Here is a 56,959-nt window from a genome sequence, read left to right on the forward strand (position 1 = left end):
GACCCCGTGCGATAATCCCTACGTAATTGCTTGGTGACTTCAATCCGAGCACTCATCGAGACAATGTCCTTATCCATGCGTTCACACTATGGCTTCGCGCTCACGATACGTGAGGCACGACCTGAGCTACGCGCTCAATATGAATAAGGTACGTCGTGTGGTTGTCCATCCTGCTCGGGACAATTATCGTTCTAGCATTGCTGATCACTGTGTCCTTGCGAGATCTACCAGAGTTCACTGGGCGCACCGCCACGGTCGTGACAGGAACTCTTGGAGGATTATTTAATTCAACCTCAGGGGTCGCTGCCCCGGTCATGGTGATTTATGCTCGAATCTCACGTTGGGACCAGCGCTCATTTGCCGCCACCCTGCAACCGATCTTTATGACCATGGGAGCGCTGTCGGTGGTGATGAAACTGTGGACGGGGGCGGTGGAGGATTCCCCAGAGGCCGGAGTCTCGTTAGCCGTGTTAGTGGTCTTTCTTGTGGTGGCAATAGTGGGCGGGCTGGCGATCGCACTTTTATTGTCCCGCTATGTTTCCGCTCTCTTAGCACGACGAATGGCCATGACGCTGGCGGGACTCGGCGGGATCAGCGCGATCGTGCGCGGGGTGTTTCAGCTTTCGTTTTAGACTTGAGCCCCGACCTGCATGTCGAAAATAAACACAATATGCAGGAAAATGAAGACAAAAAATTCTCCTTGACCTTACAAGCTTCGTGTGTGATACTTTTCATGTCTCTTCGTCTGGGGAGACTTGGTGCAAAGGAGCGCGCAATGAGCGCAGTGAAAGTATCGCAGAAGAACTCGTCATACATCCCCTCTAAGCGACCTTTTGTCGTGGTGACGTTTACATTTTTAATGATCTTTGGATTGATGTTTTCTGGAATACATCCGGCTGAGGCAGCAAGCCGGAACCTTGGCGGAAAATCTTGTACAGGTGGCACGGCGGCGACCACGGCTACCGGTAACCGCACCATCGTTCACACGGCACTTCGTGGCGATGTGAGATACGAAAAATCCTTCAAAGGAGGGGCCAAGTATCGTAAGACGACTTTTTACACCAAACAAAAGATCATCACCTCTAGCAATGTCAGTAATGGTGCTGGAGGACGGTTTACAGCTGCCCGGATCTTTTGCGATCACTAAGACAGAGCTCTCATGAGATTGCAAAAAATAACGGATAGGTTATGATGTTCTGTCTATTTAATACTAGAAAAATATTGACTCGCTGTGTCCAAGGTACTGCTACTGTCCTGCTGGTTGCAGGATTGTCCGGCTGTGGGACTACTAACGAGGATGGCTCCGATGGGGCCGAAAAAAACCCTTCGCCTGATGCAAATCAAAATAACCATGCAGAGATCACGGACATTGAGCGAGTTGGGAACTGCATGAAGGACCGTGGATGGGATGTCACGGTTGACGTCCGCGACGGATCCATTGAGTTCCCGAATGGGTACCACGAGGACCAGGCAGAAGCAGTAGAGCGCGATCGTGAAGCCTGCTTTGACCAATTTGGTGACGATAATGTGCCTTTATCTGAAATGAGCGACGAGCAGTGGCGTGATGAATATGACACTGCAGTTGCAGTCTCAGAGTGCATGGTGGAACACGGTCACAACGTGGCTGAACCGCCGAGCTTCGAAGTCTTTAAAGAAGGCGTGCTCAGTGGTACCAGTGACTGGGACCCGCGTGCTGATCCCGATAATCCCGATATGTCGAGTGAAGAGCACTATTCTCGCTACGAGGACTGCCCGTTCTCGAAATTTGAAGGCTAAGTCACACGTGAGCAGGAGGGTTCTCTGACGTGGGATCCCATAATATTCAGTCCCTGACGTCCCGAAGGTCACCCATGACCTGGTTGAAGCTGGCGTTGGGCGCGGTGCTGGTGCTAGCCGTAGGTGTTGGCGTTGGATGGGGGCTGAAAACGGTTCTTCAACCCCCATCAGAAGTTCTTCAGGAACGCGCCTACACTCTGACGGAGACAAGCTCTGGTGAAGTTGGCGATGAGCTCAGGCTGAACACCGCCGCCGTATGGCGCGCTCAACCTGTAGCTCGTAATCAAGCCGTTGGCACGCTCACGAGTATTGATATCAGTCCGGATCAGAGTGCCGGCAACGGCGCTCGCGCCTACACGGTGGATGGGCGTGCGGTGAGCATTGCTCAAGGTGACGTGCCGATGTACCGGGAGATCAAAGAAAAAGACAAAGGTGAAGATGTTCGGCAACTCCAGGTGATGCTCGGAGCGTTGGGCTACTACCACGGCAGAGCAGATGGTGAAGTCGGTTCCGGAACAGTCGACGGGATTAAGGCGTGGCAGAAGGCCCTGGGAGTTGACGATAACGGAGTGGTTGGTCAAGGTGACATCGTCTTCGTCCCGACCTTGCCCGCCCGCATGAGCATCGCGGGTGATGGTCTCACCGTTGGTTCGTCTCTGAACGGTGGTGAAGAAATCATCAATGCGTTGCCGACTGCGCCTCGGTTTGCGTTACGCGTCACATCTGAACAGGCCGAGATGATCGCCACAGGAACTGCCGTGAAAATTAGTCACGAGGACCAGGTGTGGGAGGGAGTTGTCGGTCAGCGAAATGACCAAGCTGATGCTGAAACCATTGAATTAGCCGTTGTCGGAGCAGATGACAAACCGGTGTGCGGCGATCAATGTGCGACGCTGTCGACGCAGAGCGAAACGTTATTGGATACGGTCGTCGAACTCGTTGAACCAGTACAAGGTGTCACCGTTCCTGACGCTGCCATTTCAACAGATGCCTCTGGTGAGCAGTATGTGACGGACGAGAGTGGTGTCAAGCACTCTGTGACGGTCAAAGCCTCGGCGCGAGGCATGTCGGTCATCGACGGGGTTGACGAAGGGATCAGGGTGCGTTTGCCGGGTGAACAAGGATGACTGACGTTTGCCTGGCAACCGAATCACTGAGTTTTGGGTACAAAAATTTTGCGCTCTTATTTGAGGACTGGTCGTACGAGTTCGAACCCGCTGCTACCACCGCCATCACCGGTCCATCAGGTTGTGGAAAATCCACGCTCCTCTATTTATTAGGGCTGATGCTGACACCATCTGCTGGCAGCATTCAGTTAGCTCATCAACGGGTAGATAACCTCTCCGATGCGTCCCGGGCGAGACTTCGAGCGCACTGCTATGGCTTCGTGTTTCAGGATGCAGCGTTGGACCACTCGCGAACAATTATGGCCAATGTCACTGAGGCGGCGGTTTATCGCGGCCAACGGCCAAGTCGATATCGTGAAGCGGCAATGACATTACTAGATCGGTTTGGTGTTGAATTGCGTGCAGATCATAAGCCTGGGCAAGTTTCAGGTGGACAAGCTCAACGCATTGCCCTGTGCCGAGCCCTGCTGGGAGATCCCCAAATTGTTTTAGCTGATGAACCGACGGGAAATCTTGATCCCAGCTCTGCGGAGGTCGTGTTCTCGGCGTTGCAACAGCAGGCAGATTCGGGAGCGACCGTGGTGATAGTGACCCATGACCATGCGCTGGCAGCTGCGTGCAACCAACATCTCAGCTTCTCAGAAGGAGACTGACCGGTGACATCTTTCACAAGTAAGCGGACGGGTCCGGGCATCCTGACCCTCATCCGCGAAGCTGATGCGATGAACCGTAGCCAACCGGTGATCACCATCGTCACAATCTTGATGGTTTGTGGAATGATGATTGCGGTCCTGCTGACCACCGGCCGGACCGTCGGGGCAGAAAAGTCTGTGGTGTCTACCCTCGATGATGTCGGAACCAAATCTTTGACAATTTACGCAGAACCGGATGCGGGATTGACGACGAAGTCGTTGGAAAATATTCAACGCGTTGAAGGCGTTGAGTGGTTCGCAGCTTTCGGCCCGGTCCAAGACGGATATAGCACATTGTCACCGAGCGGGGGTCCTGTCGCGGTTCGACAGTTCTGGGGCATGAGCATCCCCGGCATTCCCGAATATCACCAACGCTCTGATGGCCAGCTCGAGGGCTATGCCGCCCGGGACGCGGTGCAACAAATGCGACTCGAGGCAGCCATCGGGGGAGCACAGTTGACCGATGGACGGGTTTATTCCCTCATGGGAAGTTTTATACCACCAGAGAACCTTGGCCACTTGGGTTCGAGCGTGCTCGTACCGGCACCGGCAGAGGACCACGAAGGCCGTCACCAAACCGTATCCATGATGACGGTCGTTGCTGAAGATCCGGGGTATATTGGGGCACTCAATGACGCTATCCCTGCGGTCTTGGAAGTAACCGACCCACAATTCATCAGGGTCGAAACCAGCCAGCAAATGGCACAACTTCGTTCTGCTGTGCAAGGACAATTGGGACAATTTGGACGATTCTTAGTTCTGGCCATTCTCGGATTAACCGGCTTATTGACGGCCGTAATTCTATCGGGGCTGATGATGTTGCGTCGCAAGGACTTCGGCCGTCGTCGCGCATTGGGAGCATCCCGGTGGATGATTCTGACTCTCGTCTTATGTCAATTCACCGAACTGTCGGTGATCGGTTCCTTGCTCGGCACGCTGATAGGCGGTGGAGCGCTATGGCTACTAGGCGATCCACTGCCGGACTGGAGCTTTTTCCTGGCCTTGAGCATCTTAGCGATCATCACATCCTTATTAGCTGCACTGATTCCTGCGATGATCGCCTCTCGGCGTGATCCGCTCCGAGAACTCAGAGTGCCCTAAGGGGCCACGGCCTGGTGACCATCAGTGGCTTCGTACGGCACAACGCTGATTAGGAGAAAATCTCGTTCAGTTGCTGGTAACGAGATGCATCGAGACGTTGTTTAGCCTCGAGTGCTTTCATGTTTTCCTGTACCTGCGCGACCGAACTGGCGCCGGTAATCACGGTGGAAACACGCGGGTTATGGAGGATCCATGCCAGCGATAGTTGCGCCGGGGTGACCTGGAGTTCCTCCGCAAGAGATCCCAATTGTGCCACTTTCTCTGCAACCTCTGGTGCTGTGGCGGTGGCAACCAAGTGGCTGTGTTCCGCACTGGATCCCCGGCTACCTGAAGGGGCACCATTGCGATATTTCCCGGTGAGTATTCCTCCAGCCAAGGGGCTCCACGTAGTAAGACCGAGAGCGAAGTCTTCGTAGAGCCGCGCGTACTCTGTTTCGACGCGCTCGCGGTTCAGCAGGTTGTACTGGGGCTGTTCCATATACGGCTTGTGCAGGTGGTGTCGCTCGGCGATCTCAAAGGCGCCACGAATCTCTTCGGCTGACCATTCAGATGTGCCCCAATAAAGAGCTTTGCCGGAAGACACCATGTCGCTCATGGCCCAGACCGTCTCTTCAAGCGTGGTAGCGGGATCCGGACGATGACAGAACACCAAGTCGACGAAGTCCAAACCCAAGCGTTCTAAGGAGCCCTCAATTGCGTGGAAGAGGTACTTGCGGTTCAGTGTGTTCCGCAAGTTGATGTTGTCCTCGATGCCCCAAAAAAGCTTGGTCGAAATGAGGTAATCGTGCCGAGCCCAGCCCAGTTCCGAGATGGCCTGGCCCATGATCGTTTCCGAGGCACCACCGGCGTACACCTCGGCGTTGTCAAAGAAATTGACCCCGGATTCGGCGGCGACCTGGAGGCATTCCTTCGCCAAGCCGGTATCCAGAGTGGAGCCGAAAGTCACCCAGGAACCGAAAGACAGCTCACTGACCTTAATACCGGCTCGTCCTAAACGGTTGTATGTCATTAACTGCTCACTCATGAGGACCTGCTTTCTCTGGGGTGGGTTAGGGGCTCGACAGCCCAAGAACAATCTCAATTGCTCACCATTCTGGTACGTCGATGTCCACGTTGGCTAGGTGTTTTGGACCAGCCTTGTCATTCCGGTGAACCTGTCGCGGTATCCTGAGCAGCGCCTTAGCTAACTCGCCACCACAGCAACCGATGAATTCAGTAGGGAGACCATGACAGAATGAGACTATGTCTGAGACCGTTGAACTGCACCTGAGCCAGAATGAATCCGCGGATCGTTTACTGAGTTCCAACCCACTCGCGCTGATGATTGGCATGTTGCTCGACCAGCAAGTATCCATGGAACTGGCTTTTGCTGGCCCAGAGAAAATTGCCGATCGAACAGGCGTCATGGAGGCCGAAGCCCTGGCTAGTTACGACCCGGACGAACTGGTGGAAGTCTTCCAACAGTCACCTGCGGTCCATCGTTTCCCTGGTTCCATGGCAACACGGGTGCAAAAGTTCTGTCGCGTGATCGCCGACGAATATGAAGGTGACGCCTCCGCCATCTGGACCCAAGGAGACCCCGACGGGGCAACGGTGCTCAAGCGGTTGAAGAAACTCCCTGGTTACGGCGACCAGAAAGCCAAAATATTCTTGGCACTCTTAGGCAAACAGTTGGGATTCTCTGGATCCGGATGGCGCGAAGCCTCCGGAGAATATGGCGACCCGGAGGCAATGCGCTCGGTGGCAGACATTTATGACGAACAATCTCTGGCTGCGGTCCGCGAAACCAAGAAAGCTATCAAAGCTACCGCCAAGAAAAAGAAGCAAGATACTCCAGACTAGGCGGCCAATGCCAGTCGCGATTGCAACGTGGCGATGTGTAGCGACGCCTCGGAGCTCTTCATATTACCGTCCAGCTCTCGCTGAGTGAGATCAAGGCAAGTAATTGCGTCCAGGCTCGTAACGGTGTGACCTTGCAGTTCTGTGGCCAAACTCAAGAGTTGATTTAACTGTGCGGTCGTTGCGTTCATCATAATCCTTTCAAAAGTTCAATAACGTTCAGTGGGTCGTAGCGTTTTGCGCGAGGCAAATTCGTCTCAAGGACGCCAACAGCAGGGGCTGGAATGTCGTTTCCACGCGTGTAGGTGAGATCCGTGCACGTTAGCGGGACGGATATCTGGTGGCACAGCCTAAGGAAGAAACCGGTAGGGAGTTTTGTCTAAAACCGGTGGGTGCCAGCTGTTGGGATATATCGAGCGCGAGAATGCTACATCGTCAGGTTCACGATGTCTGCGCGTCGCGTGCTGGAACATGATCTGGGTGCGATTTCCAGCGAGACGAGTGATTCATTAAAACAGCTTTTGCGCAGAATTGCAAGTTAACGACGAGACTCATAGAAAGTCCCCGCGTAGGCAGGGGCCGTGCCTCAGGTAGTTTTCCCCGCGAAATGTCTTTACCGGTGGGCTGGGGTGGGGCGACGATGGGGTATGACGCATAAGGATGTTTCGATGCAGACTCGGATTGAAGTCACCAAGCACTATGCGGCCAGGTATGCTGCGGCTTCCAAGAAGGTCAAGGGTCAGATTCTGGATACGGTGGTGGAGCTGACTGGCTGGCACCGGGATCATGCCCGTCAGCAGCTCAAGCGCCGATTAGCTCAGCCTAAGGGTCGGGCCACCGCGACGGTGGCGGTCATCGATCGGCGCAAGACCAAGGCCCGCAAATACTCCTATGACGCCGTGAAAGTCTTGCAGTCGGTGTGGTCGGTCTCGGGTGGGTTATCGGGCAGATATTTGGCTGCCTCGATGGCTGATTGGCTCGAAGGCCTGGAGGCCTACGGTGGGCTGGTGGCCGGTCACAACCGCTACAGCGCCACAGTACGAGCAGAGTTATTGGCGATGAGTGCTGCCACGATTGACCGGTATTTGCAACCGGTGCGGGCCAAGGATCCGATCCGAGGCAAAGCCGCTACCAAACCCGATAGCCTGTTGCGCAATTCGATCACGATTCGTAAAGCCGGTGACGAGCTCGACGACGAACCCGGAGTGTTTGAAGTCGACACGGTGGCCCACTGCGGGCCCACGCTCAAAGGCGAATTTGTGCGCAGTGTCAATTTCACCGATGTGCGCATCGGCTGGGTCTACACCACCGCGATCCGCAATAACGCTGCGAAACACGTTGTGGCCGCCTGCACCAACTTTGTAGACGCGATCCCGTACCTGGTCACCGCCATGGACTTCGACAACGGCAGTGAATTCATGAACTACGACCTGTTGGACTGGTCCGCCGACCACAAAGTGTTTTTCACCCGTGGCCGGCCCTATCAGAAAAACGACCAAGCCACCATCGAATCCAAGAACCATCACGCGGTGCGCAAATACGGGTTCTACTACCGCTACGACACCGCCGAGGAACTGGCGCTGTTACAGCGGTTATGGCCACTGGTCAATGATCGACTGAATTTCTTCACGCCAACCAAAAAACCCACCGGCTGGACCACCGACGCGGTGGGCCGCCGCCAACGAGTCTATGATCAGCCCACCTCGCCCTATCAGCGCCTTGTGGCGTCGGGGATCCTCAGCCCGGCACAACACCAACAACTTGCTGCTTACAAGGCCAGTCTGGACCCTGCGGCAATGGCCACCGAAATTGATGCCATCCAGCAGCAACTCATCCGCTTAGCTGCTGCTAAAACCCGCCAACTCCAACGCGAACTTGACGCCGCTGATCGGCCACCACACCCTGCTGGCATCAAGATCCACCGCCGCGCCAGCTAATCGAACATCCGGGGATTATTTGTCTGAGGCACGGCCTACCTTTCGCGGGGATCTTGACATGAGGCACCCCGGTTAATGAATGCGGCCATAGCTGGCCTCGTTTCTTGAGCGAGGCATAGTGCGGTGTGACCGCTGTTCCCGAATAGCGTGCCAGTGAACTGTTCGCTACAACAGGGAAACGAGATAGCGCTGACGGTGAGGGCGTCAGACTGTGCGGCGATGATTTGAGCAGTGCATCCAGTAATGGGTAGTTATCCTGTCACTCTTTCGGACGGTGTATGACATCGGGTGCCAGGGCACGTGATGGTTTTTCCGTCCTCGAAGGACGCCAACGCTACACTACTGAGACGGTGGGGCGGGAAAGTTTCGAAATGTCGTTGCGCTCGTGATGGAGATGTGCTGAATACTTCGAGACGACTGGCGCCTCATGGCCGACCGCAACACGGATACGGAATAAGGCACCACACATCTGGAGTCCTAGATGTCTATGGCTCCTGGATCTTTTAGGTCGTGTGACTGTACTGGCGCGCTGACTGGCATCAAGATGCCCTTGATATGGATAGGATTACGCCTGGTCTTGGCAAGCTCACGTTTAACACAAAAGGTTGGTGCCCACCGAGCCGGCGGGCACCAACCTTAGCTCAGGGGATGAACAATTACTGCGCCGTCTGGCCACCGTCTACTGGAAGAACTGTGCCAGTGACAAAGCTCGCTAGAGGCGATGCTAGATAGAGCGCTACTTGACCATTTTCTTCAGGTTCCGCGGCACGGCCGATGGGGGTATCTCCAATAACCTTGTCTCGGGTCTCCGGGTCGTCAAGCCACTCTTGAGTCATGGGAGTGGCAACAAGTCCGGGAGCTACCGCATTGACGCGAACGTTTTGATCGGCGAATTCGAGGGCCGTGGCCTTGGTGAGTCCAATGACACCGTGCTTACTGGCAACATAGGGAGACATGTTGTAATTTCCGATCAATCCGGCAATGGATGCGGTATTGACGATGGCTCCGCCACCGTTGTCTTTCATGTACCCGACCTCGTGCTTCAAAGCTAAGAAGACACCTTTGAGGTTGACCGCGCTCACCTTGTCAAAGGCTTCTTCATCCATGTCCGGGACGGAAGCGTCCGGAGCGGAAACACCAGCATTGTTGAAAGCTACGTCCAGTCCACCGTAGGTGTTGACCGCGGTTGCCACTGCGTTTTTCACCGAATCGGAATCTGTCACGTCGGTTTCGACAAATGTTGCGGTGCCACCATCTTGAACAATCAGGTCAACTGTTTCTTCGGCTTCGGAAGCTACATCGGCCACTACGACATTGGCACCCTGCTGGCCGAAAACTCGCGCAGTTGCACGACCGATCCCGGTTGCGCCACCTGTGATCAGGGCGGTCTTACCAGTGAAGTCGAGTAGGTTCTCTGCCATGGTTTATATCCCTTCAGTTGTTCTTGTGATCGCAAGGACACTTTTAAGGATATTCGTTTAATCACGTGACACCAGGTCTCATCCGCGATCTGGCGGACAGTTTTTCCGGTGGATAAAAATACGACGTAGTAGGTCACAACAGTTGTCGGACCAGCCGTTGACATGCACGGATGCCACGCTCGATTGCGACCTTGCGAGACGTTCGGTCGCTTCCATCTGCATCGAATCCGCTAGGTTGGAAATATGCACATTGCCACGCATCGAATCGAAGGCGGACCGCGTCGAATCGCCTTTATGCATGGACTGATGGGACGCGGTCGAAATTTCACCTCGCCGGCGAAAGCACTGGCCGATGATGCAACTAGCTTATTGATTGACCTGCCCAATCACGGGCGCAGTGATTGGACCCGCGACTTCGACTACGTAGAAATCGCTGACGAGGTCGCCGAGATGCTACGGGCGGATTTCGGTAGCGAGGAACCGATCGTGCTACTGGGTCACTCTCTGGGTGGCAAAGTGGCCATGACTCTTGCGCTCCGGCACCCTGATCTCCTCAAAGCACTGATTGTTGAAGATATATCTCCTACCGATACCGGCAACTACTCGACCTTTGATCATTTGTTAGGGTCCTTGCGATCGGTTGACTTGCAATCGGTGTCTGAGCGCTCCGAAATCGAAGAGCAACTAGCAGAGCCTATCCCGGAAGACTCGATTCGGCAATTTCTTATGCAAAACCTGCGACGTACCGATCGCGGATACCAATGGCAACCCAACTTGGAGATGCTGTATCAGAATCTGGACGCCATCGCAGGGTTCCCAGAGCTCACCGCGAGCTATGAAGGGCCGGTGCTGTGGATCAAAGGGGAGCAGTCGAACTACATCGACGACGACAGTGCGGTGGTGATGCGGGAGCTATTTCCCAAGGTGCGAAAGTCCACTGTCCGCGGCGCCAACCACTGGGTGCATTCCGAAAAACCGCAAGAATTCGTGGCCCTGCTTAAGTCCTTTCTCGATAGCTTGTACCCCACTGACGCCTAACAACGGCCCGAGGGCATACCGTGAAGAGACGACCGCCTACACTATTTGATAACCTCGCACATCGTGACCACACCAACCGATAGAAAAGATACGACCGCCTCGCAACGATCAGACATTCCACGGGTCCCCGTCGGCCCCGGAGGCAAACCGGCGTGGGTCAACCGGCGTGTCTTCGCCTCGCCGCTGTTGCGCCGAATCTGCTATGCGGTGGTTTTCGAGGGATTGGCCGTCGGATTCACGACCCTGATTTTGTTCTTGCTGGGTCACGCGTCCTCATCCAGTTTTCTGGTCGGGGTGGTGTCCTCTACGGTCGCGTTGACGTGGAACCTGGTGTTCAACTGGATCTTTGAAAACCTCGAGCGTCTCAGCGGAATCACGCATCGACCCTGGTGGGTCCGCGCGTTGCACACGGTCCTATTCGAGACAGGGTTGCTGAGTATCCTGATTCCCGCCGTTGCCGTGATCTTAAACGTCTCCATCTGGGAGGCCTTGGCTCTCGAAGCGGTGCTGTTGGTATTTTTCCTGATTTACAATCCGGTCTATGCCTACTTCTTTGACCGAGTCTTTGGACTTCCCGAACCAGCGGAAAATTACCGTTAGCCTGGGAACCAAGTCTCTAGCGTAGGTCGAGGAATTCCTGAATAGCGGGAAGCTCCCGCTGAGCCTGTCGGTAGCCACGCTCGTATGTTTCACGAAGTAGGCGCAAATCTCGGGTACCACTGCTAACCGGCATGACCTCGGGGATGAACAGATAGGCTTTGCCTTGATCCCGCAATTCGAAGAGCTTTTCTTTGGTTTCGTTATAGCGTTCGTGCCGGGTCAGCATGGCGTCAATGACAGCCGGATAACGTGGGAACCAAGATCGAATCACCGGCTCGAAGCGTTGCTTGTCTTTCCAGTAGCTTTCTTCCCGGGTCATAACCACGAGTAGCTTCTCATAGCCGTGCTCCAGTGCCGTCGACAGTGGCACCCCACCGTCAATCCCGAAAGCACCGTCGAGGAACAGCTCGCCATTGACGTTCACCTTCGGCATTAAGATCGGGATGGTCGAGGATGCTCTCACCCGTCGCATGAGCGCAGCCTCCGTGCTGGTGGCTTCTTTGTCCCACCATACGGTTTCGCCGGTAGCCATTTTGAAACCACCCAGCTGAATTTGAGCGGGGTTGTCCCGGTAGACCTGAAAATCAAAGGGTAGAACGCCTTCAGAACGGCAGGAATCTTCGTAGATGTATTTGGAATTCAGCACACCGTGGCCCTGCAACCAGGTCCACCAGCTACCCAACCGAGGATCACCTGCGAATTCCACAAAGTTCCGACGGGTCCGCAAGGGGTCCTGTGCGACGTAGTTGACGGCCAGGGTGGAGCCCGCCGAAATGCCAGCAACAAAGTCGAAAAGAATGTTCTGCTCCAACAGGCTGACCACCAGCCCAGCGGTATAGGAGGCACGCATTCCTCCGCCTTCGAGAACTAGAGCAGTGTCGGTGATATTGCTGTGTTGGGCAGTGCTAGCTAGTTCCACGCTTCAGACCATATGCTAATTGTATGGCAACAATCAATATGAAGGGCCAGCCCATTCAGACCAGCGGTGAGCTCCCCGCCATCGGAGACCTCGCCCCCGATTTCACGCTGGCCGGAACCGATCTGTCGGATATCAAACGCGATGATTTTATTGGCAAGAAATTGCTCATCTCGACCTTCCCCTCGCTGGATACGGGAGTGTGTGCAGCCTCGGTCCGTCGCTTCAATCAAGAGGCAACTTCTTTAGATGGCACCGTGGTACTCAACGTCTCGATGGACCTGCCCTTTGCGCACAGTCGCTTCTGCGCCGCTGAAGGAATCGACCAGGTTACCAATGCCTCAGCATTCCGTTCTCGTTTCGGAACGGACTATGGGATCACCATTGCGGATGCCCCTATGGCTGGTCTGCTAGCCCGTTCAGTCATAGTGCTCGATGAAGAAGGTAAAGTCAGCTACGTACAATTGGTATCGGAAATGTCTCATGAGCCCGATTACGAACAGGCGCTCGCCGCATTGCAGTAATCGGTGAGTGTAACGGAGCTAACTCTGCACTTTTCAGATCAGAACCGCCGGAACGAAGCGGGGTCACCTCACGGTGATCCCGCTCATTTGTACGATCCGACACCGACCGCCCAACTACCGCAGGCTCCGCCTCGGTCGAGCGCTCCAGCACGGTCACCGCAGCCCTCTTCACACGGTGCAGGCTATTGGACCGTCATTGTCTTGGGCTTTATCGCGGCTGCGGTGTTGGCTTATGGGGTCTTGTTGGTGGGGTTCCAAACGTTCCAAGGAATGACCGCCGACACCGCCGTCAATACTCAGCACCGGAATCAGCCACTGACAGAGGATGATGCAGGGCCTCAGCAGGATCATACTGCGACGGAACTGGCTGACGAACTGGAGTTGGCCCATGAGGGAATTCCGGTGGATTTTTCGGTCCCGGGTAGTGCTACGGGATGGGGTAGTACTGAGATTGATTCAGGGCAACGTCTCGATGAAGCGCCGGGGGTGCTTTTAGTGGAGACCACTCACCTGGCGGCCTTTGGGGCCGGTACCGGTTTGGTACTCAGCGAAGAGGGGCTGGCGGTGACTAACTACCACGTGGTGGAAGGCTCGTCGCAGGTTTCGGTAACTGTAGCCGATACGGGCGAAACGTATACGGCCACGGTGCTGGGCCGAGATGCTGAGCATGACGTTGCGGTGTTGCAGATCGTGGATGCTCCCGCCTTACAGGTGGCCTCCATTAACACTGAGACCCCAGATATTGGTGATCGAACCGCTTCGGTCGGCAACGGGGGTGGGCAGGGGTTCTTGACCTCTGTTGTGGGGGAGGTCTCAGATCTGAATGTCACGATCCTGGCGTCGTCAGAGTTCAGTGAGGGCGGTGATCCCTCCCGCATCTCCGGGGTCATGCAGATGACTCAGGACGTTGTGCCCGGATATTCCGGCGGACCGTCTGTGGACGGAGATGGGCAGGTGATTGGGCTGACCACGGCCGTCTCAGAAGGGACTACCAGTGAAGAGGTCGAGGGTTTCGCCGTGCCCATTACCCAGGTGTTGTCTGTGGTGGAGCAGGTCTTGGCTGGTGAGGAGTCTGAGACTGTTTCGATCGGAGCTGACGGTGCGTTGGGCATTATCATCAGTGGTGCCGATCATCAGGTGATGGTTGAGGACGTGCTGTCCGGATCGGTTGCTGAAGAAGCCGGTCTCCGTGCCGGCGATCGACTTATTTCGGTTGATGGCATAGTAGCCAATAGCTCAGATCACATCTCGACAGTCATTCGGTCTCGCAATGTCGGCGACGAGGTCGAGGTGGTCTGGGAGGACTCCTCAGGGCAACGCCAGACGGGTATCGTGGAGCTCCAAGAAGCGGCGACCAACTAATCGAGCGTAGTTGGTTTTGTGGCGGTCTGGTTACTCGGTGTCTGCAAGACCTTCCACGTCCGATAGTTCGGCGTGAGGAGTCTCTGGCGGGACAGGTCCGTTGATACGTAAACCGGTCTGTGCATCGAAAATCTTCAGGTGTTCCGGGTCTGGGGAGACCCGAATACGATCTCCGGGCTGTGGTGGACGACGTCCCGGCACGCGGACTACGACGGGCTGGTGGGTTCGAATCCCCTCCAACGTACCGTAGACGTGGGCGTCAGCGCCCAGCTGCTCGGTCAGCTCGACAATCATCTCCAGCCCGTTGGTGGGGTCTACATGCAGGTCCTCCGGGCGGAAACCAACAGTCACGGAATCACTGGTGGCATTGTTCAACGTCTCCGCAGCCACGGGCACGGTGGTGCCACCAAGCTGGATGGACTGAGCATCGTGGCGGGCTGCCACGAGGTTCATCGCAGGGGAACCGATGAAGCCCGCGACAAAGACGTTGGCAGGATTCTCGTAGAGGTTACGTGGGGTATCAACTTGCTGCAGGACCCCTTCCTTGAGTACGCAGACACGGTCACCCATGGTCATGGCTTCGACCTGGTCGTGGGTGACATATACGGTGGTCGTTGCCAGCTGACGGGTCAGTGCAGCAATCTGAGTACGGGTTTGTACGCGTAGCTTGGCATCCAAGTTCGACAGTGGCTCGTCCATCAAGAACACTTTGGGCTCACGCACGATCGCCCGGCCCATAGCCACGCGCTGACGCTGACCACCAGAGAGCTCTTTGGGCTTGCGATCGAGATAGGGGAGTAGGTCCAAAATTCTGGCGGCTTTTTCGACCTTCGCGCGTCTCTGCGACTTTGACACACCGCTGATTTTCAGGGAGAAGGCCATATTATCGGCCACGGTCATGTGAGGATACAAAGCATAGTTCTGAAACACCATGGCAATGTCGCGTGCCTTAGCGTCTTGGTGCGAGACGTCCTCGCCACCGATGAGAATGCGCCCCTCGTCAACGTCTTCCAAACCGGCCAGCATCCGGAGTGCAGTTGACTTGCCACACCCTGAGGGGCCCACCAAGACGAGAAATTCACCATCGTCGATGGCCAGGTCGAGCTGATTGATGGCCGGACGGGATCCGGCAGAGTAGATCCGGCTGGCGTGGTCATAAGTCACTGATGCCATAAGTAGGTGGCTCCTTGAGGGCTATACCGGGGCCATCCTGAATGGGCCAGGATGACCCCGGTGAGTGGGATAGTGAAGCAGAACGCGGACTCTCGGTCCGGATCAGTTCTCGATATCGTCGGCGATCTCGGTTTCGTACAGGCCCTCGAGCTCCTCCTGCAGGCTCTCGAGCCTGTCGCGGACATCGACGTCGTCGTTGGTCAAAATCTCCTGCAAGGCGCCACTGATAGCCAGGTCGCCACCGGGCAAGAACACGCGAGAATAGTCCTGAACGCGAGCGCGCTCAAGCTGGTCAACAGCCGTCTCAAATTCGGGAGTTTCATCATAGACGTCGCTCATCTCAGCATCGGTGCGCACCGGAACGTAACCGGTTCCGGCCGAAAATTCGGCGGTATTCTCCGAGTTGGTGACAAAGCCCAAGAACTTAGCTGCTGCCAGTTGCTCTTCCGGGGTGGACGAAGCCGAAATCATCAGGCCGGCACCACCGGTGGGGGTTTCACCTTCTGCTTCCGGACCCGAAGGGAGGAAGGCAACGCCAACTTCGAAGTCAGCGCTCTCCAGGACACCACCCAGGGAACCAGTGGATTGGATCATCTGGCTAGACACACCGGCGCTGAAATCATCGGCCTGGTCTCCCGATGCCACCGAGGCCCAATCACTGGTTGATTCTTGAGCAAATTCGAGAGCCTCAACGTTAGCGTCAGAGGACATGATCTCGAAGTCCCATTCCTCTGACCAAGCGCCACCATAACCCCACACGAGGTTAGCCATGGTCCACGCCGGGTACTCTGGCTGAGGCGGGTAGACGAAAGCGGAATCGGCGACATCAGCTTCCATCAGCTTCTCGGAAACCTCGGCGACTTCCTCCCAGGTCTCAGGAACTTCCTCGATGCCGGCCTCTTCGTAATGGTCAGCGTTGTAGTAGAACAGCGGGGTGGAGCGAGCGTAGGGCACACCATAGTGGGAACCCTCGTAGTTGTAGTCCTCGTAAAGGGCTTCCACATAGGTATCGGTATCGACTTCGGCTGCTTCCAGTACATCATCCAGCGGCAACAGCGAATCGTTGAGGTAGTTCGGGAACCAGGTGGCGTCTGAGAGCACCACGACGTCGGCGGTATCGCTACCACCAGTCTGATACCACTGCGAGGTTTCTTCGTAGTTACCGCCGGAATTGATCAAGTTGACCTCAATGCCAGTTTCCTCCGTGAAAGCCTCAATCATGCTTTCTTCGATGTCGACGGAAGCACCGGGGTGGTTGGACGCAAAGGTGATCTCATCGGCTGGTTCGATGCTGGACCAATCGATGTCGCTGGGTTCTTCCGGTCCGTCTCCGGAGGTGTCGGGACCGCATGCGGTCAGCGCCAGGGCGCAGATGCTCAGGGCGGCAACACCGCTGAGGACTCGGGGGGATCGAGGGGTCTTCATGGGTATTCTCTCCTTTAGTGGGTAGGGGTGAGGATGACTATTTGACCGCGCCCTGGGTCAGCCCGGCAACGATATAGCGTTGGAGCGCGGCGAAGATCAGTAGCATCGGAACGATAACCAGCACAGCTCCGGCCATCAGGATGCCGTAGGATCCGGGGGAGTTTTCGATTGACTGCAACAGGTTGAGCCCCACCGGCAGGGTCATTTTCTCGGGGGTGTCAACGATGATCAGCGGCCACAGGAAGTTGTTCCATTCGTTGACCACGGTGACCAGTGTGACTGTCGCAATGGCAGGTAGGGAGACAGGCACGGCGATTTGCACCAGCTTGCGTAGGTGCCCGGCACCGTCGAGTTCTGCGGCTTCAAAGAGTTCCTTCGGTAGCGCCTTGAAGTTTTGGCGTAACAGGAACGTCCCAAAGGCCGTGCCCAAGCCGGGCAAGATAATTCCCCACAGGGTATCCCGGCCACCGAGGCTCGTGATGGTCAAATAGTTTGGTAACATCGAGACTTCTGGTGGCACCATCAGGGCGACCAGCATACCGAGGAAGATCAGATTTGCACCCGGGACCCGGATGAAGACCAGAGCGTATGCGGTCGTAATCGCCAAAATGACTTTGATCGCAGCGCCGATCGCGGTGACAATCACACTGTTGCGTAGCACTGTCAATAGCGGGACGCGATCGGCCACCGTGCTGTAGTTGTCCAGGGTCGGGTCTTGGGGAAGAACGGTGGGATCGGCGGTAATGATCTCCGCGGGTGGTTTGAAACTAGAAGAGACCATCCAGGCCAGCGGGAGCACAATGATCAAGAAGGCAATAAGCAACGGCAGGTAACCGGTCAGCAGGGTGTCGGCGAGATGACGAGGGGCAAAGGCTTTGCGCCAACTCATCGTGTCGGTTTCTTGGTTCACTGGTAGTGCACCTTTCGCTCGACGAACCGCATCTGAATCACGGTGATCAAGAACAGCGTGAAGAACAGGACCACCGCGATGGCGGCAGAGTAGCCGGCGCGCTGATAGGCGCCGAAGGACTGCAAATAAACCTCAAAAATAATCGTGTTCGTTCCGTGCCCGGTGGGTGTCATGGTCCGCAGGATGTCGAAGGCATTCGTCATCGAGAAGATGATGTTGGTGACCAATAAGAAGAACACGGTGGGGGTGAGCAACGGCAGCGTGACAGAGAAGAACCGGCGAATCGGACCGGCGCGGTCGATAGTAGCGGCTTCGATAAGGTCTTGGGGGATTGATTGCAGACCGGCGAGAAACACCACGGCGCAGAAACCCAGGTTCTTCCAGACATAGACGATGATGACCATCAACAGTGCCCAGTCTTCATCCAAATACCATTGCGGCGAGTCCAGGCCGAACCAGTCGAGAATGTGGCTCAGTGCGCCGCGCTCTGGGTTGAAGATGAAATTCCAGACCAGGGCGACACCCACGCCAGAAAGAACATAGGGCGAAAACACCGCGGTGCGGGCGACAGTGCGTCCGGGAATCTTTTTGTTGAGCACCAGGGCGATGAGCAAGCCCAGAATCATGGACCCGGCCACTGTTCCGAGTGTGAAGATCGCGGTGACCCGCCAGACCTCGAGGCCGTCATCAGAGGTGAAGAAACGAACGTAGTTATCGAGCCCGATCTGCGTCGCGGTGCTGGAGCCCAAACGCCAGTCCAAGGTGGAGTAATACATATTGCTGATCAACGGATAATAAATAAAAGCCAAGATCAGCAGGATATTTGGGCCAGCGAAGAGGAGAAAGAAGGTCCAGTTCTTGGACAGTCGTTTACGCCTGGCTTTGCGTCGTTCTGTTGCCAGTTCGTCTTGGTCGGAATCCTGCGATAACGCTGTTTGTTCCGGATCCCGGACGCGTACTGTGGACATTCCTGCCTTCCCCGTACGGTGTGAGTAATTGGCGCATTCGCACGCCAGCTACACAGTGTGAGGAACGGAGTTAACTATGGGATCACCAGGAGGTAAACGGTAGATGTAATACGTGTTGGTAGGTCGTGAATCGATCAAGGTGAAGAATGTGCCGACGCTGTTTATGATTTTGTGGTGACGATATCAAGCCTCGATAATTGAGATTCGATAGTTGTTTTTCGGGCGACGAAGAACCCGCAGATCAGGAGCACCATGATAGTGGCCATCATCACGATTAAGGGCGTTGTCCAGGAGCCCGTCGCGGAAAAAAGAGCCCCGATGCTCACCGGTCCGGTGGCGGCAATCATATAGCCGATGGGTTGGACGAAGTCGGAAAGTCGCGCGATGGCGGTGGGGAAGGCCCAGCCACCGAAACCGAAGAATATCGCCCAGATCCAGGCGCCGCCGGCTGGATCGATTAAGAGCCCAAGATATCCTGTTGCGGTACTGAGCCCGAGAGCGATGATCCAGCCACTGATGTTCTTGCTCCGGGAAATGATCCACGGCATGACGAACCCGCCAATGATAGGCACGGCGGACATGATCGAGACCAAGGCTCCGGAAACAGCGGGAGAGACCCCGGCGTCCTGATAGATCTGTGGGAGCCACCCGAATTGCACATAAGCGTTCATGGATTGGAACGCGAAGAACCCGGTCATGGCCCACGCCAGGGGGCTGCGGTAGATCTTCACGGAGGTAGCGGATGGGGTGACCGCCCGAGGCCGATCCCGACCCGTGTGCACCCACAGGAGGATGCCCATGATCCCCGGCACGATGGCTGCTACAGCCCAGAATCCCAGGGTTGCACGCCATCCGGTGATCTCCAGCGCTGCTCCCAGGCTCTGTGCTAAGGGGACTGCCGTCAGTGAGCCGAGTGCTCCCGAGGCAGTGACCACGGCAGAGTAGGTGCCCATTAAGCCCACCGTGGCGGTGCCGGCGTGGGTTTTGATCCAGGCTGGCGCCAGCACATTGCCGATTGCAATCCCGGACAAGGCCACGACGGTACAGAAGAGGAACAACCAGGCGTTCCCGGTAAGCGCTCGGGCCAGGCCGCCGATCCAGATCAGTCCACACCCCATGGTCAAACCTCCGGTGAGCCCGAATTGTTGGGCTAACCGGACGGCAACGAAACCCAGTGCACCGAAGCACAGTCCCGGTAGCGAGGTTAACACGCCGGCGCCCACCGCGCTGAGCTCCACCGACTCGGCAATATCGTTGAGAACCGGTCCCACGGCGGTAGCGGAGGTTCGAAGATTCAGCGCGAGGAGAATCATGAACCCCATCATTGCCCCCAGGCTCAAGGGCACGATCTTGCCCGCACCGTGGTCAAAAGTACCGGGGGAACTCGAGGTCGTGGAAGGTGTCGTCATAGCGGATTCCCTCTGTAGCGAGGCGTTGTGGCACCAGCACTGGTAGTCTCGGTGCTCTCCCGTATCATGGACAGGGCGAACCGGCCTTCGGGGCAGACCTGATAAAATTTGCACGGCTGTTGTGGCCAAATTTTACTGACTTTCCACTGTGAAGGAATAACCCGCTGATGACCCTAGCTCACCGCGAAGACCTCCGAAATGTTGCCATCGTTGCCCACGTTGACCACGGTAAAACCACTCTGGTTGATGCCATGTTGCGCCAGACCGGGGCGTTTGATGAACACGGAGAGACCGAAGATCGCGTGATGGATTCCGGGGAGCTGGAGCGCGAAAAAGGCATTACGATTCTGGCCAAGAACACCACTGTGTTCTACTCAGGCCCCTCAGCGACCGCTGAGACCGTGACCATTAACGTCATTGATACTCCCGGCCACGCCGATTTCGGTGGCGAAGTAGAACGTGGGCTGTCGATGGTCGATGGTGTGGTATTGCTCGTGGACGCCTCGGAAGGCCCGCTACCGCAGACCCGTTTCGTCCTGCGCAAAGCGCTGGAAGCCAACCTGCCGGTGATCCTGGTGGTCAATAAGACTGACCGTGGCGATGCGCGTATCGACGGTGTGGTTTCCGAATCGATGGACCTGCTGTTGGGGCTGGCCTCCGATATTGCCGAAGAGCGTGAAATCGACTTGGATGCGGTCTTGGACGTGCCGGTGGTCTACGCCTCGGGTAAAGCCGGTCGCGCCTCGCTGAATCAGCCAGCCGACGGCGACTTGCCGAATAGCGAAGACCTTGAGCCGCTGTTCGACACCATCATGAAGCGCATCCCGGCCCCGACCTACCACGAGGACGAAGTCCTGCAGGCGCACGTGACCAACCTCGACTCCTCGCCCTTCTTGGGCCGGTTGGCGCTGTTGCGCGTCTTCAATGGCACCCTGCGCAAAAACCAACAGGTCACCTGGGCGTACCAGGGTGGTTCACAAACCGTGAAGATCACCGAACTATTGGCTACCAAGGGATTGCAACGTGTCACTGCCGAGGAAGCCGGACCCGGTGAGATCGTGGCCGTGGCTGGTATTGAGGACATTATGATTGGTGATACGCTCACTGATCTGGATCACCCCAAGCCGCTACCACAGATCACCATCGATGAGCCGGCGATTTCGATGACCATCGGTATCAACACCTCCCCGTTGGCCGGACGGGTCAAAGGCGCGAAGGTCACGGCCCGACAGATTAAGGACCGTCTAGACCGCGAGCTGATCGGTAACGTCTCCCTACGCGTGCTCCCCACCGACCGTCCCGATACCTGGGAGGTGCAGGGCCGTGGGGAACTGGCACTGGCCGTCCTCGTAGAGCAGATGCGTCGTGAAGGCTTTGAGCTCACGGTGGGGAAGCCCCAGGTGGTGACCAAGACCATTGACGGCACGATGCACGAGCCGATTGAACGGATGACGATCGATATCCCCGAAGAGTTCATGGGCGCGGTAACCCAGCTGATGGCCTCGCGCAAGGGCATTATGCAGGAGATGACGAATAACGGCACCGGCTGGATGCGCATGGAATTTACCGTCCCCGCCCGCGGTCTGATCGGATTCCGCACTCGGTTCCTGACTGACACCCATGGTGCCGGTATCGCCTCCTCGTATTCCGACGGTTATGCGCCCTGGGCCGGAGACATTAGCTACCGCTCCTCGGGGTCGATGGTTGCCGACCGTAGTGGGGTGGCCACCCCGTTCGCCATGATCAATCTACAAGAACGAGGCACCTTCTTCGTCCAGCCCGGTGCGGACGTCTACGAAGGCATGATCGTCGGAGAAAACTCCCGCAATGAAGACATGGATGTCAATATCACTAAGGAAAAGAAACAGACCAATATGCGTGCTGCCTCGGCGGAATCCTTTGAAGGGCTGACACCGCCGGCCACCTTAACCTTGGAAGAGTCCCTGGAATTCGCGCGTGAAGATGAATGCGTGGAGGTCACGCCCGAAGACATTCGTATTCGGAAGGTCGTGCTGGATGCCCATGAGCGCATCAAGCTCTTCCGCGCTCGCCAGCGGGCCAAAGACTAAACCACACCACACCCAGGACGCATTCAGTTCATGACCGTTTTTCCACCCGAAGAAAACCCACCGGCACCGCCGGTCGCAGGCGAAACCGATCGAGATCGTCCCAGTCTCCGCCAGCCCATCGTGACCGCTGTGGGTGCGGTCTGTCTCGGAGCGCTTGTAGGGTTCTTCGGCAATGTCGTGCACTTCAACGTGGTCTGGATCGGGTCCGTTGCCCTGCCGTGGGGCGTGGTGCTGGCCTTGGGATTGGTGGTGCTGGCTGCTTTCTGGCTGACGAGTCTTACTGATCGGCTTTGGGTATCGGCAGTGACTATCCTGGCCAGCTACGGGATGGCCTGCCTGATGGCCTTTTGGCCCGGGGCAGATGTGTTCTCGGTGCCGGTTTCGGCCTTAGCCTGGCAGATGATGCCGGTGGAAGTGATTGCTGAAGCCGCGTGGTTGCTTGGTATTCCGGTTGTTGGCGTGGTGACCATGGTGATCCTGCGGGTGCAATTGTTCTCCCCACGTGGCGCAAAAACACAGCAGTCAACAGCCCAGCATGAGTCCGAGCCATGCTCCAGTACCAGCCCTGACACCTCGGCTTCACACGGGGCTCATCGGCCACAACAGCATTAGACTGGGTTGTCGACACACCCCTTCGAGCGAGGACACGTTGTCGCTGATCTTCGCTCCGCTCAGGTTCCCGAAGGATGATTCATGACTTACGTCATCGCGTTGCCATGCGTCGATGTGAAGGACCGTGCCTGCATCGATGAGTGCCCCGTCGACTGCATTTACGAAGGTGAACGGAGCCTCTACATTCACCCAGACGAGTGTGTGGACTGTGGGGCGTGTGAGCCAGTATGCCCGGTCGAGGCCATCTACTACGAAGATGATGTTCCCGAAGAATGGGAAGACTATTACGATGCCAACGTAGAATTCTTTGACGATCTCGGCTCCCCCGGAGGTGCTGCCAAAATGGGAGTCATCCCGAAAGATCACCCCCTTATCGCGGCACTTCCGCCCCAAGCCTAAAGAAGCCACAGATGGTCAAACTTCCGGTTTATCCTTGGGAAGAACTCACGCCCTATCGGCAGCGGGCAGAACAACATCCTGACGGTGTCTGCGATCTGTCGATCGGCTCCCCAGTCGATCCAGTCCCGGACTTTATCCAGCAGGCGCTGGTGCAGGCCAGTAACTGGCCTGGATACCCCGTTGCTGGCGGAGACGACCACCTGCGTCGAGCTATTGCTGAGTGGTACGCCCGACGCCGCAACGTTCCAGAGCTTGGTCCCGAACACACCGCGGCGACCGTTGGGTCCAAGGAACTAGTGGCCTGGCTACCCTTGATGTTAGGACTAGGGCCCGGTGATGTCGTGGTCCGCCCTCGGATCTCCTATCCGACTTATGACATCGGTGCACGACTGGCTGGAGCAGTCTCCATCCCCACCGACGACCTCGCAACGGTGGACGCTGAGACCGCAGCGCGGGTGAAACTGGTCTGGCTAAATTCTCCAGCCAACCCCACCGGGGACGTTCTGGACCGCGACCAGCTGTCCCGCACCGTAGACCACGCCCGCCAGCTCGGCGCAGTGATCGCCAACGATGAGTGCTACGCCGAACTGGGCTGGGACCACTGGGAAGATCATCGCGTTCCCTCCATTCTCGACCCCGTTGTGACACAAGGTGATCTCCGTGGGGTTTTGAGCGTGTATTCCTTATCAAAGCAGTCCAACATGGCCGGCTACCGAGCAGCCTTCATTGCCGGGGACCCCACGCTGATCGCTGAGCTGATCAGTATTCGCAAGCATGCCGGAATGGTCGTGCCCGGCCCACTGCAAGCCGCCATGGTGGCGGCCTTGAACGACGACGAACACGTGGCGGTGCAAAAGGCCCGCTATCGAACCCGTCGCGGTCAGCTGATGTCGGCTCTGCGCCAGGCTGGGTTGGAGGTTCACGGCTCCGAAGCCGGGCTGTACCTCTGGGTGTGCCAACCGGGACGAACCGCGGATTCGGCGACCTCGCAAGATTCTTGGGACTTAGTGCGACGCTTCGCTGATGCCGGTATCGTCACCGGGCCAGGAGTCTTTTATTCTGAGGCTGGCAATGGGTACGTGCGGTTGTCGATCACCGCCCCGGACGACGTGGTGGCGGTCGCAGCTCACCGTATCAGCGTGGGCCTTTAGGACTCCGGCTGTCGAACTCGGTCAAGATGACCTAGATGACGGAGTAAGAATCGTTATTTTCTACCCATTGTTGGTAAGTTATACATGTTGAATGTGTCGTGCCCAACAATGTCTGTGGCACATCGTGATCCTCAAACACACCTGATGAGGGAGAAGCACCAATGAGTGGGAATGATCAAGCCACGCTGAATCTCGGCGCTGACAACCTCGAGCTCAACCTCGAGAAGGCGACCGTCGGAAACAACGGCATCAACATCGCACCGTTGCTCAAAGAAACCGGGACCGTCACCTACGATCCTGGATTCATGAACACCGCAAATACCCGCTCAGAGATCACCTATATCGATGGTGACAACGGAATTTTGCGCTACCGGGGCTATCCGATCGAGGAACTAGCCAAGCACTCCTCGTTTTTGGAAGTCTCGTACCTGTTGATCTACGGCGAACTGCCCTCAGCCAGCCAATTGCAGGCCTGGGACGACAATATTCGCCGTCATACGATGTTGCACGAAGACATCAAGGATTTCTTCTCCGGCTTCCCGCGGGACGCTCATCCGATGGCCGTGCTGTCCTCGGCTGTTTCAGCACTGTCCACCTTCTATGCTGATTCACTGGATCCCTTCGACGAGGAACAGGTCCACATCTCCACCATCCGCTTGATGTCGAAAGTTCCGGTGATTGCCTCTTACGCCTATAAAAAGGCGATTGGCCAGCCGATGCTCTACCCGGATAACTCGCTAAACTACGTGGAGAACTTCCTCCGACTATGCTTTGGCGTTCCGGCTGAGCCCTACGAGCTGGACCAGGATATGACCGACGCTCTGGACATGCTCTTGATCCTGCACGCTGATCACGAGCAAAACTGTTCGACCTCCACCGTACGTTTGGTCGGCTCGGCCAATGCCAATATCTTCGCTTCGGTCTCGGCAGGTATTAACGCCCTGTTCGGCCCGTTGCACGGGGGTGCTAACGAAGCAGTGCTGAACATGCTGCGTGAGATCCAAGCATCTGGGGCTACCCCTGAGCAGTTCATGGAAAAGGTCAAGAACAAAGAAGACGGCGTCCGTTTGATGGGCTTCGGTCACCGTGTCTACAAGAACTACGACCCGCGTGCCCGTATCGTAAAGTCCACCGCCGAGAAGATCTTGTCTAAGCTGGGCGGTAATGACGAGTTGCTCGACATTGCCATGCGCCTGGAAGAAAAGGCCCTGGCTGATGACTACTTCATCGAGCGCAAGCTGTATCCCAACGTGGACTTCTACACCGGTCTGATCTACAAAGCTATGGGCTTCCCAGAGCGGATGTTTACTGTTCTGTTTGCGCTAGGTCGCTTGCCCGGCTGGATCGCCCAGTGGCGTGAAATGATGCAGGATCCGGTCAAGCGCATCGGTCGCCCACGTCAGATCTACGTGGGCGAAGACGAGCGCCATTACCCGGGCGCCTAGGGACATCTTCCGCGATACTTTGTCAGGCCCCGACTGTCCCGTGCCTCGACCGCACCGGACAGTCGGGGCTTACTCGTTAATCCGGGCTGTATGTTATCGGTCACATCTCACCGTGGGCTAGGACATCCCGAAACTGAGTAGACCATCAAAATATGCTGAGCATCCGGGTATATTTTTCTGTGATTTGACCCCCTTTTTCTCAGGGAATGTGTAACAAACTGGTCACATTCGGCTCGATTTTGGCTATCTGAGTCGCTGAGTATCCGCTGAAGACAGCCGATCACAAGGCATTATGTGAATTACCTGAACTTGGCAGGTGGGGGTGGATTGTCACATTTTGATAACGACTAGATCGCATGTAGTGTGGCCATTCGAGTTCAGCACAACAGGGCAAGCCGGTGGAACCGCCGTGTTCACGTCTTGTCCGCCGCGAGGACACCGCGTCTCGAGGCACGTGCTCGAACAGACCTAGACCCAACGCCAAATGGCGCAGGAAGGAAACAAAGACCGTGAACACCACTACTGAGAATCGTGTCGCTACCCAGCCGAAGAAGCGTCGCGGTAAGTTCGCTGCGACCTCCGTTCTGGCCGCAGCAGCTCTAGCCGCTCCGTTGCTGGGTACGATCGATACGGCCTCCGCAGCCCCGGATTCAACCTGGGATGCCCTGGCCGAGTGCGAGTCCGGTGGTAACTGGTCCACCAACACCGGCAACGGCTACTACGGTGGTCTGCAGTTCAACCCGAACACCTGGCAAGCCTACGGCGGTTCTGGTAACCCGGCTGATGCTAGCCGTTCCGAGCAGATCCGCGTCGCAGAAAACGTCCTGGAGGGCCAGGGCTGGGGTGCATGGCCAGCTTGCTCCGCCAAGATTGGCGCCTCCGGCCAGGCCGAGCCGCGTCAGGCTACCAGCGAGACCGAGTCCAACCAGAGCTCTTCGCAACAGCAGACTCAGCAGCAGTCCCAGCAGGCCGAGCAGCAGGCTCAGCAGTCGCAGCAGGCTCAGCAACAGCCTCAGCAGGCTCAGCAGCAGCCCCAGCAGGCTTCGACTGGCAAGCACGCTAACCAGTCCACCGGCTACGATGCTCCGTCCAGCTCCGCAAAGGCTGGTTCCGGTCCTCAGCACGCAGCCGGTTCGGCAAACTACACCGTGCAGGCCGGTGACACTCTGGGCAAGATCGCACAGCGACACCAGGTGTCTGGCGGTTGGGAAGCCATCTACCAGGCTAACTCCGGAACTATCGCTGATCCGGAGCTGATCTACCCGGGCCAGACCCTGGTTATTCCGTAAGGAGCGACCGTCCCGCAGGGGTAGACGCGTTGTTTCAGGCCGTGTTCCTTGGTAGCCCACTTCGATGGCGGGTCAAGGGCACGGCCTGAAGTGTATCTAGAACAATAGCCGCGTTGGACCGTGGCTACTTCTGCTCATCCTCATCGGGTGTTTCTGAGCAGTATTCGGTGGTGATATCAGTGGCCTGAGGTAGTTGGAGAGTGTAACCACCAGGGAACCTGGAGTGGTCGAGGAGTGATTCGAGCTCTCCGTCGGTCAGATCCTGACTGATTGCCTGGGTGGTTGCGATACAGCCGGTGGTCTCCGGTGCGAATCCGACCCAATAGAACGACGACTCAGTCAACTCGTCGGGAAGTGCATCCACAGGATCCTCGTTTCCAGCGCTCTGCGAGGCCTCGAGCAGTTCGTCCCAGGAATAAAAATAGGCTTCGGCAGGAAGTGCATCCTCAGAAAACAGGCCAGCCAAGGCCAGGTCGTCCCCGGCCACGGCGTCGTATCGACCCGATTCCAACCCGGCGGCGCACTCACCGTAGGTATTCTGGACCGTGATTTCGCGACCGGGGTGATCATCAATGTCAGCGCTTGATCCTGCCACAATACACACACTGGCGTCATTGAGATCGGACAGATCTGAAATCGTGACCGGACCAATCAGTTGCTCCGATTCCTTGGAAGAGCTCGTGGCAGTTGGTGTCGCGTTATCGTTGGGCACTGGCTGAGACGCGGTGATTAATGCTGGTGAGATCGTGGCGTAAGGGCCAGCCCACTGGACGCCATCGCTGGTGTCAGGAACTCGTTGGCGCGCGATGACCAGATCCGCCTCGCCGGTGGTGAGCATGGAGGTAGCCTGCTGGCTGGTGGCGTGGGCTAAGCGAGCCCACGACAGTTCTGATTCGTCGTCCACGACCTGTTTCTCAGTGACCAACCGGGAGGCTAAATCCGCTTCGGAACCGGTGACATTAGATGGCTCTGTCCCCGAGCTCAAGCCGGGCGCGTCGACTCCCACAGCCACTACCACGCTGTCCTCTGGGGCTGGGCCTGGAGTCAGCGGTTCTTCGGGATCGCCACAACCAGTTAGCACGAGCGCCAGAAGCGACCCAAGCGCAGCCAGCGCCTGTGCTGAGGACATAGCAGGGTGGGGTGAGCGTAACATCGGCTGAGAGGTTGGCAGGCTCAATGAGGACGGATCAAAAGGCACGGTTAAAGTATGTCAGATCTCGCTAAAGTGGCAGTCATGACTACTTGCTCTTCCCGAGGATCTGCCGACGATGAACTGTCCCAGCAACGGGTTCGCCGTGGCCCCCAGGTGTTAGGGCACCAACGACGAGACGAACCGACGTTTGACGAGTTGTTATTCGAATCCGAGGGAGCCAAATCGTCCCACAGGCATAGCATCGATCCGCCGTCCTCAGACGCCTGGCGCGTCTTGCGTATGCAGGGAGAGCTGGTTGAAGGTTTCGGGGCGTTGGCGGGAACCGGCCCTGCTATTTCGGTCTTTGGCTCCGCTCGCCTCTCCGAAGGTAGCCTCGGGTATGAGTTGGGAATGGAGATCGGCCAGATGCTGGTGCAAGAAGGCTACGCCGTGATCACCGGTGGGGGACCTGGCGTGATGGAAGCAGCCAACCGGGGCGCTTGGCAGGCCGAGGGGGATTCCATCGGGCTCGGCATTGAATTGCCCCGGGAACAGGGGCTCAACCAGTACTTGAGCCTTGGGATCAACTTCCGATATTTCTTCGTCCGCAAGTTGATGTTTTTGAAGTATTCCCGGGGATTCGTGGTGCTACCGGGTGGAATGGGGACCCTTGACGAGCTCTTTGAAGCGCTCACGTTGGTTCAAACCGGAAAGGTCAGGGCGTTTCCCGTCGTGTTAGTGGGACGCGAATTCTGGGGATCATTGGTGGAGTGGATGGAGCATCAACTTGTGGGATCGGGAACGATCGACCCCACTGATCTGGACCTCTTCTGCGTAGTGGACACCGTCGATGAAGTTCGAGAACAGCTCCGTGCCCACAATCAGGTAGCGATATCCAAGGGGAGTTCATGAGATACTAGGACCATGGGCGTAAATCTGTTCTTGATTGAAATCCTTGCACTGGGGGTCGTGGCCGTTGCTGCGATTGCGTTGGCGCTGGCCAAGCCGCAGGTTCGCCATCTGGTTCGCCCGTTGGCCGAACCCGAGCGGGCCCTTCCACCGGTGTTAGTCCCGCCGGCTGATCGGCTCCGTCCCGACGACATTGACCAGATACGTTTTTCGACGGCGTTGCGAGGATATCGGGCAGATCAAGTGGACCAGGTGCTGGATCGACTAACTGAGGCTCTGGCCGAACGCGACCGTAAGATCATTGAGCTGGGTGGAACTGTACCGGTTACCGACGAACGCTCGGCAACTCCCCAGTCGGATCAGTAGTCGCCAGCGCTGTGAGTAGTAAACTAGAAGGGAACTGAGACTGTATGGCAGCGATGAAACCACGAACCGGAGACGGTGTATTGGAAGTAACCCGGGAGCCCCGCAAACTCGTGATGCGGATCCCTGCTGACGGGGGAGGCCGTCTCGTCGTGGAGCTCAACGACGAAGAAGCTCAAGCGCTCAAAGACGCCCTGGAGCAGGTCCTGGCGAAGTAGCAGCATCTCATCCCTGCGTAGCTACAGCGCGGATTGCGATCAACACACCAGAACCTGTGGGAATCACCGTGGAATGCGACCAGACATCGGTCTGTTCAGCCAGTGTTTTACCCGCCTGACGTAAGGCCACGGTGGTCTGGTCACGGACCGCAGGACGTGGCACGCGATCACCATCAAAGGCGTCGTTGATCACCAATAGTCCGCCCGGACGCAAAAGTCGGGCGGACTGTTCTACATGGAAACCCAAGACCAGCGGGTCGGTATCAATAAAGACCAGGTCATAAGCACCCGTTGATAGCCGGGGTAAAACGGTGCGACCGCGACCGGTAATCAACCGGGTTTGCGAAGGAACGTACCCACCGGCGACGAAGCTCTCCCGAGCACTGCGTTGAGCCTCAGCGTCGGGATCCAATGTGGTCAGAACTGCACCTCGTGGTGCTCCACGCATCAACGACAACCCGGACACCCCAGCGCCGGTACCTAGCTCTACTATCGTCCGGGGGGCCTTGGTGGCCGCGAGGACAGTCAACAACGAGGCGGTGCCTTCGGTCACGGCCCGGATTCCGAGTTCTTCGGAACGTTCACGCGCTGTGAGCATCACCTCGTCCTCGACAGGGCGGGCTTCTGCAAAAGCCCAGCTGGCGTGTTTATCGGTCTGATGCGGGCTCAGCGCCTTCATGAGGGGAGACTCCTTTGGCTTCGCTCGTGAGTGTTGTCAATGAATCGGACGAGAGGTACGTGACGATTCCCAAGACACTGCCCCCTTATTGTACGGGCTTTGTCCTCCGAGCCACCGAGATCCGAAATGAGGCCGGCTCAGTTCAGAGTTTTCTCAGATTTCAGCACGAGAATAGCCCCATGGCCAACTCCGCGATTTCTCATCAGAGAAAGAAGAGGCGTGCCTAAATGTCGAAAACGCTCACCCACTTCACGGTTCACCCGACGATGCGCATCGATGCGTATCTGGAGGGGGCGCTGTCACGACACGCCGAGGCGAAAGTGCAACATCATCTGGCGCATTGTCCCCAATGTCGCGAGCTGTGCCGGGAGCGGGCTTTAGCCCTCGACGTGGTTGAACGTGCAGCGAAGACCCAAGAACGCGTCAATCCCTCACGAACTGTCTTCGAGGTTGAGTCGGCTGAACCCGAGGATTCCAGCCCGGAGACATCCACGCAGGACTATGTCGCTCGCCTGAAGACACAGGACGGCGTTCCCGGGTGGAAAGTCGTGATCGGGCTGGGAGTGATCTGTTTAGTGGCTTCCGGAATATTACTGACGGCGTGGTTTATGGGCGGACAGAATACTCAGGCTTCGACGGAAGTAGCAGATGATGAGCTGTTGCCCCACAATCTGCGGGTGTCTCCGCTATCGTACGGCACGGCCACAACCGGTGGTCGTTCTGCGCTGGACACCTGGTCCTTAACCGAAAGCGAACATGATGCTGCCTCGGCCATGACTGGCTCGAGTGCGCCTTTAGACATGATCGGCCGGCGAGTGGCAACCAGCTCTGTTCCAGAGCTACGAACGACAGGATGGTCAGTACCCCGCCTTGGCCAGTTGAATATGACCCAGGGACCAACCGTGGTCAACCGTGGCGAACGTTGGGCAACCATTTCGACAACCTATACTTCCCCCGGAGCCCTCAGCGATCAGCCCGGCGACAACAGTATCGATGCGCAGAACCAAACGGTGGTTCGACAGTGCAAGATGCTCGATGAACGCGACGGGGTGTCTGGCTGTGCCGTCGATGAGAGCTTATTAGATTCGGATCAACTCAGCCCGCTGGAACCCAGCGCCGAAGATGCAGTGATCCACGTGTACCCCGACGAGTCCTGGACAGCGCTGTTTGCTACAGATCAGACTCTGTACCGGGTCGATTCCAACACCCCCAAATCTGAGGCATCTGGCATGATTCGAACTATTGCGGTGTTCCAGCGTTCTCTGGTTTCTGAGGCCCAAGGAGCCGATGACTCTGTTCTGGACCGTGTCGATGACGGGCTGACGCAGATGTTTTCGTCGTCAGAATGACACCGCAAACTCTGCTGATGCTTGGCTACTGAGCTAGGCTAGGAGAATGAATTTTTTCGGTATCAACGGTAGCGAGCTCCTCGTTCTGGTGGTGCTCGTGCTTCTGCTGTTGGGGCCGGAAAAAATCCCAGAATATACACGGTCGTTACGAGATTGGATTCGGAAGCTGCGCCAGATGGCAGAGGGGGCTAAAAACTCCTTTAAAGAAGAGACCGGAACCGATTTCAATGATATCGACTGGGCGAAATATGATCCTCGGCAGTACGATCCCCGGCGCATCATCCGTGAAGCGCTAGCAGAACCCCTCGATGATTTCGGAGCCTCCACCACCCATCTGGAGACGCCGGCCAGCAAGAAATCGTCGTCTCAGAATCAACCAGCCTCGATCCAGCATGCACAGGTGTCTGGAACCGCGACCGGTCTGACGGCTGGCTCTGACGAAGACGTCGCCTCTACACAGAACCCCGAAGATACCGACGAAAATCCGTCCACCCCTTTTGATAACGAAGCCACCTAAAGGTTTCGACGTCACGTCCTGCCACCCCGAATGACGGCTTCTGTGTCGTCCCATGAAGGAGACAAGACATCATGGTCAAACGTCAGCTACCTAAGATCAACGAGCTTGCTGAACTGATGCAATTCAAGAAGCCGCAGCTTAACCGCAGGAAAGCCCGTTTGGACAAGGCCCTGACCATCTGGGATCTGCGCGAGTTGGCCAAGAAAAATACGCCGGTAGGACCATTTGACTATACCGACGGTGCCGCAGAATCAGAAGTGTCCATTCAACGAGCTCGTCAGGCTTTCCAAGACATTGAATTTCACCCCGGAATTCTGCGTGATGTCTCCCAGGTCGATACCTCCACAACCATCACCGGTGGGAAATCTGCGTATCCGTTCGGGATTGCCCCGACAGGGTTCTCACGCATGATGCAGACTGAGGGAGAAGTTGCCGGTGCCCGTGCGGCAGCCCGCTGTGGAGTGCCCTTCTCGCTGTCCACGATGGGCACCACCTCGATAGAAGATGTGGCAGCAGCGGCTCCCAACGGGCGGAACTGGTTCCAGCTGTATGTGATGAAAGATCGTGATGCCACCTACGACCTGGTCCATCGTGCTTACTCGAGTGGTTTTGACACGCTGTTCTTCACCGTTGATACTCCGGTGGCCGGTCAGCGGCTACGCGACACCTATAACGGTTTTTCGATTCCACCTCAGCTGACTCCGATGACGGTCATTGGCGCGATTCCGAAATACCACTGGTGGTTCGATTTCCTGACCACTCCGACTTTGGAATTTGCCTCCCTCACCAAGACCGGTGGTACCGTTTCCGAACTGATTGATACGATCTTCGATCCCTCGATCAACGACGAGGATTTGCGCATAATTCGCGACCTATGGCCAGGAAAATTGGTGGTCAAGGGCGTACAGACCCTCGAAGCAGCCACAAAGCTTGCCGACTTCGGGGTGGACGGGATCGTGTTGTCGAACCACGGCGGACGGCAACTAGACCGTGCCCCCGTGCCCTTTGAGCTACTTCCCACAGTCGCTCGTGAGGTCGGAGCCCAGACCGAGATCATGATCGACACCGGCATTATGCACGGTGCCGATATCGTGGCCTCCATCGCGTTAGGCGCCGACTTCACACTGGTAGGTCGCGCTTGGTTGTACGGATTGATGGCCGGTGGTGAGGCCGGGGTGGACCGGATGCTTGAAATCCTCACTAAACAGCTGACCCGGACTATGCAATTGTTACAGGTTACCAGCGTGGACGAGCTGGGACCCCAGCACGTGACCCAGCTAGAGCGACTCAACGTGCGGCAACGGATTTCTCGCGAGGAAGAAGTCAGTCGCCCCTGATGAGTGCGAGATCTCGTGCAACCGTGTGACGGCCCTTAGACGTATGCTATGACTCAGCGTGTAGATTCCGAGGCATCAAAGACCCACCGGGGGTACCGTGCTATTGGGATCATTTTGGTGGGGGCTGGCCTTGGGCGCCACTTGTACGGTACCCTACACCCAGAAATCCAGCTGATCAGCTCATCATGGGTGAGCCTATTTGGGCGGTTTCGACCAAGCGCTCGCTGATAATCTGTAACGACCTTCCGCTGGGAGAGTCTGGATGAGAAATGATCGTGGGCTGACCTTGGTCAGCATCGGTGCGGAGAATTGGGTCCAGGGGGATTGTCCCTAAGAGTTCGACCGGGTCGTGCAGATGCTCCGCCAGATGCTGGGCAACCTGTTTGCCACCGCCGGCTCCAAAAACGTCCATCACGGTGCCATCCGGGAGGGTCATTGGCCCCATATTCTCAATGACTCCGGCTACCGCCTGATGGGTTTTGGTGGCTAGTTCTCCGGCTCGAGCAGCAATATGGGCAGCAGCATACTGCGGTGTGGTCACCACCAGAAGCTGGGCCTGTGGGAGTAGCTGTGCAACTGAAATAGCAATGTCTCCCGTCCCCGGTGGTAAGTCCACCAGCAGGACATCGAGCTGGCCCCAATGGACATCGCCAATGAACTGTTCCAGGGCACGGTGGAGCATCGGTCCCCGCCAAGCCACCGGTTGGTCGGTGTCGAGAAACATCCCAATCGAAATCGTTTTGACTCCATAAGCCACCGGTGGCAAGATCATCTCTTCCAAGCGAGTGGGGCGGGTCGTGATCGAGAGCAAACGCGGGATGGAAAAACCGTGAATATCGGCATCAATTAAGCCCACCCGGTAGCCACACTTGCTCAACGCGGTGGCCAGATTTGCGGTTACCGTTGACTTACCGACTCCACCTTTGCCCGAAGCTACGGTGAGCACCAGTGGCTGGTGGGGATCCCCAGCGCTCGCGGCGGTTAAACTCGAGGAATGGCGTGAACGCAGGGAATCAACGAGTTTTCGACGTTGGGTGCTGTCCATGGGACGTAGAGCTACCTCGACGCTACTCACCCCGGGCAAGGAGACCAGGGCGTTGAAGACCTGGTCTCGTAGCGTGTCTTGCATCGGACACCCGGGCGTGGTCAGCAGGATCTCGGCGCGAAGGTGATGCGCAGGAACTTCTTCAGATGCGGGTGCCTGACCGGAAGTGTCGTCCACAGCTGCCGTCACCGCAGACACCATCCCCAAATCAGTAATGGGGACGCGAATCTCCGGATCCTCGATGTGACGTAAACGAGCCAGGGCAATCTGTTCAAGTTCGCTGATGTTCCTGGACATAGTTCTACTGTAGGTCAAGGCTAGACTCGACGCTATCAGCCAAACAATGTGCGTTGACTTGGATTCACTTCTGAAAAATGGGGAGAATAGAACTATGTCTATGAATGCCGGTTTTACCGACCCCCTCGGCCAAGGTCTGCCCCAGGGACAATTATTGGGAAATTATCGTCACTTTGACGATGCGCAGAAGGTTGTCGACCGGTTGGTCGAAGCCGGTATTAATGTGGATCATTTTCATATTGTTGGACGCGACGTGCGCCTGGTGACGTCCTTGCGCAATCGTTCAGGATATCCTGCCGTGGTCGGCAGGGCCGCGTTGCAGGGGGCATTTTTTGGCCTGCTTATCGGGCTGTTGATCTCGACCTTGATGCCAGCCCAAGCCCCATTCCAAATTCTAGCCTCGGTTGCTTTGGGCGTAGGTGTGTGGGTGATCTTTGGTGTCATCGGGCATGCACTGCGTCGACGTGCTGGTAAGTACGACTACATACCCCGATTCGCTGCCGTGAGTTTCGACTTGCTGTGCGACTTTGCCGTTGCTCACCAAGCCAAACAAATCATCGGGCCCCAACCGATGCCAACCAGTCCGACACCGGCCCATCAGCCTGGCTCGACCGGTACCACCGCCCCCGAAACACCACCGCCAAGTGGCCAGACCGGTTCTTCTCCCACCACCGCGCAGACCCCGGTCCAGGAGCCCTCGGAGGCCTCCACCACCCGGTCCGGGTTCCCAGACCTTCCCGACGGCCGGCCACAGTTCGGTGCCCGGATTGATGACGCCTCTCAACCCCGACGCGAAACAGAACCCCATGGTGATGCCAGCGCTGATCCATCCGCACCATCGGAGCCATCCGAGTCATCCGAGGCATCAGAGAAAAAGGCCAGCGACGGAACCCAGAGCTCCCTATCTGAGCAACCTGAGCCCCGTCGCAAGACTTCGCAGGAGGATCACTAGCTTATCCCCTGCACCGAACTATTGCCGGTTGTTTTCTCCCAGCAGTGATGCCATCCAAGCTTCCACCTCGTCGACGGTGCGCGGAATGGTGGCACTGAGGTTCTCGGCGCCCTGGTCGGTTACGAGAATATCGTCCTCGATCCGAATGCCAAGACCCCGGTATTCTGCGGGAACGGCCAGATCTTCGTTTTTGAAATACAGGCCCGGTTCGATGGTGAACACCATGCCCGGTTCCAGTACGCCGTCCATATAAAGCTCGCGACGCGCCTGCGCACAATCGTGAACATCCAAGCCCAGGTGGTGGCTGGTCCCGTGTGGCATCCAACGGCGATGCTGTTGTCCGGACAAGGAGACAGCCTCGTCAACACTGACCGGAAGAATTCCCCAGGCATCCAGGTGCTGTGCCAGAACTTCGGTGGCACGATCGTGAACATCACGGAATCGGATCCCCGGCCGCACGATCTCGAAAGCCGCATCGGCAGCTGCCAGCACAGCGTTGTAGACCTGGGCCTGAAGCTCGGAGAACCGTCCATTAATCGGTAGTGTGCGGGTGATGTCAGCGGTGTACAGGGACTCGGCTTCCACACCGGCATCTACCAGCAACAACTGCCCGTCGACAATCGGACCGGTGTTCCGAATCCAGTGCAGGATGGTGGCGTTGTTGCCGGCAGCGGCAATGGTGTCATAACCCAGGTCATTCCCCTCGAGCCGAGCTCGAGAAAAGAATGCGGTCTCGATAACCCGCTCGCCCCGTTGAACCTGCTTTGCGGCCGGTAGCGCCCGAATAATGTCGTCAAAACCTCGGGCCGTGGCGTCCACGGAGCCACGAAGTTCCCCGATTTCCCATTCGTCTTTGACCAGGCGGAGTTCGGACAGATATTCGGAGAGCTCGGCGTCGAGTCGGTCGGAGGCTTCTAGATCAACGCCGGTGTTGATCCGGGAGGTGTCAACCAGAGCCTCCATATTCAGGTCAGCGCCACGCACCACGCGCAACCGGGTGCCACCAATCTCCACGGCTCCGGCATCGACGGTGACCGCATATTCCAGTTCGTCGAGACTCTTGGTCTTCAGTCCGGTGCGAGCTTCTAATTCACGCAAGGTTGGTCGAGGTCCCACCCAAAACTCGCCGATTTTGGCGTTGGCATAGAATTCTTCGGAGTCCCGGGTAGCCAGGGGACGGAAATACAGGGTCGAAACGTGCCCGGACCCTTGGTCCCCGGTACCCGGCTCAACCGGTTGCATCACCAACGCCGCATCGGGCTCGTGGTCAATACCGAGTCCGGTCAGGTGCGTAAATGCCGAATGAGGCCGGAACCGGTAGTCGGTGTCATTGGATCGGACTTTCGGGGCGCCGGCCGGAATGATCAGGCGTTCACCCGGGAACCGCTCCGAGACCGCTTTTCGGCGTGTAGCAGCGTAAGAGGCCACCGCATCGGCTGAGAATTCTGGGTGCTCGACCGGAGCCCATTGGGAACCCATGAAGTCTTTAAATGCCTGGGACTCCGGGCGACGGGAACGGTTCTCACCCCGCTGAGAGAGAGCCTGCTCTGGTTGCTCGTCGAGCTGGTCCCGGGAGGTCGAAGAACGATGTTGTGCAGAAGAAGCGGATGATTCAGTCATGGTTCCATGCTCTCATGAATCCCCAGCACCCCGCCGGGGAGGTTACCTGTCTGTTGTATGACGTTTACACTTATGAGCATGGCCTTTGATCTGCACACGCATTCAACCTGTTCGGATGGTACCCAGCCACCGGCAGAGGTCGTGCGTTTAGCAGCAGAGGCAGGATTGGAAGGACTTGCGCTGACCGATCACGACACCACGGCAGGATGGGATGAGGCGATCTCAGCCGCGCAGCGTCACAGCATCAGCTTGGTGGTTGGCATGGAATTATCGTGCGTGACCGATGAAGGGATCAGCGTTCATGTGCTCAGCTATTTGCATGACCCACAGCACGCGGGTTTGTCAGCTGAAATTGCTCGAGCCCGAGAGGCTCGCATCATTCGAGCCCAAGAAATGACCGCTCGGATCGCCCGAGACTATCCGGACTTGAGCTGGGAGTTAGTGCTCAAACATACCCACGACGATGCCACCGTGGGGCGGCCGCATCTCGCCGATGCACTCGTGGACATCGGCGTGGTCCCGGACCGCTCGGCAGCGTTTACCAGCCTGCTATCGAGTGACTCGTCCTACTATGTGCCTCACTATGCTCCTGATCCAGCACTCGGAGTAGAGCTGATTAAAGAAGCAGGTGGGGTAGCAGTCTTCGCACACCCGATGGCTGCGAAGCGAGGACGTACCGTATCAGACCGTACCTTCACCGAGATGATCGAGGCTGGCCTAGACGGCGTTGAAGTTGACCACCGCGATAATTCGGCTAAGGGGCGGGATAAGCTTCGTCAGCTGGCCAGGAAATATGGTTTGTTGACGACCGGTTCTTCGGACTTTCACGGCAACGGTAAACCCAACCGGTTGGGTGAATATACCACGGCGGTAGAAACGGTTAAAGCGCTGGAGCCTCGAGCGAGCTCAGGACTCCAGGTGCTGTGGCACACCGACTAATTGCGGTTGTTCTGCTGGTTTGTGCTCTGTTTCCTTCTCGAGGAAACCACTTTACCGTTCTTCCGGCGAGTGCGCTGACGCCTCCGCGAAGAACCCGAGGCCTTCTCCTTCTTGGCCTGGGCCTTGTGCTTCGACGAGGAAGACCGTTCTTGGCTCTGGTCTTGCTGGTGTCCAGCCGAACGACGCCGGGAGCGTCCGCGACGATGCTGTCGACCATTGCGGGACCGCGATCGAGAATCCTTACCACCAAGATCTTCACGATCTTCGGCGTCGAGACCAGCGTGAGTGCGTTGTGACTTTGGGAGTTTTCCTTTGGTTCCCTCTGGGATATCCAAGTCTTCGAACAGGTGGGGGGAGGCGGAGTAGGTCTCAATGGGCTCGGTTTGGTCTAGGCCTAGCGAAGCGGCAATCAGCTTCCACTGCGGGATGTCTTCCCAGTCCACCAGTGTCACCGCGGTGCCCTTATGCCCGGCCCGACCGGTCCGACCGATCCGGTGTAGATAGGTCTTTTCATCTTCGGGACACTGGAAGTTGATCACGTGGGTGACATCATCGACGTCAATACCGCGGGCAGCGACATCGGTGGCGACCAGCACATCGATTTTCTCATTGCGGAAGGCCCGTAAAGCTTGCTCGCGCGCGCCCTGTCCCAAGTCGCCGTGGATCGCACCAGCTGCAAAGCCGCGCCGGGTGAGCTCATCGGTCAACCGTGCTGCTGCGCGCTTGGTACGAGTAAAGATAATCGTGCGACCTCGCTCCCTGGCCTGTAGTACCCGCGCGATCAGCTCATCTTTGTCCAGATGGTGAGCACGGTAGATCAGCTGACGGATGTCCTTTTTGGTGGCCTGAGTGTCGTCAGGATCTTCGGCACGAATATGAGTGGGGTGCGTCATGAACCGGCGGGCCATCGCCACCACCGGACCGGGCATGGTAGCAGAGAATAGCATGGTCTGACGCTTATCTGGAACGGCCTGCAACAAGGTTTCAACATCCGGCAAGAAACCCAAGTCAAGCATTTCGTCGGCTTCATCCAGAACGACGGTCTGCACATGGTCGAAGCTCAGATGACGCTGACGCATCAAGTCGATGAGTCGTCCCGGGGTTCCAACAACGACTTCGGTACCACGATTGAGTTCGTCAACTTGTGGTTCATAAGCCCGACCACCGTAAATGGTCGTCACCCGCACGCTACGACGTGAGGCCGCCAATCCGAGGTCCTCACCGACCTGGGTCGCCAGTTCGCGAGTCGGCACGATCACCAGAGCCTGGGGAGCACCGGGGGAGGGCAGAGAGTCGCTACCAGGCTCATCGGGGCCAATGACACGCTCCAGGACCGGAAGACCAAATCCCAACGTTTTACCGGTACCGGTCTTAGCTTGACCGATGATATCCTGGCCTGCCAAAGCAATCGGCAGAGTCATGGCCTGAATAGGGAATGGGGAAACGATCCCCTTGGCAACGAGGGCCTGGACCATATCGTCGCGCAGGCCGAAATCTGCGAACGTCTTGTCTGAGGTAGACCCATGCGGCGAGGTGTCGGACACGAGTTGGTCGTCCGGATCGGCCTGGTTTACAGCGGGCTGTTGGTGAAGAGAATCTGACATCTGAGATGAACTTTCTCGTGGCACCCCACAACCCAAGGTATGTGTCAGTCGGATTGTAGGGTGCCACTGAATCGAGGACTATACGAGCGGGTCAACACAATGGACAAAAAAGTGGAGCCGATCGCGGTTTAGTCTTCTGAGCTGTAGTAAGCGGTAGCGTTCTATCGCAGACGACCGGTCATCCAGGGGCGTCAATGACACCGGGGACGTGGTGTCGTAGTGAGGAATGGTCGAGTCTAGCTGGCGACAAAACCGACCGGGCCAGACGTGGTGTCTCCTACCTCGACATAGCCTACAACATTGCCGGGGACCAGGATCGTACGACCCTTAATATCGTCGATCTGAACCATACCTCCATCCTTGATGGCGGTTTGGACTTGCTCGACCACTTTCTCAGCCGGCAAATCTGTCTTGAACACAATTTCACGGGTGACGTGTTGAACACCGATACGAATTTCCATGTCTCTCCTTCACAAGCCGTGAACGCGGTTAGTGTTGTTTCGGGAACCCAGCTTAGCGGAGACGCCCTCGGCTCCGTGCGCTCTCAGCCCTGTCTGCCGCGGGCTTCGGCCAGTGGCGTAATTGTCAGTTCCGAAACACAGAAATGCCCTCACGCAACATGTCGGTCACGATCTCGGCGGTCTGGTTCGGGCCCAGTTCCTCGGTCTGTTGCTGATCCTTGGACATATAGGTCCAACCGTGGGCTGCGCTAATCACGGTAATCGTGACCATGGAAGAGACAAGTCTGGTCTGCTGGTCGGTGAGATGGGAGTCGTCAACCAGTAAGGTGTGGATTTTGTCGGTGATCTTTCCGAGAAACTCCCGACGGACTCGGTCGAGCTCACCCTCCAGAGGAGTCGAACGGTCCAGAATGACTCGGAATGGACGATCAGGGCGCGAGGCGAATTCAAAGGCCGCGGCAACGCACTTGTAAACGCACTGTCGCTCTGAGTCGCTTTCTTCGTCGAAAGCTTGGGTGAGTTTCTCGCCGAGCATTTTGAGATGGTCATTGAAGATGGCGCGGTAGATGTCTTCTTTGCCCTCGAAGTGCTGATAGAGAACTGGCTTGGAAATTGCGGCTTCCTTGGCAATGGCGTCCATAGAGGATCTGACGTAGCCGTTGATTCCAAAATGTTGAGCAGCGATGGTGAGAAGTTGTTCTCGACGCTGGCTTCTAGGTAGACGTGTCACGAGTTGCTAACCGTCCTTGACGTATCGGTGTGGTCTGCACCATGGAGAGTTCGCCATCCTTCCACGGTGATGAATGTCTGTCGTATTTCTACTGAAATTACGAGTGATTGTCATCCCTCGAAAAAAACGTAGTTAACGATTCTCATACTTTACTGATGGAATCGCAATATTGCCAGTGACTTGGGAGTTTATCGGAAGTCTTTTGCCGTGAGAGGCAACTCTCTTAACACACTCGACGCTATGCTGGGAAAATAGATGAAAGGTAAAATATAAGTGATGAATGCGCGTCCAAGAGAGCACAAAGCCAGTGAAAACTGTGCACCGAGCTCTTGGATGAGAAGTGTCGCAGGTGAGCGAAAGAGGTGGCCGGTGGTGAGTGCTTAAGCGCTCTCGGCACGATGATCGGAGTGGGGGCACGTGGGATCGGCTACCGGTGTCTGCTCGGGTGTCTGTGCACGCTTGCGTGCTGCTTGACGCTCAGCTTTCTTGCGCTGTCTTTCAGCGGTTTCGGCGGCCACGTCGAGACCGAAAATGGTTTCCAGCGCGAGCTCGTAGTCCGCTAGGCGCCCTTCTTCGGCCAGGTGACGTGCCCGCACTGTTGGTTCGTGCAAGAGCTGACGCACCATGCGACGCATGGCTAATTCCACTTCCTCGGCGGCTGCGGTACATCCGTGGCGTTGCCGCACGCGAGCAATTTCGTCCTCGAGTACGGATTGAGTGTGCTCGCGCAAGGTCACAATGGCATCGGAGGCAGAGCGCTGTTTGGACTCACTGAGAAAATCTTCGACGGCTTGGTCCACGAGGCCTTTGGCCCGAGTGATGGATTCTTGTTGCTCGTCTGGCGCCGCCATCTTGACCGACTCGAGCGTAACCACGTCAACTCCGTCAAGATCGGCGATATCGGGATCGAAGTCATGGCTGAGCGCTAGGTCGATAATGGTCAAGCGATGCGGGAGGCCGGAACGCAGTCGTTGCAACTCAGGTTTGGAGATGGTCCGCTCTTGCCCAGAAACGCCAATCACGACGTCTGCTTCGGCAAAAGCCTCATGCACCATGTCACTATCTACTGCCATGGCCCAGTCACCACGATCGGCGACAAACTGCTCGGCTCGGCCCGAGGAGGAATACACTGCAACGTTGCGAGCGCCGAGTTGCTCCAGCTGGGCGATGGTAGTTCCGGCGTATGCACCGGTACCCACCAGCAACACATTGGCATCTTCCCAGAACCGCTTGGTCGCCACGACGGTTGACCCGGCTCGGATTTGGGTTGCTAGCTCCAGCGCCACAGACACGACCGACCGTCCAGTCGATCCCAACGCGGTTTCGGTACCGACTTGTTTGGCGGTCCGGGACGCAGTTTCGAAAAGTTTGGTGAGATTACCCGTGGTGGTGTTGGCTTGCTTGGCCTCGGTGAGGGCCCGGCGCACCTGTCCGGCGATCTCGCGTTCACCAACGACAGCAGACTTGAGTCCGGCGCCGACTTCGAAGAGGTGTCGTACCGTCTCGTCGTGCGGAAGGATATGGAACGCATCCCGAACCTGGTCTAGGCGCAGACCGGTCTGGTCGGCGATGCTCTGGAGGATGTCAACCTGGGCTTGTGCCGCGTCGGCTCCGGTAGCGATTTCTGCATACACTTCGACACGGTTACAGGTCGAAAGAGACACTGCCCCCTGTAAATGGGGAGAGTTTTCTACCGTGGAGGCGACCCCTGGAACTCCGTTGCTTAATTCCGCCACCGTCTCGAGGTCAAGCCAGGTGTGCGCAGCAACCAACGAAAATAATGCCACAATGACTTCCATGCTAGGCCAGTGCACTCACCGATTAAAGTGAGCGCACCCTAAGTATGATGCCTCACGGTTTGTCATCTTTGCCTGAACAGTCCGGGGTGCCATCGCGATGGTTTTTCCTCTGACGGCTGATCACCACGTCTTACATTCAGGGGCATGAGGTTCAACGTGGGAGAATGGGGTCATGACTCAAGAATCCCGTGGTGGCTCCAGCGTGTGGGCAAATCACCCGTTGCTCACCGACGATGCGCGACGATCGACCGCACAGTCCGATCTGATTCGAGCCTACCGAGGGCAGATGCCTAGTCGCCGTCCGGTGTGGTTTATGCGTCAGGCCGGCCGGTCGCTTCCCGAATACCGACGCTTAAGGGAAGGCACCACCATGCTGGATGCCTGCGTGAACCCCGAACTGGCCAGTGAAATCACTCTGCAACCGGTGCGACGCCATGACGTGGACGCTGCGATCTTTTTCTCCGATATTGTGATCCCGCTCCGTTTGGCCGGAATTGGCGTAGAGATCCAGCCCGGTGTGGGGCCAGTGCTCGAAAAACCGGTCCGGACTGCACAGGATGTGGCAGCGCTACCAGATCTGGATCAACTCGGCCCCGAAATTTTTGCTCCAATTGCCGAAGCAGTACAGCGTACCGTTGCTGAGCTCGGGCCTCGCCCCCTCATTGGTTTCGCTGGAGCGCCGTTCACCGTGGCCGCTTATATGGTGGAGGGCAAACCGAGCCGGGATCACCTGGGGCCACGGGCCATGATGCACCGGGAACCGGAGACTTGGGAGGCGCTGATGCGCTGGGCCGCCCACGCCTCCGGTCTGTTCCTCGCCGCCCAGGTGCGCGCGGGGGCTTCGGCGGTCCAACTCTTCGATTCCTGGGCTGGGTCGTTATCGCGGACTGACTATCAGCATTCGGTGATGCCGTACTCAGCGCTAGCCTTGGCGGAGCTCGACAGCCTGCGAGCCGAACTCGACCTGCCGGTGGTGCACTTTGGTACCGGCACCGCTGAGATTTTGGACCTGATGCGTGAGGCAGGAGCGTCGGTGATCGGCGTGGACTACCGCATCGGGCTGGACGAGGCCTATCGACGCCTGCAAGCCCGCCGTGGTGAGCAGGCCCAGCCACTACGCGCCCTGCAAGGCAATATCGATCCGGCCTTCCTCGATGCCGGATGGCCCGCCCTTGAAGCCCACACCCGCGCGGTGCTGGCCGCCGGCGAGTGCGCCCCCGGGCACGTGGTCAACCTGGGGCACGGGGTCCCACCCAGCACCGACCCGGAGGTATTGACCGAGCTCGTCTCGTTCATCCACTCCATCTCGGTGGGAGTGCGGTCCGCTGAGGATTCCCAGGGCGTGGTGTTACCCCATGAGTGAGCTACCCGGGTTGCAGGGGAACCACTACGACGTCGTGGTTATCGGCGGTGGCATCGCCGGACTCACCGCGGCCCGGGAGCTGAGCATGGCCGGGGCTCGCGTCGCGGTGCTGGAGGCCGCAATGCATCCTGGTGGTGCGTTGGCCGGTCTGGAGCTCGGTGAGGCGATCAATCCGACGGATGAGCAGGTGAGACACGACCCGAACGTGTCGTTGCGGGTGGACGCTGGCGCGGAAGCTTTTGCCACCCGTGGTCCCGCCGTGGCGGAGCTGATCACAGAACTGGGGCTAGGCGAGGAGATCGTGGCACCACAGGCCAGTGGCTCGTGGCTGTACACCCGCGACCGGGGGGCGATTCCTTCCCCGACAGTGGGCGTGCTCGGCATTCCCGGAGATCTGCACAGCCCCGATGTAGCCACAGCTCTCGGTCCTGAAGGGATCGCTCGGGCCCAACAAGACCTCTCGGCCCCCGTGGATGACTACCGACAGGTGTTAACCGACCAGACACCGATCACCCTCGCCGAGGTAGTCGCAGACCGTATGGGCCCGGCTGTGGTCGATAACCTTGTGGCCCCGGTGGTCGCCGGCGTGCTCTCCACTGACCCGGCGAGCGCGGACGTGCGTCAGCTGATCCCCGGTCTCTTGGACGCGATGGTGGAACAGGGGTCGCTGGCGGCGGCCATTACAGCGCTGAAACGGTCCGGTCGGCCCGGGGCCGCGGTGAACTCTTTACGTGGTGGTATGCACCGGATCATCGACGCCCTGACCGCGGAGCTAGCTGAGAGGGGAGTGGATCTGGTGACCTCAGCCCCGGTGACCTCGCTCGCGGACGCTGAGACCCCCGGCGGCTCTGGTTACCGAGTACTCATCACCGCCGCTGAGGCATCCGAGGTCGAGCTGAGCGGCGACCGCCTCGTGCTGGCCTGTGACGCCGTGACGAGCTACCGGCTGATCACCACGTTGCGCGCGAGGCGCCAGGCACCCGAACTTCCGACCGAGGCGCAACCGGCCACCGGAACCGGTGTGGGCCTGGTGACACTGCTAGTCGACCACCCCGAACTGGACGCTGCCCCGCGCGGGACCGGGTTGCTGGTGGCTCCTGACGTCACGGATGTGGCCGCCAAGGCGATGACCCACGTCTCGGCCAAGTGGGCCTGGCTGCATGAACGACTTAACCCCACCGGTGCTACCCACCGACATGTGCTCCGGCTCAGTTACGGCCGCATCTCCGATCCCGTTGCCGGGCACGCGTTGGGGTATCACAGCACCGATGACCAGCTCATCACCGCCGCCCTGGCCGACGTGCCCCGATTGCTCGGTGTTGACACGGAAAACTTTGCCGCCCGGGTGCGTGCCTCAGCGGTGGTGCGCTGGCGCGAGGCCTTGCCTTCGCCGACTCCAGCCCATACCCGCGCGGTGAATGCGTTGCTGGAGGCGATGGAGCCCGAGTCCATGATGGCCGCCGGCCCGTGGGTGTCGGGCACGGGACTGCTGGCGATCATCTCTGATGTGCGTCAGCGGGCCCGCCAGCTGATCAAATCACCACCGCCTGTGAGCACCCCGACAGATCAATCCTGACGTAGTGATCATCCGACACGAGAGGAAGTGAGACCGTCATGACAGAACAGACGGAGAACAGCACCCCAGCCCCCGGTACGGTGCAACAACAGGCCAGCTCGGTCCCCGAATTGGACACGAGTTGGTTCACCACGTACACGGTCTTTGCCCGCAACCGTCACGAGAACTCCGTGGGCTCGGCCCGGTCGGCCTCGGAAAAACAGCGTGATGCCGAGGCCTTCCGCGCCTTAGTTGCTGATCTGTCCGAACAGGGCATTACCGTACGGGGTCTCTATGACGTCTCCGGTATGCGAGCCGAAGCCGATGTGATGGTGTGGATGTGGAGTAAGGACCCGGTTGCCCTGCAACAGGCCATCCGCCAAGTGCGTCGTGCCGATCTGTTTGCCGGAACCCACGTAGCCTTTACCGCCATGGGGGCCGACCGGATGGCGGAGTTCAATAGGGACCACGTGCCGGCCTTCGCGATGGGCCGCAAACCCCGCAGATGGCTGTGCTTCTACCCGTTTGTGCGCTCCTACGACTGGTACACCATGGATCCGGCCAAACGGCGTGACTTGTTGCGCTCCCACGGCCAGCTCGGCCAAGACTTCCCGGATGTCTGGGCCAACACCGTTTCGGCCTTCGGCCTGAACGACTGGGAATGGTTGTTGGGCCTGGAAGCGCCCCGACTGGATATGCTGGTTGACATGATGCGGCATCTGCGCAATAACGAGACCCGGCACTATGTGCGCGAAGAAGTGCCCTTCTACACCGGTCACTACATCGAGATCGATGACGTCGCCGAGGTGTTGGCCTAAATGACCGTCACCGACTCCGTGCCCGGCCGGATGCTGTTGATGGGCACTCGCGGTTCCACGCTGGCCCGCACGCAGACCCAGCAGGTTGCCGATCAGCTCAGCGACTGGCTACCCGAGGTGGAGATCACCTCCCAGATCATCCGCACCGAAGGTGATGTGACCACCGGCTCGCTGGCCTCACTGGGTGGCACCGGAGTGTTCGCTGCAGCGTTGCGGACCGCTGTGGTGCAGGGTCGGGTGGATCTGGCCGTGCACTCGCTGAAGGACCTGCCAGCGATCCAGCCCGAGTCCTTGCGCATCGCGGCCGTACCCGTCCGAGCTGATCCCCGCGATGCGCTGTGCGCCCGAGACGGCATGAGCCTGGATGAGCTCCCGGCAGGGGCCCGTATTGGGACCGGCTCACCCCGGCGCGTGGCGCAATTGCTCCACTACCGGCCCGATCTGCAACCGGTCGATATCCGTGGCAATGTCGCCACCCGCTTGGCGCGGGTGGTCGGCCACGAACACCACCACGACAACGCACCGGCCGCTGCCGGATCGGACCGTGGCGATCTGGACGCGGTTATCCTAGCCTGTGCCGGGCTCGACCGAGTGGACATGGACTGGGCCATTACCGAACGGCTCGACCCCTCGGTCATGCTACCGGCTCCCGGTCAAGCAGCGCTGGCGGTCGAGGTCAGTACCACTCGCCTGCTCGGATCGGCGGTCGAAGACGCCTTGGCACAACTCAATGACCCCGCCACCCTGCTCCAAGTCACTGCCGAACGCGCGGTGTTGGCCCGGTTGGAAGCCGGCTGTGCGGCCCCGATCGGGGCCCTGGCCACCGTGGACGCCCACTCCGGCACGCTCGCATTACAGGCCATGGTCGCCGGGATGGACGGGGTTAACCTGATCCGCGCCAATCGGTCGGTACCGGTCTGTGTCGACGGTGACCAGCTGATCGATGACGACCACTCCCGGGCCGATGCGTGGCAACTGGGTACGGCCGTTGCCGAAGAACTCCTGGATTCCGGGGCTGAGCTGTTGCCCGAAGCACCGCCGCGCGGAAACGGTGGGAGTAGCCTGTCGTGATGACCGAGGTGGTCACCGACACGGTGGTGATCACCCGGCACCCGGCCCAAGCGTCGCAATTAGAGGCCGGACTGGGTGAGCACGGTATCAGCGTGCAGTTCTGCCCCCTGACCGATTTCGTGCTGGCCGAGGACCGCGTGCCGGGCCAGCGTCTCGTAGCGGGGCTCCACGCTGGCGTGTTCGCCGGCGTGGTGGTGACCAGCCCCAATACCGTCCGCGCGCTGAGCTTGCTGGGGCTTGATTGGGCCCGGCTGGCCGGCGGCGACACTGTCGTGGTCGCTACCGGGGCCGGCACCGCCCGGAAGGTGGGCGAGCATGGTTACCCGGGCACGGTCTGGACCCCCACCACCGAAGCGTCCGCGCACGGCATTCTCACCGACCTGCCTGGGTCCCGGAAACTGCCGGTCGAGCCGGCGCGGCCGGTGGCACTACCCCAATCAGCTGCAGCCACTGAGACGTTGGTGACGGGACTGCGTGGGCTCGGCTATCGGGTCGATCACGTGCCGATCTATCACACGGTGGTCTATCCCGGACCGGCAGGGCGACGGTTATTGGCCGCCCCACACCCCGAGAGCGCTCAGCGTCTGGTGGACCTGCACGCGTTGAACCCGCGTACCCCGGTGGTGCTCACCGCCTCCTCAGCGGTCCGCCAGCTGGCCGAGCGGGCAGGTGAGCTTCCGGCGCCGCTAGCACACTACCGACTCATTGCCCTGGGGCGCCCAACGGCCAGTACCGCCACCGAACTGGACATCACCTTGGCCGGCACCGCGACCGCCCCGAACGCTGCGGGCATCCTGCAGATCTTACGCAACCTTTAAAGTCCTGTGTAAGTGCTTTCCAGCTGCCCTAAAATGTGACCTATGGCATACTTTGCGGATGGATTCGAAGCCCTCGTCGTCGGTCACGGTCTGGCCGGTCTGGTAGCCGCCTGCGAGCTGGCCGAGGCTGGACACCGCGTGGCGGTGATCGACCAAGAGAACGCAGGCAATATTGGAGGCCAGGCATACTGGAGCTTTGGTGGATTATTCATGGTCGACAGCGCCGAACAGCGTCGCATGCGGATCAAAGACTCCCTCGAGCTCGCTCTGCTCGATTGGCGCGCCAGCGCCGGCTGGGACCGGCTGGAAGGGCACCATCCCGAAGATCAGTGGGCCCAAGCCTGGGGTGAGGCTTTCGTGCACTTCGCCGCCGAGGAACTGCGCGAGTGGATCACCGGCCACGGCGTGAGCTTCTTTCCAGTGGTGGGCTGGGCTGAACGTGGTGGCAGTACCGCCACCGGCCATGGGAATTCTGTCCCCCGATTCCACATCCCCTGGGGCACCGGAACCGGGCTCGTCGCGCCCTTCGCCCGCAAGCTGCAACGCTACGTCGATCGTGGCCTGGTGCGGTATTACCATCGCCACCGGGTCGACGAGCTGATCGTCGAGAACTCTCGGGTTGTTGGTGTCCGCGGCGCTGTCTTAGCTACTGACGATGCCGAACGTGGCGTGGCAACCAATCGTGAGGTGATCGATGATTTTGAGTTCCGGGCTGCAACGACCCTGCTCGCCACCGGCGGGATCGGCGCCAACCCCGAGCTGGTGCGTTCTTTCTGGCCCGAACGGTTGGGCACCCCACCGCAGCAAATGATCAGCGGGGTCCCAGCCCACGTGGATGGGCGCATGCTGGCTATTGCCGGTGATGCTGGAGCCCGACTAGTCAACCAAGACCGCATGTGGCACTACGTGGAAGGCATAAAAAACTGGAACCCGATCTGGGAGCGCCACGGTATCCGAATCCTGCCTGGCCCCTCGTCGCTGTGGCTGGATGCGACCGGACACCGGCTCAACCCGCCGGCTCTGCCCGGTTTTGACACGCTGGCCACCCTGGCTGAGCTACGGGCCACCGGATACGACCACTCCTGGTTTATTCTGAACCAGAAGATTATTGAAAAAGAATTCGCGCTCTCCGGCAGTGAACAAAACCCCGACCTGACCGGCAAGGATCTGAAGCTGTTACTGAAACGGCTGGGCCCCGGTGCCCCAGGGCCGGTGGAAGCGTTCAAAAACCACGGCGAAGACTTCGTGGTGGCCGACACGTTGGATGAGTTGCTGACCCTGATGCAAGAACTCGAACCAGAGGTGCCGCTGGATACCGAACAGGTCCAGGCCGAAGTCCGCGCCCGCGATCTGCAACTGGACAACCCGTTCTCCAAAGACGCGCAAATCACCTTTATCCGCTCCCACCGGGCCTCGTGGGGAGATAAGCTCATCCGAGTCGCTCCCCCCGGCAAACTTACCGACCCGGCCAACGGGCCACTGATTGCTGTCCGACTGAACATCCTGACCCGCAAAACCCTGGGCGGGATCCAAACCGACTTAAACTCCCAAGCCCTGGATGCCACCGCCACCCCGATCCCCGGACTCTATGCTGCCGGCGAAGCCGCCGGATTTGGCGGAGGCGGATCCCACGGCTATCGGGCGCTAGAAGGCACCTTTGTCGGCGGGTGTCTATTCACCGGACGCACCGCCGGCCGGGCCATGGCCGCTGAACTATAACGACGAGATGACGACTAGAGTGGACCGTAGGAGCGCGGTGACCAGCTGTCATCAGCCTGTCACCAGCGCCGAACCCACACTGCCGACCCCCCATAGCAGGGGAGAAGGAAGGACCATGTCTTTTCCGCTCCAACGTCCCCGGCGCCTGCGTCAAAACTCTGCCGTGCGTCGGATGGTCGCACAGACTCGGCTTCATCCCTCCCAACTCATTCTTCCCGTCTTCATCAAAGAGGGCCTGACCGAGCCGAACCCGCTGGTCTCGATGCCCGGTGTCGTCCAGCACACCGAAGACTCTCTCAAACAGGTTGCCACCCAGGCCGCCACAGCTGGACTGGGTGGCATCATGATCTTCGGGATCCCGCAAAAACTCGACGCCACCGGATCCGAAGCACTCAACCCCGACGGCATCCTCAACCGTGGCATCCGCGCGGTTGTCTCGGCAGTCGGTGACGATCTGGTGGTGATGTCCGATCTCTGCCTGGACGAATTCACCGAGCACGGCCACTGCGGCGTCCTCGACGAGACCGGACGGGTCGATAATGACGCCACCCTGGAGCTCTACGGCAAAATGGCCCAAACCCATGCCGAAGCCGGGGTGCACATGGTCGGCCCGTCTGGCATGATGGATGGCCAAGTCCGGGTCATCCGTGAATCCCTCGACGAGGTCTCCGCCCAACACGTCGGGATCCTGGCCTACTCGGCCAAATACGCCTCCGCTTTCTACGGACCCTTCCGCGAAGCGGTAGACTCCAGCCTGACAGGCGACCGTAAAACCTACCAGATGGACCCGGCGAACCGGCGCGAAGCTCTGCTGGAGACCGAGCTCGACCTAGCAGAAGGCGCTGATATGGTGATGGTCAAACCTGCGATGAGCTATCTGGATATCCTGCGCGAGGTGGCCGACTTCTCGGACGTACCGGTTGCGGCCTACCAGATCTCCGGAGAGTACGCGATGATCGAAGCAGCTGCCGCTAACGGGTGGATCAACCGCGACGCCGCCGTGGCCGAGTCGGTGCTGTCCATCCGTCGGGCTGGAGCTGACCAGGTGCTGACCTACTACGCCCTAGAACTCGCCGATTGGATCCACCGTGGCCTGATCTAAGGCCCAGTGAGTTCCAACCAGACCCGCCCGACCCCGTCCAGCTCAGAACAGGACTGTGAGAATCCCATGACCGACCAGCCTACGTCTTTCACCAGCAACCAGCAGGCCTTCCGCGCTGCCGAAGCCGCCATGCCCGGCGGGGTGAATTCTCCGGTGCGCGCGTTCGGATCCGTCGGACTCACCCCGCCGAGCATCGTCAGTGCGCGGGGTGCTTACCTCACCGACGTCGAAGGCAACGAGTACGTTGATCTGGTTGGCTCATGGGGGCCCATGCTCCTGGGGCACCAACACCCGGCGGTGGTGGAGGCCGTGCATGCAGCGGTCGACCGCGGCCTGTCCTTCGGTGCGTCCACCCCGGACGAGACACACTTAGCCGAACTGGTGAAATCCATTCTGCCGATCGATCGCATCCGGTTTGTCTCGACCGGGACGGAGGCGACCATGACCGCGCTACGCATCGCGCGCGGTGCCACCGGACGGGATCTGATCGTGAAATTCGCCGGGGGATACCATGGCCACTCCGATGGGCTACTGGCCTCGGCGGGATCGGGTGTGGCGACCCAGTCACTTCCGGGCTCGGCCGGTGTGACTGCTGCGGTGGCCGCCCAAACGCTGGTGGTGCCCTTCAATGACCGGCAAGCCCTGGAAGAAGTCTTCGCTGACTACCCCGAGCAGATTGCTGCGGTGATCACCGAAGCCGTGCCGGCCAATATGGGCATTGTGGCGCCTGAGCCAGGGTTCATGGGCTTCTTACGTGAAATCACCCAGCGCCACGGGGCCAAACTCATTTGGGATGAAGTCCTCACCGGATTCCGCGCTACCCCCACCGGAGGCTGGGGGTTAACCGGTCAACCCGAGGGCTGGACTCCGGATTTGTGGACCTTTGGCAAAGTGATCGGCGGGGGTATGCCGGTGGCAGCGGTGGCCGGCAACGCCGAGATCATGAGCCTGTTGTCCCCGTTGGGGCCGGTCTATCAAGCAGGAACCCTGTCGGGAAACCCCGTGGCTATGGCTGCCGGTATCGCGACTCTCAGCAATGCTGATGAGCAGGTCTACCAGCAGGTGGCTCATGCCTCCCGGCAGATTCAGCAACTGGTCTCTGAGGCCTTGGATGCTGAAGGCGTGGACCATTCCCTGCAAGTGGCGGGAACGATTTTCTCCGTGGCCTTTGGCACCAGCGACCACGGGGTGCGCAACTACCACGACGCGCAGAACCAGGAGGTCTTCCGATTCGCGCCGTTCTTCCGCTCGTTACTCGAACAAGGTATCTACATCGCGCCCAGCGTGTTTGAGGATTGGTTTGTCTCCGCGGCTCATGACCAGCAGGCCATCGACAGGATTGCCGAGGCGCTCCCGGCAGCAGCCAAGGCTGCCGCGGCCGCTACCGAGTAGAACCGTCGAGGTCTTCGACTGGCCAGTGGCGCGACACTGTCGCCTCAGGATCCTTGCTCCGGCGCAGGTAGGCTTCGAAACTTTCTGCCTGGGCGGATTTCCACCGTTTCTGCAATTCGAAGAGCTCGGACAAAGGTACGGATAGCTTAGGGTACTTCTCGGCGATGGCGTAGGCGATCTCCACACCAGCCAACGCATCGGCGGCTGAGGCGTGCGCATTATCGAGCCGGACCTGGTAGATCTCAGCGACTTTGCCCAACGTGCGTCCACCCTTGCGGTAGGTGTCGACCTGTTTATCCAAGACGTAGGGATCAACGACCCCGGAGATCGTCAAGGTCTCTAGCCCGTGGCGGGCAATTTCTGCGGTTAATACCGTGAAATCATAAACCCCGTTATAGGCCACCACGGGGAAACCTGCTGCCATGAAGTCAGCCAGCGTGCCGGCGATCTGGTCAATTCCCTCCCGCGCAGCGGTCCCGTGCATGTGGGCATATTCAGTGGATATCCCATGCACTGCAGTTGCCTCAGCAGGAATCTCCACACCGGGATTGAGTAACCACTCAGCATTGGCCCGTTGGACCCGCTGCGGATCCACGACGACTAATGAGGCCGTGACAATCCGGGCTTGGCGCGGGTTTCGACCGGTCGTTTCCAGATCAAACCCCACCATCGCACCGCAGTGCCACGGCTGATCGGGACGTGGGGCAATCGATTGTAGAGCTTCGTTCACCTGTCTTACGCTACGTGGTCGACGCCTCCGGGGGAACCCACCGCCTTGCGGTGGTGGAAACAACACCGCGACAATTCTGCCAAGGCTTAACTTGTCCTTGGTGGTGCGGTTAGATGGACACTATGTCTGAGCCACAGCCTGGGTTTGAACTCCTCCAGCCTCTCCAGCCCGTCGCTTCCGCTGTTGAACTTGATGCTGACCAACGCCGTGTTGTCACGCTGCCAGCCGGTCACGGGCCCGTCCTGGTGATCGGCGCGCCCGGGTCCGGGAGGACAACCACCGCGATTGAATACGCGGTCCAGCGAATGATCACCGACTGTCAGCCAGACGAGGTAGTCATGCTGGCGGGTTCGCGCCAAGCAGCCAGCCAGGTTCGAAACGCTTTGACCGCGCGGTTGCAGGCCGAAGGGTTGGGTACACGGGCAGAGACACCGGTGCGCAGCGTGGCATCATTTGCCTTTGATGTGATTCGGCGGATGCGTGCCGAAGGCTATCTGGAACATGTGGAGGAACCACCTCGGCTGTTAGCTGGTGCTGAACAGGACCGAAAGATCGCGGAGATTCTGGAGACCTACCGGGAAGAAAACACCGGGCCACAATGGCCCGAGTCATTGCAACAGGCCGTGGGGCTGGCTGGATTTCGGCGTGAGGTTCGCGAACTGATCGATCGTTGCAGCGAATACGGTATTGAACCGGGCCAACTCCAACGGTGGGGAGAAGAGTATCATTACCCCGAATGGGTAGCTGTTGCTGAGCTGTTGCAGGACTACCGCGATGACCTTGATCTGCGTTCAGCATCGGCCTTCGACCCAGCGGGACTGATTACCCGGGCGGCCGATTATCTCGCTGACCCAGCCCACCGCTCTTTTCTCGACGCAGAGCGTCAACGGCGTCCGGTGGTGATCATCGACGACATCCAGGACGCCAACCCAGCGGTCTACCGCCTTCTAGAGATCTGGGCAAGTGACCTGGATGTGGTGATGACGGCCAGCCCGACCACGACGGTGCAGGGCTTCCGAGGAGCGACACCGCAGTTGCTCTCCGAGCTACCGCAACGGATGATCAGGGGCGATCTCTCCGGCGAGCAACGTCGCCAGCGGATCATCGAACTGACACATCAGCACCGCATGGCGGCACCGGTTTTTCAAGCCTGGCGTCGGGCCGCTCAACGTATTCCCGTCACCATGGGGTTGCCCTCAACGGTGCCTGCCACTCCCACCTCGGAAGAGGCCGAGACCATAACAAACCACAACGATGAGCGTGCCGAAGTACGCTGGGTGGCCAGTGCTGGTCAAGAAAAACTGTTGGTGCACCAACAACTGTTGCAACTGCACTTAGAACACAAGATTCCTTATTCGAACATGGCCGTCATTGCCCGCACGGCGAGCCGGGTCGATGCCATCGCCCGTTCGTTGAGCTTAGAGGGGATCCCAGTGCACCGACGCATGGCCGACGTCATGCTCAACCAGCAGGCAGCGGTCTCACCGTTGCTCACCCTGGTGGCCGTTGCCAGCAGTCCGGCACCACCGCGGGGGACCGGTCTTGCACCGGAGCGGTTGAGCTGGTTACTCACCGGTCGCTACGGCGGTGCCACCGCGGTACACGTGCGCCAGTTACGACGCCGTTTACTGCAAACCGAGCAAGCCCAGGGCGGAAGCCGAGGCTCACATGAGCTACTGGATATACTGGTCGACTCTCCGGAGCTGGTATACCAGATGCTGAGTCTGGACCCTGGGCGTGCCCTTCCGGATTATGCTCGTTCCGTGGTGCGCATTGGCAAGATGCTCAACGCGATGCGTGGTGCCGTGGAGTCAGACTCACCTGAACCGAGCCAGGTTTTGTGGGCCGGATGGCAGGCAGCTCGGGTCGCGACATCGTGGGAAACTACCGCGTTGGAAGGTGAGGCGCAACAGGCGGCTCAGGCCCACCGCGACCTTGACGCCGTGATCGCCGTTTTTGACGCCGCCGAACGATACGAAGATCAATTCCCCGGCGAAACGTCCGCCGGATTCGTCGAATACTTGGAAAACCAAGACCTCCCCATGGACTCGCTATCGGAGACTCACCACCTTGATGAGGCGGTCTCGGTGCTGACCCCGTCGTCTGCGGTCATCGGTGAGTGGGACGCAGTCCTCATTGTGGGAGTCCAAGAAGGCATCTGGCCCAACACCCGAGTGCGTGGACAATTGTTGAAAACCGGGGACCTCGTCGACCTCGTGCGTGGTCGAACGACCCATGACAGACTGGTAGACCGGATCGCGGAAGTTCGAACCGACGAAATGCGCACCTTCGCCGCGGCCATCTCCCGGGCACGCAAGATCGTGATCGGTTCAGCGGTCGCCACCGAAGAATCTCAACCCAGTGCTTTCCTTGATCGAATCCAGCCCTGGCACGTCACTGAGGACCAGCCAGTACGGCCGATAACCTCGGTGCCCACACCGTTGACGCGGAGGATGCTGGTCGCCACCCTGCGTCGAGAACTGGAGAACTCAGCCCGTCAGAAACCAGAACATCGCGATGAAAGCCGGCAACGTGATGCAGCAACTGCTTTGGCCGTGCTAAGCGACCACGGCGTCTCCAGCGCCAACCCCAACTTCTGGTGGGGGCTGGCACCGTTGTCCAGTACCCACCCGGCAGCCGTTGCCGAAGATCTCGAATCTGGTCGGCCCATGATCTCCTTGTCGCCTTCAAGCCTCGGTACCGCTCTGGAGAACCCAGCCGAGTGGTACTTCGATAAGATCGGAGCCTCAACCTCCTCGTCAGAGCCTTTGAAGCGCGGCACCTTCGTGCACGCATTGGCTGAAAAATACCACCAGGGACGAGCCGAAGACCTGCAAGCCGGACTGGAAGAATTGTTCCCGGTTTTACTCCGCGCCCTGGAGCTTGACCCCGAAAGCTGGCAGGCCGAGGGAGAACGCCAGCGGATCAAAGATATGCTGAGCTTTTTCAGCGAGTATGTCATCGCCATGCGTCACGACGGCCGGAGTCTGGTTGCTACCGAATTGGGCGTCAACGCCACCTTCACGGTTGAGGATCTCGACGTGAAAGTTAACGGAAAAATTGACAGGCTGGAAAAAGACCCACAGGGACGTCCAACCGTGGTAGACCTCAAGACCGGCAAGTCGATGCCTCGAGGCGAAGAGGTTGACCGCCTGCCACAATTGGCCACCTATCAGGCCCTGATCATCTCCGGCGTCTTGAAGGCAACGAAGCTCGAGTCGGCCGAGTTTTCTCAGCCCACCACCCCTGGTGGAGCC

General features: G+C 58.4%; 53 protein-coding genes (1 of these 53 cut by a window edge). 35 read left to right on the top strand and 18 right to left on the bottom strand.

All coding sequences use genetic code 11. The annotated features are described in order from the left end of the window. Positions 1–257: 257 nt before the first annotated feature. From DCC24_RS03395 to DCC24_RS03420, 6 genes are all read left to right on the top strand, one after another. A complete protein-coding gene (locus tag DCC24_RS03395; RefSeq protein ID WP_146206268.1) occupies positions 258–632 on the top strand; it encodes a hypothetical protein in 375 nt (124 codons plus the stop codon). Positions 633–670: 38 nt separating this feature from the next. Further along, on the top strand, positions 671–1,147 hold the full coding sequence (locus DCC24_RS03400; protein WP_158524584.1) for a hypothetical protein: 477 nt from the start codon (positions 671–673) through the stop codon (positions 1,145–1,147). Between the two features lie 242 nt (positions 1,148–1,389). Then, complete coding sequence (locus tag DCC24_RS03405) at positions 1,390–1,776, top strand: hypothetical protein (RefSeq protein WP_110098526.1); 387 nt, start codon at positions 1,390–1,392, stop codon at positions 1,774–1,776. A 74-nt stretch (positions 1,777–1,850) separates the two neighbouring features. Further along, complete coding sequence (locus DCC24_RS03410) at positions 1,851–2,903, top strand: peptidoglycan-binding protein (RefSeq protein ID WP_110098527.1); 1,053 nt, start codon at positions 1,851–1,853, stop codon at positions 2,901–2,903. Next, on the top strand, positions 2,900–3,556 hold the full coding sequence (locus DCC24_RS03415; protein WP_110098528.1) for an ABC transporter ATP-binding protein: 657 nt from the start codon (positions 2,900–2,902) through the stop codon (positions 3,554–3,556). Before DCC24_RS03410 ends, DCC24_RS03415 begins: the two co-directional genes overlap by 4 nt. A gap of 3 nt (positions 3,557–3,559) precedes the next feature. Further along, entirely contained in the window at positions 3,560–4,696 is a 1,137-nt protein-coding gene (locus DCC24_RS03420) for an ABC transporter permease (RefSeq protein ID WP_110098529.1), read from the top strand. 49 nt (positions 4,697–4,745) lie between these two features. Here the strand turns inward: DCC24_RS03420 and DCC24_RS03425 are convergent, their stop codons facing one another. After that, positions 4,746–5,720, bottom strand: coding sequence for an aldo/keto reductase (locus tag DCC24_RS03425; RefSeq protein WP_233491964.1), 975 nt, complete (start codon positions 5,718–5,720; stop codon positions 4,746–4,748). A gap of 218 nt (positions 5,721–5,938) precedes the next feature. Here DCC24_RS03425 and DCC24_RS03430 point away from each other — a divergent pair, with 218 nt between their 5' ends. After that, entirely contained in the window at positions 5,939–6,538 is a 600-nt protein-coding gene (locus DCC24_RS03430; RefSeq protein WP_110098531.1) for an HhH-GPD-type base excision DNA repair protein, read from the top strand. Here DCC24_RS03430 and DCC24_RS03435 read toward each other — a convergent pair. Further along, positions 6,535–6,729: a hypothetical protein gene (locus tag DCC24_RS03435; protein ID WP_146206269.1), complete on the bottom strand. Its 195-nt coding sequence runs from the start codon at positions 6,727–6,729 to the stop codon at positions 6,535–6,537. The two genes, DCC24_RS03430 and DCC24_RS03435, sit on opposite strands and share 4 nt — an antisense overlap. A gap of 474 nt (positions 6,730–7,203) precedes the next feature. Here DCC24_RS03435 and DCC24_RS03440 point away from each other — a divergent pair, with 474 nt between their 5' ends. Continuing rightward, positions 7,204–8,472, top strand: coding sequence for a transposase family protein (locus DCC24_RS03440; RefSeq protein ID WP_233491965.1), 1,269 nt, complete (start codon positions 7,204–7,206; stop codon positions 8,470–8,472). 656 nt (positions 8,473–9,128) lie between these two features. Here DCC24_RS03440 and DCC24_RS03445 read toward each other — a convergent pair. Then, positions 9,129–9,893, bottom strand: coding sequence for an SDR family NAD(P)-dependent oxidoreductase (locus DCC24_RS03445; RefSeq protein ID WP_110098534.1), 765 nt, complete (start codon positions 9,891–9,893; stop codon positions 9,129–9,131). A 243-nt stretch (positions 9,894–10,136) separates the two neighbouring features. Between DCC24_RS03445 and DCC24_RS03450 the strand changes: the two genes are divergently transcribed. Together DCC24_RS03450 and DCC24_RS03455 are read left to right on the top strand one after the other, a co-directional pair. Then, complete coding sequence (locus tag DCC24_RS03450) at positions 10,137–10,931, top strand: alpha/beta fold hydrolase (protein ID WP_110098535.1); 795 nt, start codon at positions 10,137–10,139, stop codon at positions 10,929–10,931. 63 nt (positions 10,932–10,994) lie between these two features. After that, positions 10,995–11,531 carry a PACE efflux transporter gene (locus tag DCC24_RS03455; RefSeq protein ID WP_233491966.1) on the top strand — a complete coding sequence of 179 codons (537 nt, stop codon included), beginning with the start codon at positions 10,995–10,997 and terminating at the stop codon, positions 11,529–11,531. Between the two features lie 16 nt (positions 11,532–11,547). On the opposite strand, the gene DCC24_RS03460 is transcribed toward DCC24_RS03455, so the two are convergent. Further along, a complete protein-coding gene (locus DCC24_RS03460) occupies positions 11,548–12,450 on the bottom strand; it encodes a patatin family protein (protein ID WP_233491967.1) in 903 nt (300 codons plus the stop codon). Between the two features lie 23 nt (positions 12,451–12,473). Between DCC24_RS03460 and tpx the strand changes: the two genes are divergently transcribed. Next, the gene (gene tpx / locus DCC24_RS03465; protein ID WP_110098537.1) at positions 12,474–12,971 is read left to right on the top strand and encodes a thiol peroxidase; all 498 of its coding nucleotides are present in this window, start codon (positions 12,474–12,476) and stop codon (positions 12,969–12,971) included. Positions 12,972–13,172: 201 nt separating this feature from the next. Beyond that, complete coding sequence (locus DCC24_RS03470) at positions 13,173–14,333, top strand: S1C family serine protease (RefSeq protein WP_146206270.1); 1,161 nt, start codon at positions 13,173–13,175, stop codon at positions 14,331–14,333. Positions 14,334–14,363: 30 nt separating this feature from the next. Here the strand turns inward: DCC24_RS03470 and DCC24_RS03475 are convergent, their stop codons facing one another. The 5 genes from DCC24_RS03475 to DCC24_RS03495 form a co-directional block, all read right to left on the bottom strand. After that, on the bottom strand, positions 14,364–15,506 hold the full coding sequence (locus DCC24_RS03475; protein WP_110098539.1) for an ABC transporter ATP-binding protein: 1,143 nt from the start codon (positions 15,504–15,506) through the stop codon (positions 14,364–14,366). 102 nt (positions 15,507–15,608) lie between these two features. After that, the gene (locus tag DCC24_RS03480) at positions 15,609–16,931 is read right to left on the bottom strand and encodes an ABC transporter substrate-binding protein (RefSeq protein WP_110098540.1); all 1,323 of its coding nucleotides are present in this window, start codon (positions 16,929–16,931) and stop codon (positions 15,609–15,611) included. 37 nt (positions 16,932–16,968) lie between these two features. Next, entirely contained in the window at positions 16,969–17,820 is an 852-nt protein-coding gene (locus tag DCC24_RS03485; protein ID WP_110098681.1) for a carbohydrate ABC transporter permease, read from the bottom strand. A gap of 17 nt (positions 17,821–17,837) precedes the next feature. After that, positions 17,838–18,809, bottom strand: coding sequence for a carbohydrate ABC transporter permease (locus tag DCC24_RS03490; RefSeq protein ID WP_110098541.1), 972 nt, complete (start codon positions 18,807–18,809; stop codon positions 17,838–17,840). A gap of 161 nt (positions 18,810–18,970) precedes the next feature. Further along, positions 18,971–20,218, bottom strand: coding sequence for an MFS transporter (locus DCC24_RS03495; RefSeq protein WP_110098542.1), 1,248 nt, complete (start codon positions 20,216–20,218; stop codon positions 18,971–18,973). Positions 20,219–20,385: 167 nt separating this feature from the next. Here DCC24_RS03495 and typA point away from each other — a divergent pair, with 167 nt between their 5' ends. The 6 genes from typA (at position 20,386) to DCC24_RS03525 (ending at position 27,183) form a co-directional block, all read left to right on the top strand. After that, on the top strand, positions 20,386–22,287 hold the full coding sequence (typA, locus tag DCC24_RS03500) for a translational GTPase TypA (protein WP_110098543.1): 1,902 nt from the start codon (positions 20,386–20,388) through the stop codon (positions 22,285–22,287). Between the two features lie 30 nt (positions 22,288–22,317). Then, positions 22,318–22,899 carry a hypothetical protein gene (locus DCC24_RS03505; RefSeq protein WP_110098544.1) on the top strand — a complete coding sequence of 194 codons (582 nt, stop codon included), beginning with the start codon at positions 22,318–22,320 and terminating at the stop codon, positions 22,897–22,899. Between the two features lie 81 nt (positions 22,900–22,980). Then, entirely contained in the window at positions 22,981–23,298 is a 318-nt protein-coding gene (gene fdxA / locus DCC24_RS03510; protein ID WP_110098545.1) for a ferredoxin, read from the top strand. Positions 23,299–23,309: 11 nt separating this feature from the next. After that, positions 23,310–24,449, top strand: coding sequence for a succinyldiaminopimelate transaminase (dapC, locus tag DCC24_RS03515; protein WP_110098546.1), 1,140 nt, complete (start codon positions 23,310–23,312; stop codon positions 24,447–24,449). 161 nt (positions 24,450–24,610) lie between these two features. Continuing rightward, entirely contained in the window at positions 24,611–25,894 is a 1,284-nt protein-coding gene (locus DCC24_RS03520) for a citrate synthase (protein WP_110098547.1), read from the top strand. A 509-nt stretch (positions 25,895–26,403) separates the two neighbouring features. Continuing rightward, a complete protein-coding gene (locus DCC24_RS03525; RefSeq protein WP_110098548.1) occupies positions 26,404–27,183 on the top strand; it encodes a transglycosylase family protein in 780 nt (259 codons plus the stop codon). A gap of 124 nt (positions 27,184–27,307) precedes the next feature. On the opposite strand, the gene DCC24_RS03530 is transcribed toward DCC24_RS03525, so the two are convergent. Then, positions 27,308–28,312, bottom strand: a complete 1,005-nt coding sequence (locus DCC24_RS03530) for a transporter substrate-binding domain-containing protein (protein ID WP_146206271.1) — start codon at positions 28,310–28,312, stop codon at positions 27,308–27,310. A 105-nt stretch (positions 28,313–28,417) separates the two neighbouring features. Between DCC24_RS03530 and DCC24_RS03535 the strand changes: the two genes are divergently transcribed. From DCC24_RS03535 to DCC24_RS03545, 3 genes are read left to right on the top strand one after another with little or no spacing between them, the layout of a single operon-like run. Then, entirely contained in the window at positions 28,418–29,227 is an 810-nt protein-coding gene (locus tag DCC24_RS03535) for a TIGR00730 family Rossman fold protein (protein ID WP_110098682.1), read from the top strand. 12 nt (positions 29,228–29,239) lie between these two features. Further along, entirely contained in the window at positions 29,240–29,590 is a 351-nt protein-coding gene (locus DCC24_RS03540) for a DivIVA domain-containing protein (protein WP_110098550.1), read from the top strand. A 44-nt stretch (positions 29,591–29,634) separates the two neighbouring features. Beyond that, positions 29,635–29,805 carry a DUF3117 domain-containing protein gene (locus DCC24_RS03545; protein ID WP_110098551.1) on the top strand — a complete coding sequence of 57 codons (171 nt, stop codon included), beginning with the start codon at positions 29,635–29,637 and terminating at the stop codon, positions 29,803–29,805. A 7-nt stretch (positions 29,806–29,812) separates the two neighbouring features. Here DCC24_RS03545 and DCC24_RS03550 read toward each other — a convergent pair whose 3' ends face one another. Then, positions 29,813–30,484: an O-methyltransferase gene (locus tag DCC24_RS03550; RefSeq protein WP_110098552.1), complete on the bottom strand. Its 672-nt coding sequence runs from the start codon at positions 30,482–30,484 to the stop codon at positions 29,813–29,815. A 227-nt stretch (positions 30,485–30,711) separates the two neighbouring features. Here DCC24_RS03550 and DCC24_RS03560 point away from each other — a divergent pair, with 227 nt between their 5' ends. From DCC24_RS03560 to DCC24_RS03570, 3 genes are all read left to right on the top strand, one after another. Then, complete coding sequence (locus DCC24_RS03560) at positions 30,712–31,833, top strand: zf-HC2 domain-containing protein (RefSeq protein WP_110098554.1); 1,122 nt, start codon at positions 30,712–30,714, stop codon at positions 31,831–31,833. Between the two features lie 46 nt (positions 31,834–31,879). Continuing rightward, entirely contained in the window at positions 31,880–32,350 is a 471-nt protein-coding gene (locus DCC24_RS03565; protein WP_110098555.1) for a twin-arginine translocase TatA/TatE family subunit, read from the top strand. 71 nt (positions 32,351–32,421) lie between these two features. Beyond that, positions 32,422–33,687, top strand: coding sequence for an alpha-hydroxy acid oxidase (locus DCC24_RS03570; RefSeq protein ID WP_110098556.1), 1,266 nt, complete (start codon positions 32,422–32,424; stop codon positions 33,685–33,687). Between the two features lie 175 nt (positions 33,688–33,862). Here the strand turns inward: DCC24_RS03570 and DCC24_RS03575 are convergent, their stop codons facing one another. Further along, on the bottom strand, positions 33,863–35,029 hold the full coding sequence (locus tag DCC24_RS03575; protein ID WP_110098557.1) for an Mrp/NBP35 family ATP-binding protein: 1,167 nt from the start codon (positions 35,027–35,029) through the stop codon (positions 33,863–33,865). 94 nt (positions 35,030–35,123) lie between these two features. Here DCC24_RS03575 and DCC24_RS03580 point away from each other — a divergent pair, with 94 nt between their 5' ends. Beyond that, entirely contained in the window at positions 35,124–35,981 is an 858-nt protein-coding gene (locus DCC24_RS03580) for a general stress protein (protein ID WP_117328622.1), read from the top strand. An 18-nt stretch (positions 35,982–35,999) separates the two neighbouring features. On the opposite strand, the gene DCC24_RS03585 is transcribed toward DCC24_RS03580, so the two are convergent. Continuing rightward, positions 36,000–37,601, bottom strand: a complete 1,602-nt coding sequence (locus tag DCC24_RS03585) for an aminopeptidase P family protein (protein WP_110098559.1) — start codon at positions 37,599–37,601, stop codon at positions 36,000–36,002. Between the two features lie 78 nt (positions 37,602–37,679). Here DCC24_RS03585 and DCC24_RS03590 point away from each other — a divergent pair, with 78 nt between their 5' ends. Further along, positions 37,680–38,540, top strand: coding sequence for a PHP domain-containing protein (locus DCC24_RS03590; RefSeq protein WP_110098560.1), 861 nt, complete (start codon positions 37,680–37,682; stop codon positions 38,538–38,540). On the opposite strand, the gene DCC24_RS03595 is transcribed toward DCC24_RS03590, so the two are convergent. From DCC24_RS03595 to DCC24_RS03610, 4 genes are all read right to left on the bottom strand, one after another. Next, positions 38,537–40,144, bottom strand: a complete 1,608-nt coding sequence (locus tag DCC24_RS03595; protein WP_110098561.1) for a DEAD/DEAH box helicase — start codon at positions 40,142–40,144, stop codon at positions 38,537–38,539. The genes DCC24_RS03590 and DCC24_RS03595 overlap by 4 nt on opposite strands. 236 nt (positions 40,145–40,380) lie before the next feature. Next, positions 40,381–40,605 carry a DUF3107 domain-containing protein gene (locus DCC24_RS03600; protein WP_110098562.1) on the bottom strand — a complete coding sequence of 75 codons (225 nt, stop codon included), beginning with the start codon at positions 40,603–40,605 and terminating at the stop codon, positions 40,381–40,383. Positions 40,606–40,729: 124 nt separating this feature from the next. Further along, positions 40,730–41,335 carry a TetR/AcrR family transcriptional regulator gene (locus DCC24_RS03605; RefSeq protein WP_110098563.1) on the bottom strand — a complete coding sequence of 202 codons (606 nt, stop codon included), beginning with the start codon at positions 41,333–41,335 and terminating at the stop codon, positions 40,730–40,732. Positions 41,336–41,715: 380 nt separating this feature from the next. Next, a complete protein-coding gene (locus DCC24_RS03610; RefSeq protein WP_110098564.1) occupies positions 41,716–43,134 on the bottom strand; it encodes a glutamyl-tRNA reductase in 1,419 nt (472 codons plus the stop codon). Between the two features lie 172 nt (positions 43,135–43,306). Here DCC24_RS03610 and hemE point away from each other — a divergent pair, with 172 nt between their 5' ends. The 8 genes from hemE to hemL all read left to right on the top strand — a co-directional run bounded on the left by hemE (position 43,307) and on the right by hemL (position 52,972). Then, on the top strand, positions 43,307–44,497 hold the full coding sequence (gene hemE / locus DCC24_RS03615) for a uroporphyrinogen decarboxylase (RefSeq protein ID WP_110098565.1): 1,191 nt from the start codon (positions 43,307–43,309) through the stop codon (positions 44,495–44,497). Then, the gene (locus tag DCC24_RS03620) at positions 44,490–46,073 is read left to right on the top strand and encodes an NAD(P)/FAD-dependent oxidoreductase (protein ID WP_110098566.1); all 1,584 of its coding nucleotides are present in this window, start codon (positions 44,490–44,492) and stop codon (positions 46,071–46,073) included. Before hemE ends, DCC24_RS03620 begins: the two co-directional genes overlap by 8 nt. 38 nt (positions 46,074–46,111) lie before the next feature. Beyond that, a complete protein-coding gene (gene hemQ / locus DCC24_RS03625) occupies positions 46,112–46,870 on the top strand; it encodes a hydrogen peroxide-dependent heme synthase (protein ID WP_110098567.1) in 759 nt (252 codons plus the stop codon). Then, complete coding sequence (gene hemC, locus DCC24_RS03630; RefSeq protein ID WP_233491968.1) at positions 46,871–47,941, top strand: hydroxymethylbilane synthase; 1,071 nt, start codon at positions 46,871–46,873, stop codon at positions 47,939–47,941. After that, complete coding sequence (locus DCC24_RS03635; protein WP_110098568.1) at positions 47,941–48,759, top strand: uroporphyrinogen-III synthase; 819 nt, start codon at positions 47,941–47,943, stop codon at positions 48,757–48,759. Before hemC ends, DCC24_RS03635 begins: the two co-directional genes overlap by 1 nt. A 42-nt stretch (positions 48,760–48,801) precedes the next feature. Continuing rightward, positions 48,802–50,478, top strand: coding sequence for an FAD-binding dehydrogenase (locus tag DCC24_RS03640; RefSeq protein ID WP_110098569.1), 1,677 nt, complete (start codon positions 48,802–48,804; stop codon positions 50,476–50,478). Positions 50,479–50,593: 115 nt separating this feature from the next. Next, positions 50,594–51,580 carry a porphobilinogen synthase gene (hemB, locus tag DCC24_RS03645; RefSeq protein WP_110098570.1) on the top strand — a complete coding sequence of 329 codons (987 nt, stop codon included), beginning with the start codon at positions 50,594–50,596 and terminating at the stop codon, positions 51,578–51,580. Between the two features lie 66 nt (positions 51,581–51,646). After that, positions 51,647–52,972, top strand: a complete 1,326-nt coding sequence (gene hemL, locus DCC24_RS03650; protein ID WP_110098571.1) for a glutamate-1-semialdehyde 2,1-aminomutase — start codon at positions 51,647–51,649, stop codon at positions 52,970–52,972. Here the strand turns inward: hemL and DCC24_RS03655 are convergent. Beyond that, on the bottom strand, positions 52,962–53,642 hold the full coding sequence (locus DCC24_RS03655) for an exonuclease domain-containing protein (protein WP_110098684.1): 681 nt from the start codon (positions 53,640–53,642) through the stop codon (positions 52,962–52,964). The genes hemL and DCC24_RS03655 overlap by 11 nt on opposite strands. Before the next feature lie 182 nt (positions 53,643–53,824). On the opposite strand from DCC24_RS03655, the gene DCC24_RS03660 reads away from it, so the two are divergent. Next, positions 53,825–56,959 carry the 5' portion of an ATP-dependent DNA helicase gene (locus tag DCC24_RS03660; protein ID WP_158524585.1) on the top strand. The gene runs 246 nt beyond the window's last position, so only the first 3,135 of its 3,381 coding nucleotides appear in the window; its start codon is at positions 53,825–53,827; its stop codon lies beyond the right edge, outside the window.

The organism is Auritidibacter sp. NML100628, assembly GCF_003185985.1.
Lineage (GTDB): Bacteria > Actinomycetota > Actinomycetes > Actinomycetales > Micrococcaceae > Auritidibacter > Auritidibacter ignavus.

Excerpts from the sequence above, each read along its gene's own strand:
- DCC24_RS03400 (WP_158524584.1), top strand. The coding sequence starts at position 671 with ATGCAGGAAAATGAAGACAAAAAATTCTCCTTGACCTTACAAGCTTCG.
- DCC24_RS03405 (WP_110098526.1), top strand. The coding sequence starts at position 1,390 with ATGAAGGACCGTGGATGGGATGTCACGGTTGACGTCCGCGACGGATCC.
- DCC24_RS03410 (WP_110098527.1), top strand. The coding sequence starts at position 1,851 with ATGACCTGGTTGAAGCTGGCGTTGGGCGCGGTGCTGGTGCTAGCCGTA.
- DCC24_RS03415 (WP_110098528.1), top strand. The coding sequence starts at position 2,900 with ATGACTGACGTTTGCCTGGCAACCGAATCACTGAGTTTTGGGTACAAA.
- DCC24_RS03425 (WP_233491964.1), bottom strand. The coding sequence starts at position 5,720 with ATGAGTGAGCAGTTAATGACATACAACCGTTTAGGACGAGCCGGTATT.
- DCC24_RS03430 (WP_110098531.1), top strand. The coding sequence starts at position 5,939 with ATGTCTGAGACCGTTGAACTGCACCTGAGCCAGAATGAATCCGCGGAT.
- DCC24_RS03435 (WP_146206269.1), bottom strand. The coding sequence starts at position 6,729 with ATGATGAACGCAACGACCGCACAGTTAAATCAACTCTTGAGTTTGGCC.
- DCC24_RS03440 (WP_233491965.1), top strand. The coding sequence starts at position 7,204 with ATGCAGACTCGGATTGAAGTCACCAAGCACTATGCGGCCAGGTATGCT.
- DCC24_RS03445 (WP_110098534.1), bottom strand. The coding sequence starts at position 9,893 with ATGGCAGAGAACCTACTCGACTTCACTGGTAAGACCGCCCTGATCACA.
- DCC24_RS03450 (WP_110098535.1), top strand. The coding sequence starts at position 10,137 with ATGCACATTGCCACGCATCGAATCGAAGGCGGACCGCGTCGAATCGCC.
- tpx (WP_110098537.1), top strand. The coding sequence starts at position 12,474 with ATGGCAACAATCAATATGAAGGGCCAGCCCATTCAGACCAGCGGTGAG.
- DCC24_RS03475 (WP_110098539.1), bottom strand. The coding sequence starts at position 15,506 with ATGGCATCAGTGACTTATGACCACGCCAGCCGGATCTACTCTGCCGGA.
- DCC24_RS03480 (WP_110098540.1), bottom strand. The coding sequence starts at position 16,931 with ATGAAGACCCCTCGATCCCCCCGAGTCCTCAGCGGTGTTGCCGCCCTG.
- DCC24_RS03485 (WP_110098681.1), bottom strand. The coding sequence starts at position 17,820 with ATGAGTTGGCGCAAAGCCTTTGCCCCTCGTCATCTCGCCGACACCCTG.
- DCC24_RS03490 (WP_110098541.1), bottom strand. The coding sequence starts at position 18,809 with ATGTCCACAGTACGCGTCCGGGATCCGGAACAAACAGCGTTATCGCAG.
- DCC24_RS03495 (WP_110098542.1), bottom strand. The coding sequence starts at position 20,218 with ATGACGACACCTTCCACGACCTCGAGTTCCCCCGGTACTTTTGACCAC.
- typA (WP_110098543.1), top strand. The coding sequence starts at position 20,386 with ATGACCCTAGCTCACCGCGAAGACCTCCGAAATGTTGCCATCGTTGCC.
- DCC24_RS03505 (WP_110098544.1), top strand. The coding sequence starts at position 22,318 with ATGACCGTTTTTCCACCCGAAGAAAACCCACCGGCACCGCCGGTCGCA.
- fdxA (WP_110098545.1), top strand. The coding sequence starts at position 22,981 with ATGACTTACGTCATCGCGTTGCCATGCGTCGATGTGAAGGACCGTGCC.
- dapC (WP_110098546.1), top strand. The coding sequence starts at position 23,310 with ATGGTCAAACTTCCGGTTTATCCTTGGGAAGAACTCACGCCCTATCGG.
- DCC24_RS03520 (WP_110098547.1), top strand. The coding sequence starts at position 24,611 with ATGAGTGGGAATGATCAAGCCACGCTGAATCTCGGCGCTGACAACCTC.
- DCC24_RS03530 (WP_146206271.1), bottom strand. The coding sequence starts at position 28,312 with ATGTCCTCAGCACAGGCGCTGGCTGCGCTTGGGTCGCTTCTGGCGCTC.
- DCC24_RS03535 (WP_110098682.1), top strand. The coding sequence starts at position 28,418 with ATGACTACTTGCTCTTCCCGAGGATCTGCCGACGATGAACTGTCCCAG.
- DCC24_RS03540 (WP_110098550.1), top strand. The coding sequence starts at position 29,240 with ATGGGCGTAAATCTGTTCTTGATTGAAATCCTTGCACTGGGGGTCGTG.
- DCC24_RS03545 (WP_110098551.1), top strand. The coding sequence starts at position 29,635 with ATGGCAGCGATGAAACCACGAACCGGAGACGGTGTATTGGAAGTAACC.
- DCC24_RS03550 (WP_110098552.1), bottom strand. The coding sequence starts at position 30,484 with ATGAAGGCGCTGAGCCCGCATCAGACCGATAAACACGCCAGCTGGGCT.
- DCC24_RS03560 (WP_110098554.1), top strand. The coding sequence starts at position 30,712 with ATGTCGAAAACGCTCACCCACTTCACGGTTCACCCGACGATGCGCATC.
- DCC24_RS03565 (WP_110098555.1), top strand. The coding sequence starts at position 31,880 with ATGAATTTTTTCGGTATCAACGGTAGCGAGCTCCTCGTTCTGGTGGTG.
- DCC24_RS03570 (WP_110098556.1), top strand. The coding sequence starts at position 32,422 with ATGGTCAAACGTCAGCTACCTAAGATCAACGAGCTTGCTGAACTGATG.
- DCC24_RS03575 (WP_110098557.1), bottom strand. The coding sequence starts at position 35,029 with ATGTCCAGGAACATCAGCGAACTTGAACAGATTGCCCTGGCTCGTTTA.
- DCC24_RS03580 (WP_117328622.1), top strand. The coding sequence starts at position 35,124 with ATGTCTATGAATGCCGGTTTTACCGACCCCCTCGGCCAAGGTCTGCCC.
- DCC24_RS03585 (WP_110098559.1), bottom strand. The coding sequence starts at position 37,601 with ATGACTGAATCATCCGCTTCTTCTGCACAACATCGTTCTTCGACCTCC.
- DCC24_RS03590 (WP_110098560.1), top strand. The coding sequence starts at position 37,680 with ATGGCCTTTGATCTGCACACGCATTCAACCTGTTCGGATGGTACCCAG.
- DCC24_RS03595 (WP_110098561.1), bottom strand. The coding sequence starts at position 40,144 with ATGTCAGATTCTCTTCACCAACAGCCCGCTGTAAACCAGGCCGATCCG.
- DCC24_RS03600 (WP_110098562.1), bottom strand. The coding sequence starts at position 40,605 with ATGGAAATTCGTATCGGTGTTCAACACGTCACCCGTGAAATTGTGTTC.
- DCC24_RS03610 (WP_110098564.1), bottom strand. The coding sequence starts at position 43,134 with ATGGAAGTCATTGTGGCATTATTTTCGTTGGTTGCTGCGCACACCTGG.
- hemE (WP_110098565.1), top strand. The coding sequence starts at position 43,307 with ATGACTCAAGAATCCCGTGGTGGCTCCAGCGTGTGGGCAAATCACCCG.
- DCC24_RS03620 (WP_110098566.1), top strand. The coding sequence starts at position 44,490 with ATGAGTGAGCTACCCGGGTTGCAGGGGAACCACTACGACGTCGTGGTT.
- hemQ (WP_110098567.1), top strand. The coding sequence starts at position 46,112 with ATGACAGAACAGACGGAGAACAGCACCCCAGCCCCCGGTACGGTGCAA.
- hemC (WP_233491968.1), top strand. The coding sequence starts at position 46,871 with ATGACCGTCACCGACTCCGTGCCCGGCCGGATGCTGTTGATGGGCACT.
- DCC24_RS03635 (WP_110098568.1), top strand. The coding sequence starts at position 47,941 with ATGACCGAGGTGGTCACCGACACGGTGGTGATCACCCGGCACCCGGCC.
- DCC24_RS03640 (WP_110098569.1), top strand. The coding sequence starts at position 48,802 with ATGGCATACTTTGCGGATGGATTCGAAGCCCTCGTCGTCGGTCACGGT.
- hemB (WP_110098570.1), top strand. The coding sequence starts at position 50,594 with ATGTCTTTTCCGCTCCAACGTCCCCGGCGCCTGCGTCAAAACTCTGCC.
- hemL (WP_110098571.1), top strand. The coding sequence starts at position 51,647 with ATGACCGACCAGCCTACGTCTTTCACCAGCAACCAGCAGGCCTTCCGC.
- DCC24_RS03655 (WP_110098684.1), bottom strand. The coding sequence starts at position 53,642 with ATGGTGGGGTTTGATCTGGAAACGACCGGTCGAAACCCGCGCCAAGCC.